This window comes from Gemmiger formicilis, from assembly GCF_024462815.1.
Lineage (GTDB): Bacteria > Bacillota > Clostridia > Oscillospirales > Ruminococcaceae > Gemmiger.
In genome coordinates this window covers 1-57,671 of record NZ_JANGCG010000015.1, presented here as the reverse complement: position 1 = coordinate 57,671, position 57,671 = coordinate 1, and the positions used below count along the sequence as shown (strand labels likewise).

Here is a 57,671-nt window from a genome sequence, read left to right as displayed (position 1 = left end):
TCCGCGGTGGGGTTTTCCTCCTTGATATGCCGGGCGGTGTAGGCAACACCGTGGTCATCCAGCCATTTTTTGGCCTTCTGACAGGTAGAGCACGGCGGGTATTGTAGGAACAGCATAGGTTCACGCTCCTTAGTATCAGTTAACTTATTATAACCCAGCGGAAGGCGGGTGTCAATCGGGCCCGACCATATGGCGCGGTGGCCGGTGGTGAGCAGCCGCTATCTGGCAGCATTCCCCTCATCCGGCCCTGCGGAACCACTTTTCCCCGAGTGGGAAAGGCATTACGGCTGCAAACAAAAATCCCGCCACCTGACGGTGGCGGGATTTTTAGTACAGGTTAGTGGTCGTAGGCAGCCTCGGCGGCGTCGCGGGCGATTTCAGCCTGAACGAGCTCCTCCTCGACCTCCGGCAGACCAGTGCCGGCGGGGATGAGCTTACCGATGATGACATTTTCCTTCAGACCTGCCAGCGGGTCAACCTTACCCTTGATGGCAGCCTCGGTCAGCACGCGGGTCGTCTCCTGGAAGGAAGCAGCGGACAGGAAGGAGTCGGTGGCCAAGCTGGACTTGGTGATACCCAGCAGGACTTGACTGGCCTGAACGAGCTTCAGATCAGCCTCGCCTGCATCAATGCGGGCCTGAATCTCCTCGTTCTTGATCATGACATCGCGACGGTTCACGATGCTGCCCATGATAAAGTCGCTGGAGCCGGAGTCCTCAATGCGGACCTTACGCATCATCTGGCGGACGATAACCTCGATATGCTTATCGTTGATATCAACGCCCTGCAGACGGTAAACCTTCTGAACCTCAGAAATCAGGTAGTTCTGGGTAGCGATGGGGCCCTGGATAGCCAGAATATCCTGCGGATAAGCATGGCCCTCGGTCAGCAGCGCGCCCTTGGCAACCTCGTCGCCCTCCATAACCTTGAGGCGCTGACCAAACGGAATCAGGTAGCTCTTGGTGATGGGTGCGCCGTTCTCGTCCACGCCGGTAATCTCGGCATGGCGGCTCTTCTTGGTATCGTCGATGTGAACCGTACCGGCAATCTCGGACATAATGGCCATTGCCTTCGGGCGGCGGCTCTCGAACAATTCCTCAACACGGGGAAGACCCTGTGTGATATCTTCGGCAGATGCGATACCGCCGGTATGGAAGGTACGCATGGTCAGCTGGGTACCGGGCTCGCCGATGGACTCGGCGGCGATGATACCGACAGACTCGCCGACTTTAACGCACTCGCCGTTGGACATATTGGAGCCGTAGCAGCGGGCGCAGACGCCGACATGGGCGCGGCAGGTCATAACGGAACGGATTTCCAGCTCGGTGATGCCGGCGTTGACAATCTTCTCAGCGTCGAACATATCCATCATCTTGTCCTTGCTGACAAGCAGCTCGCCGGTGGCGGGGTCATGCACGTCATGCAGGGAGTAACGGCCATTCAGACGCTCCTTGAAGCTCTCGACAACGGAGTTGCCCTCGCTGATTTCGCGAACCCAGATGCCCTCGGTAGCGTGGCAATCCTCCTCGCGGATGATGACCTCCTGAGAGACATCAACCAGACGGCGGGTCAGATAACCGGAGTCAGCGGTACGCAGAGCGGTATCAGCCAAGCCCTTACGGGCGCCTCGGGAGGAGATGAAGTATTCCAGAATATTCAGACCTTCACGGTAGTTGGCGCGGATAGGCATTTCCAGCGTCTTACCGGCCGTGTTGGCCAGCAGGCCGCGCATACCGGCCAGCTGCTTGATCTGGTCCATAGAACCACGGGCACCGGAATCGGACATCATATAGATGGGGTTGCGCTGGTGGTTCTTCTTCAAGTTGTCGCTCAGAGCCTCGGAGACTTCCTCCGTGGCGGCCTGCCAGATTTCAACCGTCTTGCGGTAGCGCTCCTCATCGGAGATAAGGCCGCGGTTGAAGTTCTTCATAACCTTCTCGATCTTCTTATCGGCGGCAGCCAGAATTTCCGGCTTCTCGTCAGGCATAATAGCATCGGGAACGGCAACGGTGATGGCAGACAGGGTGGAGTATTTGTAGCCCTGCGCCTTGATGGCGTCCAGCATCATGGCACAGGTCTTGGTGCCATGCTTGGTCAGGCAGCGGCTGATGATGTCGGGCAGACCCTTCTTCGTCAGCTTGTCGCTCTTGCCGCCGGAAGCAATCTTCAGGGTGCGGGGGTTCATCTCGTAGTCGAACTTAGTGGCCGGGTCGGTACGGTCGACATAGCCCAAATCCTGCGGGATGGGGGTGTTGAAGATGATCTGGCCCATCGTGGTATCGACCAGCGCGGTTTCCTCCACGCCGTCGAAGGTCATGGTGCGGCGCACCTTGATGGGAGCCTGCAGCGTAATCAGACCCTCGGAGTAGGCCATCATGGCCTCGGCCTCGTCGCGGAAAATCTTGCCGTGGCCCTTATCGTCGGGGTTGACCAGCGTCAGGTAGTAGCTGCCCAGAATCATATCCTGCGTGGGCACGGTGACGGGCTCGCCGTCAGAGGGCTTCAGCAGGTTGCCGGAGGCCAGCATCAGCATCTTGGCTTCGCGCTGGGCCTCGGTGGACAGCGGCAGATGGACGGCCATCTGGTCACCGTCGAAGTCGGCGTTGAAGGGGGTGCAGACCAGCGGGTGCAGCTTGATGGCGCGGCCCTCGACCAGAACAGGCTCAAAGGCCTGGATGCCCAGACGGTGCAGCGTAGGTGCACGGTTCAACAGAACCGGGTGGCCCTTGATGACGGTCTCGAGGGAGTCCCAGACCTCGGGGCGGGCACGCTCGACCATCTTGCGGGCGGACTTGATGTTGTTGGCCTTTTCCTTCTCGACCAGATCCTTCATAACGAAGGGCTTGAACAGCTCCAGTGCCATCTCCTTGGGCAGACCGCACTGGTACATCTTCAGCTCGGGGCCGACAACGATAACGGAACGGCCGGAGTAGTCAACACGCTTGCCCAGCAGGTTCTGGCGGAAGCGGCCCTGCTTGCCCTTCAGCATATCAGACAGGGACTTCAGCGCACGGTTGTTGGCACCGGTGACAGGGCGGCCGCGGCGGCCGTTGTCAATCAGGGCGTCCACAGCCTCCTGCAGCATACGCTTCTCGTTGCGGACGATGATGTCAGGCGCGCCGAGTTCCAGCAGACGCTTCAGGCGGTTGTTGCGGTTGATAACGCGGCGGTACAGATCGTTCAGGTCGGACGTGGCAAAGCGGCCGCCGTCCAGCTGCAGCAGGGGGCGCAAATCCGGCGGGATGACGGGGATAACCGTCATAATCATCCACTCGGGGCGCTGGTTGCTCTCGAGGAAGCTCTCGACGCACTCCAGACGCTTCAGCAGGCGGACGCGCTTCTGGCCGTTGGCGTGCTCGAGCTCCTCGCGGAGCTCCTTGCTCAGCTTATCGAGGTCGATTTCAGCCAGCAGCTTCTGGATAGCCTCAGCACCCATGCCAGCTTCAAACGTATCCTCGTACTTTTCGCGCATTTCCTTGTACTCGCGCTCGGTCAGCAGCTGCTTTTTCTCCAGCGGCGTGAAGCCCGGGTCAGTGACAATGTAGTTGGCGAAATACAGGACCTTGTCCAGCTGGCGGGGGCTGATGTCCAGCATCAGGCCGATACGGCTGGGAATGCCCTTGAAATACCAGATGTGCGAAACAGGAGCAGCCAGCTCAATGTGGCCCATACGCTCACGGCGAACCTTGGCGCGGGTGACCTCAACGCCGCACTTATCGCAAATCTTACCCTTGTAGCGGATGCGCTTGTACTTGCCGCAGTGGCATTCCCAGTCCTTGGTAGGTCCGAAAATGCGCTCGCAGTACAGGCCGTCGCGCTCCGGCTTCAGGGTACGGTAGTTGATGGTTTCGGGCTTGGTGACCTCACCATAGCTCCAGGCACGGATCTGGTCCGGGGAGGCAAGGCCGATCTTAATAGAATCGAATTCTTTATTTTCCATTCAGCGAACCCTCTCAAATTCAATATGACGCACGATTATCAATCATCAAAGGAATCAGACTCGATTGCGGCGAGATCCTCAGCGCTGGGGCCGGCATCCTCGTCCAGATCGTCGTCAAAGCCCTCATCGGCATCCTTGACGCTGTAATCGTCCTGCAGCTCACTCTCGACCATGACGTTATCGCCCAGATCGTAATCATTGTTCTCAAAGCTGCTGTCATCATCGTCAAACTCCTGACGCATATCGACGGCGTTGCCTTCCTTATCCTGCACAACAATATCCAGACCCAGGCTCTGCAGCTCCTTGAGCATAACGCGGAAGCTCTCGGGGATACCGGGGCGCGGGATAGGCTCACCCTTGACGATAGCCTCGTAGGTCTTGACACGGCCCACAACGTCATCGGACTTGATGGTCAGGATTTCCTGCAGGGTGTAGGCTGCACCGTAGGCCTCCAGGGCCCAGACTTCCATCTCGCCGAAGCGCTGGCCGCCGAACTGGGCCTTGCCGCCCAGAGGCTGCTGGGTAACCATGGAGTAGGGGCCGGTGGAGCGTGCATGAATCTTATCGTCGACCAGATGATGCAGCTTCAGGTAGTACATATAACCTACCGTGACCTTGTTGGGGAACTGCTCGCCGGTACGGCCATCATACAGGGTGGTCTTGCCGTCATCGGTCAAATCAATCTTGGAGAAGTCAATGACATGGCCCTTCTCGCCCATCAGGCGGTCCAGATGGGTCGGGTACTCGGGCGCGTTCTCGCCGTGCCACTTCTCGCGGGCCTCGGCGAAGCAGTCGCGCAAATCAGCCTCGTGCGCACCGTCAAAGACAGGGGTCTGCACCTTCCAGCCCAGAGCCTTGGCCACATAGCCGAGGTTGACCTCCAGCACCTGACCGATGTTCATACGGGAAGGAACGCCCAGCGGGTTCAGCACGATATCCAGCGGGGTGCCGTCGGGCAGGAAAGGCATATCCTCCTGCGGCAGAATACGGGAAACAACACCCTTGTTGCCGTGACGGCCTGCCATCTTATCGCCGACGCTGATCTTACGCTTCTGGGCGATGTAACAGCGCACGCACATACGCACGCCGGGCTGCAGCTCGTCGCTGTTCTCCGGGGTGAACACCTTGACGTCAACCACGATGCCGTATGCGCCGTGGGGCACGCGCAGGGAGGTGTCGCGGACCTCGCGGGCCTTCTCACCGAAGATGGCGCGCAGCAGGCGCTCCTCAGCGGTCAGCTCGGTCTCACCCTTCGGGGTGACCTTACCGACCAGGATATCACCGGTCTTGACCTCGGCGCCGACGCGGATAATGCCGCGATCGTCCAGATCCTTCAGTGCGTCATCACCGACGTTGGGGATGTCGCGGGTGATTTCCTCGGGTCCCAGCTTGGTGTCGCGGGCCTCGGTCTCATATTCCTCAATGTGGATGGAGGTGTAGACGTCCTCACGAACGAGCTTCTCGTTCAGCAGGACGGCGTCCTCGTAGTTGTAGCCCTCCCAGGTCATAAAGCCAATCAGGGCGTTCTTGCCCAGACTGATTTCACCGTTGCGGGTTGCGGGGCCGTCGGCCAGCACATCGCCGGTCTTGACGGTCTCGCCCACGTTGACGATGGGGCGCTGGTTGTTGCAGTTGCCCTGGTTGGAGCGCATGAACTTGATGAGCTCATAGGTATCGGCAGAGCCGTCGGTGCAGCGGACAATAATCTTGTCAGCGTCCACGTACTCAACCGTACCGTCATGGGCAGCCAGCACGCAGACACCGGAGTCGGTGGCGGCCTTGTACTCCATGCCGGTGGCAACCAGCGGCTGCTGGGTGACCATCAGAGGCACGGCCTGACGCTGCATGTTGGAGCCCATCAGAGCACGGTTACAGTCATCGTTCTCGAGGAACGGGATGCAGGCGGTAGCGACAGAAACCATCATGCGGGGAGAGACGTCCATGTAGTCGACCTGAGAAGCGTCGAACTCCTGGATATCATTGCGGTGACGGCCGGAAACGCGGGGACGGACAAAGTGATTGTTCTCGTCCAGAGGCTCGTTGGCCTGCGCGACGATGTACTCGTCCTCCTCGTCAGCGGTCATATAGACAACCTCATCGGTGACGGTGCCGGTGGCCTTATCAATCTTGCGGTACGGAGCTTCCACGAAGCCGTACTTGTTAATCTTGGCATAGGTAGCCAGGTAGGAAATCAGACCGATGTTCGGGCCTTCAGGCGTCTCGATGGGGCACAGACGGCCATAGTGGGTGTAATGAACGTCGCGGACTTCGAAACCTGCGCGGTCACGGGACAGACCGCCGGGGCCCAGAGCAGACAGACGGCGCTTGTGGGTCAGCTCAGCCAGCGGGTTGTTCTGGTCCATGAACTGAGACAGCGGGCTGGAACCGATGAACTCCTTGATAGCGGCCACAACCGGGCGGATGTTGACCAGGCTCTGCGGAGTGATTTCGCCGTTCTCCTGGTTTTGCAGGGTCATACGCTCGCGGATGACACGCTCCATGCGGGAGAAGCCGATGCGGAACTGGTTCTGCAGCAGCTCACCCACGCTGCGGACACGGCGGTTGCCCAGATGGTCAATCTCGTCCGTGGTGCCGATGCCGTGGTCAAGACCCAGCAGGTAGTTGACAGATGCAAAGATATCGTCAACGGTGACGGTGCGGCTGATCAGAACATCGTGGTTCTGGCGCAGCAGCTCCTTCTGCTCCTCGACATCGGAGGTGGTGTCGAGAATCTTGCGGATTTCCGCAAAGTTGGCGCGCTCGTTGATGCCAGCCTCAGCCTCAACATCGAAGCTGAAGAACTTCTGTGCGTCCACGCAGCCGTTGGAGACAACGATGAAGGCGCGGGGCTCCTCGCCCTTCTTCTCGACCAGGATGACAACGCGGGTAACACCGGCGGCGTCAATCTCCTCGGCCTTGGCCATCGTAATCTTCTCACCCTTGGCGGCCAGCAGCTCGCCGGTCAGGGGGGCAATGATATCCTCGCCGGCCTTGTAGCCCGCAATGCGGCGGGTCAGGCTCAGCTTGTTGTTCATCTTGTAGCGGCCGAAGCGAGCCAGGTCGTAACGGCGCGGGTCGAAGAACAGGTTGTTCAGATGGGCGCGGGAGTTTTCAACTGTCGGGGGCTCGCCGGGGCGCAGCTTGCGGTAGACCTCCAGCAGGCCTTCCTCGGTATTGTGGGTGATGTCCTTCTCGAGAGAGGCATTGATTTTCGGCTCGGAGTCGCCGAAGAACTGCTTGATCTGCTCGTCGGTGGACAGGCCCAGCGCACGCAGCAGCGTGGTGACCGGCAGCTTGCGGTTCTTATCAATGCGGACATAGAAAACGTCAGAGGAGTCCGTCTCATACTCCAGCCATGCGCCGCGGTTAGGGTTCATAGTGGCGGTAAACAGGTCCTTGCCGGTACGGTCCTTGCTGGAGCCATAGAAAACACCGGGGGAACGGACCAGCTGAGAGACGATGGCACGCTCGGCACCGTTGGAGATGAAGGTACCGGCGTCCGTCATAAGCGGAAAATCGCCCATGAAGATTTCCTGTTCCTTCACCTCGCCGGTCTGCTTGTTGAACAGACGAGCCGTGACATACAGAGGCGCCGCATACGTGGCATCTCTCTCTTTACATTCTTTAATAGAATATTTGGGGTTCTTGTCCAGCCGGTAATCGACGAACTCCAGCACGAGGTTGCCGGTGTAGTCCTCGATTGCGGCAATGTCGTGGAAAACCTCATGCAGGCCTTCCTCCAGGAACCAGTTGTAAGAGTTTTTCTGGATCTCGATCAGATTGGGCATACCAATCACTTCGTTGATGCGGGAAAAGCTCATGCGGGTCGTTCTGCCGTTTTGTACGGGCTTGACCTTTACCATAAAACGCGACCACTCCTATTCCATAGATTGACAAAGTTGGCGAAAGCAGCCCGAAAGTGTGCTGTAAAAGACCGTCATATTCGGCGTTTTTCACAAACTTTTTGATTTTGCGGATTTTGCAAAATCCCTTTAGGGCGCTCTATTCCATTTTTGTGATACTGTATCAGTATACAGGCTAAAAGGCTTGTTGTCAAGGGTTTTTCGGCTTTTTTATGAAGTTTTTTGTTTTCATCGAACGCCTGGGTCGGCGTAACAAAATTTCAGCATTTTGCTGATTTTGCCCCATTTTGCCGCACTTGACAAATTCAGAACAGCGGTTATGGCGGGCGGTTTTCGGCAGTTTTCACAAGGATGGCTGTGATATTTTAAACAGGTTTACTCTTGACAGCACAGCAGTTTATACGCGATAGTTATAGTAAAATCTCTATATTATAAAAAGATTGGACGTTTTACACATGAACATTCTCGGGCAGAAAATCTCCCTGCGGCGCATCCTCGGCATGATTGCAGGCGTTGTGATTATCGGCATCGGCATTGCCGTGTTCAAGTTTTCCCACCTTGGCAATGACTCCATCAGTGCGCTGAACCTGCGCATCTCCGAGCTGGTCGGGCTCTCGTTCAGCATCGAAAACGTGCTGATGAATCTTTTCCTGTTCATTCCACAGCTTATCTGGGGGCGGCGGTACATCGGGCTGGGGACGATTATCAACAGCCTTTGCATCGGTTTTGTGGTGACGTTCACAAGTGATATACTGGTCGGCGTTTTCGGCTCGGCCAACATACTCCCGCTGCAGCTGCTCTGGGTGGTCATCGGCGTGCTGGTTGTCGCGCTGGGGGCTTCGCTGTATCAGACCGCCGATTTGGGCGTAGCGCCCTATGACGCGCTCTCCTTGATGCTGGCCGACCGCCTGCCTGTACCCTACTTCGGCTGCCGCATCTTCACCGATGCGCTGTGCGCCGTGATTGCCTGGCTACTGGGCGGCCTGATTGGTCTGGGCACGCTGCTCTGTGCCTTCGCTCTCGGCCCCTTTGTGCAGTTTTTCACCAAGCATTTTTCGGAGAAGATTTTGCAATATCAGCCGGGAAAAGGCGTGCAGTAATGCCGCCCTTCCGGAAAAAGGAAAGAATGATATATCTGTAGGGAGGGGTCTTGACCCCTCCGCGCTTATCCGCAAATATCGTTCCCCCTCCTTCGCTCTGTAGGGCCGCATATATGCGGCCCGCAGGCTACCGGCAAGCAGCATTTGCCGGGTAACTGCCCGGGGCATCGGGGACGCCGCCCCCTACAAATAGATTGGAAACGGCATTGCGCCCCACAGGACAACGCAGACAGCAAACAAACACCCCCGCCGGGTACGGCGGGGGTGCTTGCGGTTTACACTTCTATCAATCGAGGAAATCGCGCAGCTTCTTGCTGCGGCTGGGGTGGCGGAGCTTGCGCAGGGCCTTGGCCTCAATCTGGCGGATACGTTCACGCGTGACGTTGAACTCCTTGCCGACTTCTTCCAGCGTGCGGGGGCGGCCGTCCTCCAAACCAAAGCGCAGACGCAACACCTTTTCCTCACGCGGGGTCAGCGTCTTGAGCACATCGGCCAGCTGCTCCTTCAGCAGGGTCTGGCTGGCTGCCTCGGCCGGGACGGGGGCATCATCATCGGGGATGAAGTCGCCCAGATGGCTGTCCTCCTCCTCGCCGATGGGCGTTTCCAGACTGACCGGCTCCTGCGCCACGCGCATAATCTCGCGGACCTTGTCCACCGGCATATCCAGACGCTCGGCAATTTCCTCGGCGCTGGGGTCATGGCCGTACTCGTGCAGCAGCTGGCTGGAAACCTTCTTGACCTTGTTGATGGTCTCGACCATATGCACCGGGATGCGGATGGTGCGGGCCTGATCCGCAATGGCACGGGTGATAGCCTGACGAATCCACCACGTTGCATAGGTAGAGAACTTGAAGCCCTTGGTATGGTCGAACTTTTCAACCGCCTTAATCAGACCCAGATTGCCCTCCTGAATCAGGTCCAGGAACTGCATACCGCGGCCCACATAGCGCTTGGCGATGGAGACCACCAGACGCAGGTTGGCCTCGCTCAGGCGCTGCTTGGCCTTCTCGCCCTCGGGGCCGCCTGCCTGAATCTTGAGGGCCAGCTCGGTCTCCTCCTCCGGGCTGAGCAGCGGCACACGGCCGATTTCCTTCAGGTAGACCTTGACCGGGTCATCAATCGTAATGCCGTCCGCGGTCAGGCCGTCATCGTAATCATCCGCGCCGTCATCCGGGCCGGGGGCCGTCTCGTCCACCTCCACGGGGGTATCATCAATGACCTCGACGCCGTTGCTTTCCAGCTCCTCATAGAGCTTTTCCATCGCTTCGACTTCCAGAACGTTGCCGGCTTCCTCCATTGCATCGCTGATTTCGCTGCTGGTCAGCTTGCCAACGCGGCGTCCGGTGTCAACCAGACTGCGGATAGGGTCTTTCTTCTCTGCCATAAGTAGGTTCTCCTTTTGGTTTTATATTGTTACAACGTATGTCGTGAATATCATTCGTCAGCTTCCGGTTGGTGTGCGCCCTTCTTTTTGCCAAGGTCGGCAAAGAAGTCCGTGAACTGCGTATCGTCCATGCTCTTGACCTTTTCATCCAGCGGCTTTGCGGTCTGCAGGCGTTCCAGATACATATCAATGTCCTGTCTTTGCAGCCGCGTTGCGTGGTTGAACGCCTGTGCCTTGCCCACCTCCTGCAGCTCGTTATCGTTCAGATACTGCTGCAGGGCTGTAAGGTTTATCGGCTGGCCGCTGTCCGCGCAGCGGAAGATAGCCTGCATCACGTTGCGCATTTCCGGCACAAGGATGGTTTCCATATCCAGATGCTCACGGATGTAGGGCACCTGCCCGGCGTCCTGCAGCATGGCCGCCACAAGTTGCCGCGCCGCGGAGGCCGCCGCCAGCGCAGACTCGCCGCTGCTGGTGTAGGGCACGCGGATATCCGCCGCAATGCCCTCCTTCGACAAATCGCGCTGCTCCTGACGGCGGCTGCGGCGCTCGGCCGTGTGCATGGCACCGCCAATCTGTGAGACGATGGCCTGCTTGGAAACACCGGTTTCCTCGGCAATGCGCCCGGCGTAGACGTCCCGCGCCGTGGGGCTAACGCCGCGCTCGGTCAGGATGCCGATTGCTTCGCGGATGTAGCTCAGCCGCCCATCATCGCTGCGCAAATCGTACTTGGCCTTGGCCTTTTTCAGCTGGAACTCCGTGGGGTTGGCCGTGCCGTTCAACAGCATTTCAAAGCGCTCTCGGCCGTATTTTTTGATGAACTCATCGGGGTCCTTGGCGCCCTGATAGCTCAGCACGCTGACCTTCAACGGCGTGCTGGCCAGAATTCCGAGGCTGCGCTCGGTGGCCTTCTGGCCGGCCTCGTCCGAGTCATAGCTCAGAGTGACCTCCTCGGCGTACTCGCTCAGCAGCTTGGCCTGCTCCGCAGTCAGCGCCGTGCCGCAGGCGCAGACCGCCGTGTCAAAACCCGCCTCGTGCATCGAGATGACGTCCATATAGCCCTCACAGAGGATGTACCGCTTGGCCTTTGACTTTTTGGCGATGTTCAGCGCAAAAAGCGTGCGGGACTTGTGGTAGACCATCGTCTCGGGACTGTTGATGTACTTCGGCTTGGAATCGTCCAGCACGCGGCCGCCAAAGGCGATGATGGCACCGCGCACGTCAATGATGGGCACCATAACGCGGTGGCGGAAAATCGTGTAGAGATTGCCGCGCTCACTGCGCCGTATCAGCCCGGAATGTTCAAGCTCATCATCCCGGAAACCCCGGCGCTTGAGGTAGTTGACAAGGCCGAAGCCCTCATCGGGCGCATAACCCAGCCCGAAGCGGCGGATGGCGGCATCGGACAGGCCGCGCTTTTCCTTCCAGTAGCGGCGCGCAAGGGTGGCCTCCTCGGTCTGCGCGTTCAGATTTTCATAAAAATAGCGTGCCGCACAGCGGTTGATTTCCAGCAGACGCTGGCGGGCGGTGGCCTCGTGGTCGCTCTCCTCGGGCAGGGGCATACCGGCGCGGGAGGCCAGCTGCTTGACGCTCTCGACATAGCCGAGGTTGTTGTACTTGCGCACAAAGCCGATTACATCCCCCGCCGCGCCGCAGCCAAAGCAGTAAAAGCTCTGGGTGTCCGGATATACCACAAAGGACGGCGTTTTTTCATTGTGGAAGGGGCACAGGCCGGTCATGGTGCGGCCCGTGCGGCGCAGCTTTACATACTGCCCGACGACTTCCTCAATGTCATTGCGGCGCACTACCTCCTGTATGTATTCCTGGGGTATCAAGAAAACTGCACCTCCTTAACGGCGCGGCTGCACCTACAGCACGTGCCACTTCTGCGGGACAAACAGCTCCTCAAACAGGCGGGTGGCAAACTCGTCGCTCATACCGCTGATGTAATCGGTCACAGCGCGGTCGACCCCCTCGTTGTAGGCAATCTGCATATAGAAATTCGGCATCAGGGCCGGTTCATCGCACAGGCGGGCGTACAGCTCCCCGATGAGCTTGTCCACCTTCTTTTCCTCCCGCTTGGCCTCCTTGTCCACATAGACCGTTGCGTACATAAAGTCCTTCAGCACGCTGTAGGCGGCCTCAACCTCGGGGGAAAAGGCAATCTGCCCCGCGCCGCTGTGGGCAACCAAATCGGTAATCATCGTGGTGATGCGCTCCGATTTGGTCGCGCCCAGCACGGCGGTGGCCTCCGGCGGCAGCTGGCGCGGGTCCAGCACACCGGCGGTAATGGCATCCTCAATGTCGTGGTTCAGAAACGCGATATGGTCGGCGCGGCGCACAACGCAGCCCTCCGGCGTGCGTGCCCATGCCCCGGTGGTGTGGGTCACAATGCCATTGCGCACCTCCCACGTCAGGTCAAGGCCCTGACCGTCGCGCTCGAGGTAATCCACCACGCGCAGGCTCTGGCGGTAGTGGGTGAAGCCCCCGGGGCACAGGCGGTTGAGCGCACGCTCCCCCGCGTGGCCGAAGGGCGTATGCCCCAAATCATGCCCCAGCGCAACAGCCTCGGTCAGATCCTCGTTCAGGCGCAGGGCGCGGGCGATGGTGCGGGCAATCTGGGATACCTCCAGCGTATGGGTCAGCCGGGTGCGGTAGTGGTCACCCTCCGGGGACAGAAAGACCTGCGTTTTCTGCTTCAGACGGCGGAACGCCTTGCAGTGCAGGATGCGGTCACGGTCGCGCTGGAAGCAGGGACGGATGGGGTCCGGCTCCAGCGGCACGCGGCGGCCCCGGCTGTTTTCACTCAGGGTCGCATAGCGGCTCAGCGTCTGGCGCTCAATGGCCTCGGTCTGTTCACGAATCGTCATAGTGTGCCCCCTTTCTCGGTTCTCTATATATAAATACGACAAAAGGGCGGGAAACACTCTTTTTTGCGGAAAATTTTCTGGAATTTTTCCGCCGTTCAGAACGGCGCGTACTGTGCGGCAGAAATTTCCACCGCGGCGGCACCGCGGGTCAGCTCGTTCAGTGCGGTGCAAAGCGCGCCTTCCTGCCCTGCCGGCATACGCCAGCAGAGGGTGACGGCATCGTCAAAGACCGGCTCGTCCAGCCGGGTTTCTGCCGCCGCAATCAGCCTTTGCGCCTGCTCGAACTGCGCGTAGGGCACACGGATTTTGCAGTCCACAACCAGACGCATACTGACGAGTTCCGCATTTTGCAGCGCGCCGGAGGCCGCCGCGGTGTAGGCCCGCACCAGCCCGCCGGTGCCCAGCAGGATGCCGCCGAAATACCGCGTGACCACAACAATCACATCGGCCACACCGGCGTGGTTGATGGTTTCCAGCACCGGGGTGCCTGCGGTCTTGGCGGGTTCGCCGTCATCGGAATAGCGGGTGCGGCCATTCTGCAGCACATAGGCATAGACGTTGTGGCGCGCCGTGCGGTTGGCAGCGCGCACACTGTTCAGCACCGCCAGCGCTCGTTCCTCGGTATCGGCAAAGGAAGCCGTGGCGATGAAGCGGCTGCGCTTTTCCTCATATTCAAAGGTGGATGTACCGCGCAGGGTCTTGTAGTCAGCCATAGCAAAACCTCACTGCATAGCAAAAAATACCCCGGATGAAAAAACATCCGGGGTACAAAAGACAAAATTACTTGCCAGACTTGGCAAAACGGCGCTTGAAGCGCTCGACGCGGCCACCGGTATCGACCAGCTTCTGCTTGCCGGTGTAGAACGGATGGCACTTGCTGCAAACTTCGACGTGGATCTCCGGCTTGGTGTCACGGGTGTGAATCACGTTGCCGCAGGCACAAGTGATGGTGCAGTCCACATAGTTCGGATGGATGCCCTGCTTCATTGGTTAAATTCACCTCTTTCTCGATTATGATAAAAGGAGCCATACTTGATATATGTGCTCATCACAATCTCCGAATTGCGGCCACCAGCATTCACCATCCTGTGCGAATGGAGCAGCCATCTGAACGATTGCTGAAATATTTTAGCACAAATGTCGCGGGCTGTCAAGCATTTTTTTGTATTGACAAAAGCCATTGACAGGCTTACAGCGTCAGCTGCTCGGCTTTTTCTTCCTCACGCAGGATGGCACCGGCGGCGGGCAGAGTGCGCACGCGGTAGCGCGGCGCATCGGTCAGCTCCAGCCCCTCGGCCAGCGTTACACGGGCAATCTTTGCGTTCTTTTTCAGGGCCACCACGTTGACGCCCGCAGTGTCGCGGGTTGCCTTCTCGGGAATCAGGGCGCTGCCCACCAGCAGCAGGCGGTTGTTGGTGGTAAAGATGGCCAGCTCGGTTTCCTCAGGCAGATGACGCATAAAGGCCAGCTCGGCCTTGTCGCTGTAGGCCTTCAGCAGCTTGCGGCGGTTCTGCTTTGTCTCATAGCTGGAAAGCGGCACCTTGGCGCACTTGCCGTTGTCATAGAAGAAGAGCATCCAGCCCTTGTAGTCCGGCGTGACCACCATATACAGGGGCACCTCGCCCTCCTCCATGCCCAGCGCGGAGGCCACGTAATCGCCCAGCATACTGGCCTTGCTGTCGGCAAAGTCATAGGCGTGGGACTTGTACACCTGGCGGTGGTTCGTGAAGAACAGCAGCTCCACGCTGTTCGTGCTTTCACAGGTGAACAGCACCTCATCGCCGTCCTTCAGCTTCTGCTCACCACTCATGCGCAGGCTCTGGGGGGTGATTTTCTTGAAGTAGCCGTCCCGCGTGAAGAACAGGTGCACCGGGTAGTCGGGAATCTGCTGCTCCTCCTCCACATTTTCAGCGGCGGGAATCTCATACATAATCTCGCAGCGGCGGGGCTTGCCGTACTTCTTGGCGACGTCACCCAGTTCCTTCATGATAATCTTGTTGATGCGGGCGGGGCGCTTGAGGATATCCTCCAAATCGGCGATGGCGTTTTCCAGCTCCTCAATCTCCTCGGTGCGCTTGAGGATGTACTCGCGGTTGAGGTGGCGCAGCTTGATTTCCGCCACGTACTCGGCCTGTACCTCGTCAATGCCGAAGCCAATCATCAGGTTGGGCACAACCTCGGTTTCCTCCGCCGTGTTGCGCACAATCTCAATCGCCTTGTCAATGTCCAGCAAAATGGCCTTGAGGCCCTTGAGCAGATGCAGGCGTTTCTGCTTGCCCTGCAGATCGTAGTAGGTGCGGCGGCGCACGCACTCGGCGCGGAAGGCAATCCACTCCAGCAGGATGCTGCGCACGCCAAGCACCTTGGGCTGGCCGGCAATCAGCACGTTGAAGTTGCAGGCAAAGCTGTCCTCCAGCGGGGTGGCCTTGTACAGGCGGGCCATCAGCTTGTCAGGATCCTGCCCGCGCTTGAGGTCAATCGTCAGCTTCAGACCGTTCAAGTCGGTCTCGTCGCGCATATCGCTGATTTCACGGATTTTGCCCAGCTTGACCAGCTCGGTGATTTTGTCCATAATGGCCTCAACGGTCGTTGTGGGCGGTATCCGGGTCACATCAATGCAGTTGTTTTCTTTGTCATAGCTCCATTTGGCGCGGACGCGGACGCTGCCGCGGCCGTTTTCCAGCACATTCTGCATCTCGGCAGCATCGTAAAGAATCGTACCGCCGCCGACAAAGTCCGGCGCGGGAATGATTTCCCGCAAGTCGGCCTGCGGGTCCTTCATCAGCGCAATGGTGGCGTTGCAGAGCTCCTCGAGATTGAAGGAGCAGATGTTGGACGCCATACCGACAGCAATGCCCAGCGTGTTGTTGGCCAGAATCGTCGGGAAGGTGACGGGCAGCAGGGTCGGCTCGGTGGTGGTGCCGTCATAGTTCGGCACAAAGTCCACGGTGTCCTTGTCAATATCGCGGAACAGCTCGTCACAGACCGGCTCCAGCTTGGCCTCGGTGTAACGGGCGGCGGCGTAGGCCATATCGCGGCTGTACGCCTTGCCGAAGTTACCCTTGGAGTCGACAAAGGGCACCAGAAGGCTCTCGTTGGAGCGGCCCATACGGACCATCGTATCATAAATCGCGGCGTCGCCGTGGGGGTTCAGGTGCATCGTGCTGCCCACGATGTTGGCGCTCTTGGTACGGTTGCCTTTAAGCAGGCCCATCTCATACATTGTGTAGAGCAGCTTGCGGTGGGCGGGCTTGAAGCCGTCAATCTCCGGCAGTGCGCGGGAGACGATTACGCTCATCGCATAGGGCATATAATTGGTTTCCAGCGTGTCGGTGATGGCAGATTCCAGCACCTCGCCCGCGGAGAGGATTTCCACGTTGTCGCCCAGCTGCGGCCGGGCGGGGGTCAGCTTTTTCTCTTTCTTTCTTGCCATAATCTATCCTTCTCAGCTTACGTCCAAATCGTCCAGATACTCGGCGCCGTGCTCTGCAATGTGCTCCTTACGGCCCTGCAGGTTATCGCCCAGCAGCAGGTCAAACACCGCCGCGGTGCGCTCGGCATCGGTGGGCAGAACCTTGATCAGGCGGCGGCTTTCAGGGCTCATCGTGGTCAGCCACATCATCTCGGGGTCATTCTCGCCCAGACCTTTGGAGCGCTGTATCGTGTACTTTTCACCCTCAATGCGGCGCAGGATGTCCGCCTTTTCCGGCTCTGTATAGGCGAAGAAGGTCTTGTTCTTCGTGTTGATTTCGTACAGCGGCGATTCCGCAATATAGACATAGCCCTTGTTGATGAGGGTCGGCGTCAGGCGGTAGAGCATCGTCAGCACCAGCGTGCGAATCTGGTAGCCGTCCACGTCGGCATCGGTGCAGATAACCACCTTATTGAAGCGCAGATTGTCAAGGTTGAAGCTGGCCAAATCCTTGTTGTGGCTGCCGCCCAGCTCCACACCGCAGCCCATAACGCGAATCAGGTCGGTGATGATCTCCGACTTGAAGATGCGGGCATAGTCGGCCTTCAGGCAGTTCAGAATCTTGCCGCGGATGGGCATAATTGCCTGGAACTCCGAGTCGCGGCTCTGCTTGACCGCGCCCATAGCGGAATCGCCCTCCACGATGTACAGCTCGCGGCGGGAGGCATCCTTGGTGCGGCAGTCCACAAACTTCTGCACGCGGTTGGCCAGATCCATCTGCTGGGTCATTGTCTTTTTGATGGTGATACGCGCTTTTTCTGCGTGCTCACGGCTCTGCTTATTGATAAGCACCTGCTTGCAGGCCTTTTCGGCCTCGTCCGGGTGCTCGATGAAATAGACCTCAAGCTGGTGCTTTAGGAACTCGGTCATGGCCTGCGCCACAAATTTGTTCGTGATGGCCTTCTTGGTCTGGTTCTCATAGCTGGTGCGGGTCGAGAAGCTGGACGAGACGAGCACCAGACAGTCCTGCACGTCCGCAAAGGTGATGGCGCTCTCGTTTTTCTTGTACAGGCCCTTGTTCTTCAGCCATGCGTTAATCTGGCTGACAAAGGCCGTGCGGACCGCACGGTCGGGGCTGCCGCCATGCTCCAGCCAGCTGGAGTTGTGGTAGTATTCCAGGCACTGCACCGTGTTGGAGAAGGCAAACGCCACGTTCATCTTGACCTGATAGTCCGGCTGGTCCGCACGGTCGCGGCCGGTGGCCGCACCGCTGCAGAAATGCACCGGCGTCAGGGCTTTGTCCCCCACCAGCTCATTGGCGTAGTCGGTGATGCCGTGCTCATAGAGGTATTCAAACTTTTCGGCCTCGCTGCCGGACTTATCGGTAAAGACCAGCGTGACGCCATCGTTGACAACCGCCTGACGGCGCAGCATATCCTTGAAGGACTCCACCGGGACGGCAATGTCGGTGAACACCTCGGTATCGGGCTTCCAGCGGATGACCGAGCCGGTGCGGCGGCCTTTGAAAGGCTCCTTCTGCAGGCCGCCCACGTTCTCGCCTTTTTTGAAGTCGAGATGATAGTGGAAGCCGTCACGGTAGATATCCGCGGTCATCCACTCGCTGGCGTACTGGGTGGCGCACAGGCCCAGACCGTTCAGGCCCAGACTGAAATCATAGTTGCCGCCGCCCTCGGCGTATTTGCCGCCCGCGTAGAGCTCACAGAAAACCAGGTCCCAGTTCCAGCGCTCCTCCGCCTTATTGTAGTCCACCGGGATGCCGCGGCCGAAGTCCTCGACCTCGACCACGTGGTCCGGGAACAGCGTGACATTGATGCGGTTGCCGTGGCCGTCGCGTGCCTCGTCAATCGAGTTGGAGATAATCTCAAAGATGGAGTGCGCGCAGCCCTCGACACCGTCCGAGCCAAAGATAACCGCCGGGCGCTTACGCACACGGTCGGCGCCCTTCAGCTGACGGATACTGTCATTGCCGTATTCCTGTTGTTTTTTTGCCATGCGGCGGTTCCCTCCGATTCATCGTAAAGCAATGGTAGTTTTTGCACATTTGCACATGTAGATTTATTAAACCACACGTCACGGTGGTTTGTCAAATTTGATTTGTGTTATAGCTCCAGTTTAGTACAACAGTCGGTTGTTGTCAAGTTGTTTTTTGTGGAATTGCATCAGCTGCAATCGCAGTTACAGGGCTCCACCCGGTTGCGGTCGCCAATAACAGCCGTCCAGTATTCCGTACCCTGATAGCGGAAGATGACCCAATCATAACCGTTGTATTTCTGGGTGCTCTGCTTGACAACGCAGTAATTGCCCAAAGGCAGATACCCCACCACATCGTTGAAATTGGCCGTATAGAAATACTCGCACCGGGCGTTGAACACCACCAGCCGCTGCCCGGCCACCGTCTGCATGGAAGGGCCGGAGGCCCCATAGTTGTTGTAGCCTCCGGCCCGGATTTCCGGCAGAAAGTCTTTGTAGCTGCGGTTCAGATCGCAGGCACCGGCTATGCCGTTCACGCTGCCGCTGCCGGTGTACTGCCACATGGCATAGCTGCCGGTGTAGCCCAGTGTCTGGCGGTAGTCCGCCACCCACAGCGGGTATTGGCTCAGCGCGGCGGCGTTGAGATAGCTGTTGATGTAGTTTGTGTAGCTGTACCAGCCCGCGTACCATTTGCGCTGGTAGAGAATATCCATCGCGTACTGCACAAGGCTGGTCAGCTCGGCGCGGCCCAGACTGGTCAGGCTGGAATCTTCCACGTCCACAAAGACCGGGTATTCCAGCTGTAAGCCCTGCATCACGTTCAGAAAAGTAGTCAGCTCATTGGCCACGGCGGCGCGGGTGCGGGCGTAGGTGTAGTAGTAGGCCCCCACCCGCAGCCCTGCGGCTTTGGCCCCATTGATGTTCTGCAAAAAGTATGGGTCAACATAGAGGCCGCCGCTGTTGCTGGAACCCACGCGGACGATGGCAAACTGCTTGCCCGCCGCGACCTGCGCCCAGTTTACATTGCCCTGATAGTGCGACACGTCAATGCCGTTCTGGTAAACCGCCATAAAAAGCCCCCCTTTGCGGTATAGTATGCAAAGGGAGGAACTATTGTGTATGCTGTTTTTATTTCTGCATCAGGCGGCGTTCTGCCAGCAGAATGACGCCCCGCGCCTGCGGAACCTCCTTCAGAACGGTGAAGCCGTTTTTGCGCCAGAAATGGTTGGACTGCGGGTTTTCCTTGTCAATGCCCAGCCGCACCGCGGCAAAGCCCAGCGCCGTCAGGTAGGCCAGCACCTCCGAGACAAGAGCCGTGCCCACGCCCCGCCCCTGCAGGGACTTGTTCATCATAAAAAAGCCGATGAACGCGGTATCCGCGTCCGGGTAGCCGTCCACCAAATCCATAACTGCCACAAGCGTACCGGCCGCAAAGAAGCCAATGTAATATTTCTGTGCCAAAGGGATTCCCGGCGGGCAGAGCGTCAAATCCTGCCGTATACGCCTGGGGCTGGTTTCGCCGCCGCAGTACCGGTAATACTGGTCATTACGCTGCATCCATGCGTACAGCATCGGTACATCCGCTTCCGTTATAGTCCGGACTGTATATTTATCGGATATTTTTTCAATTTGTATATTCTTCATACCTACACCAATTTTATATGCAGATCACTCAACAGGTTGACCGCTTCCGGCAGGGAAAATTTTGCATCCTGCAGTTTACTGCCCAGAATATCCACCTTGTAGCCGATGGCATCGGTAAAATCCGCCTTGCGCATATCGCACTGGAAAAACTCGGTGTCCTGCAAATCACAGCGCGCAAAGTCCGCCCCCGCAAGGTCACATTTGGCAAACATCGAGCGCTGTATTACATTGCCCGCAAAGCGGAACTTTTTCAGATTCATCTCGGTGAAGGTGTTGTATTTCAAGCGGCAATTTTTAACGTGGTCAATTGGGTCGGCAAACGCGCCGTCCCCCTGCAGTGACATCCATTCGATGTTATGCAGCGTGCAGTCCTCGAAATCGGTGAATTTTGCGCGTGACATAGTTGTTTTTAGCCCGGTGATGGTACAGCGGACAAACTGGCACTCGGTAAAAACGCTATGGTCGAGCTTGCAGCTTTCAAACGTACAGTCGATAAAAGTACAGTCAGAGAAATCGCAGTCATAGAACGTTTCCTCTGTGAAGGTCAGCCGTTCAAAGCGCTCTCCCTCCCGGTATTCGCTGCGCATCAGATAACCAGCCCTCCGTTTACGCCCAGCACCTGCCCGGTGATGTAGCCGCTGGCTTCATCGGCCAGAAACACCATTGTGCGGGCAATCTCCTCCGCCGTACCAAGGCGCTCCACCGGCGTTTCCTCGGCCAGTGCGGCACGGTCCTCCGCGGTAAAGGAGGCCATCATATCGGTGTCAATCACGCCGGGCGCAATGATATTGACCGTGATTCCGCTGGGGCCTTCCTCTTTTGCCAGCGCCTTGCCAAGGCCAATCAGCCCGGCCTTGGCCGCGCTGTAGGCAACCTCGCAGCTGCCGCCGGTCTGGCCCCACATACTGCTGACCAGCAGGATGCGGCCATACTTGCGGTGAATCATGCCGGGCAGCACGGCGCGGCAGGCATAGAACGCACCGTCCAAATCGACGGCCATCATCCGGCGCCAGTCCTCGTCGGTGGTGTCGGTAAACAGCTTGACCTGCGCAATGCCCGCGTTGCAGACAAGTGCCTGCAAGCTGCCGAGCTCACGCTCTGCCTGTTCCACGGCGGACTGCACCTGTGCGGAATCCCCCGCGTCGGCCTGTATCGCCAGAAAGCGGCCGCCCCGTGCAGACCGCGCAGCCTGCTGCAGCACGGCCTCGGCGGCCTCCGGGTGGGCATTGTAGGTAAAGGCCGCGTTATACCCGGCGCGGGCAAACGCCAGCACCGCCGCTGCACCAATACCGCGGCTGCCGCCGGTAATAAAGACATTCCGTTCCATTGTTACTTCTTCTTTCGTTTTTCTCTCAGCATCGCAAAAAAATCCTGCAAAAGTGCCTGTGCTTCGGCCTCCATCAGGCCCGCCTCAATGACCGGGTGATGGTTGAACGGCAGGGCGAACAAATCCGTCAGGCTGCCACAGCAGCCGGCTTTGGGGTCGCGTGCGCCGTAGACCACCCGCTTGAGCCGGCTGTTGATGATAGCCCCGCTGCACATCGGGCAGGGCTCCAGCGTCACAAACAGCTCACACTGCCACAGCCGCCAGCCGCCCAGCGCCTTGCAGGCTGCGTCAATCGCCATCAGCTCCGCATGGTAGGTGGCGTTTTTGCCGCTTTCCCGCAGATTGTGGGCGCGGGCGATGATTTCGCCATCCTTGGCTATAACCGCCCCGACCGGGACCTCGCCCAGTGCGGCGGCGAGCTTTGCCTCGTCCAGCGCGGCACGCATCAGTTCTTCGTCAGACATAGTACCCCCTCAGTGTACAAGCAGCACGGCATACACCACCAGAAACACCACGGTCACGCTGTAGGCCGGGCTGGCAAAGACGGCCAGCACGTCCACGCCGGGGCGCAGCCCCGCCGAGAAGCGGAACCTCTGCTGCCGTGCGTGGCCAATCATCCAGATGCCAAAAATCGGGAAGAACAGCAAAATGAATAGCTCCACACCGAAGGAGAGCTCCGCCGGGGCGTAGTACCGCAGATAAATCGTAAGAAATGCCAGAATGTTGTTGGCCAGATGCAACAGCATCCCCGGCAGAATGCTGCCGGAACGCTCGGCCAGCCAGCCCAGAAAAACGCCACAGGCAAAGGCCGTCAGCCCCTGCGCCAGATCCAGATGCAGCAGACCGAACAGCAGTGCCGGAGCAAAGATAGCCGCCGCACTGCCGCAGGGGCGCATCAGCCCCTGAAACGCGCCGCGGAACAGCACCTCCTCCGCCACAGCGGGCATCACGCAGAGGGCCAGAAAGTAGACCGCAAGCTCGGGCCCGCCGCTGGGCAGCACCTCGCTGGTGGCCTCCCGCCCGCTGATGTGGTTGATGAGCGCCCCCGCCAGATTGGCAAGATTGGCCACCCCCAGAAAAACCGGCAGGCAGAAACCTGGGCTCCATGGCGCAGGCAGCGTGATGCGCAAATCATCCGTTTGCAGCCGCGTACATTTCAGCAGAAAGACAAGCGTGAGGGCGATAGCCCCGAGGCCAACCAGCAGCTGTAGCAGCTCCGCGCTGACGCTGCTGAAGCCCAGCGGCTTTGCCAGACTGGCACCGGGGTGCGCCAGCCCCATAAGGGCGCTGATGCCCAGCGTGAGCAGGCTGCGGGCCAAAAGATACAGTAAGGATGCCACCGCGCAGCCGCTTGCCGCGCCCCGCACCCCGCGAGATTTTGTCATGATTGTATTCCCACCTTTGCCGGTAATCCTGTACTCTATCATAGCATATTCCGGCAAATAAAAAAAGCCCCGCCGGTGTGCGGGCCGGCGGGATAAGGTTAGAGGGAGAGGAGTTTACACAAGCCTGCGTTGTGCGCCGCAGGCATTGACTTTCTGTAATTATGATAGTACATTATAGGCATGAAGTAAAGCTACACTTTTTCATATGCAACATGAATTTTTTTCACGATAGGAGAGGTTCGCTATGACCCTTACTGATTGCCAGCTGCTCAGCATTGTGGCGCAGCTGGGCACCTTTGCCGCCGCAGCAGAACGTCTGCACATCACGCCGTCCGCCGTCAGCCATGCCGTGTCCGGCGTGGAGGCCGAATGTGGGTTCCCGCTGTTCACACGCGCCAAAAGCGGCGTGCGGCTGACCGCCAACGCCGAAAAGCTGATGCCCGCCATCCAGCAGATGCTGGCCAGCAGTGAGTCGCTGGACCAGTCCATCGCCCAGATTAACGGGATGCACAAGGGCGCGCTGCGGCTGGGTGTGTTCAACTCCGCCTGCGTGACCTGGCTGCCCAAGATTGTGCCGGGCTTTCGGGCCGAGTTCCCGGGGATTGATGTACAGATTTATCAGGGCTCCTACGATGATATCATCGGCTGGCTGAAAACCGGCGCGGTCGAGCTGGGGTTTTTATCCAATTCCAGTGCGCATGAGCTGGATTTTGAGCCGCTGTACGATGACCGGCTCATCTGCATTGCACCGCCGGATTACAAGCCGAAGCGCCCCGGCGTTGTGCGGGCCGAGGAGCTGCGCAGCCAGCCCTTCGTCAGCCAGCAGTCCGATGTGGACGCCGACATCCAGAGCTATTTCAAGAAGAACGATCTGCACGTGTCGAGCCGGTGCTACATTGTGGATGACCAGAGCATGATTGCCATGGTGGCCTGCGGGCAGGGGCTGGCTCTGATGCCCGAGCTGATGTTCAAGGAGGGTGCCGCCAGCGCAGGCTGTCAGGTGCTGCAGCTGGAACCCGCCGCCAAGCGCAGCATCGGGCTGGCGTGCCTGTCGCGCACGGCGCTCTCCCCCGCCGCTCGCGAGTTTGTCAACCACGCCAGAAAATTTGCGCGGGAACGGTAAGTCCCAAGCCTTCCCCAGAGGGGACAGACTCCCCCGATACGGGGGAGGTGCCGCGTAGCGGCAGAAGGGGGGCGGTGGCCCCGCAGGGCCGGATGAGGGGCAAACTCGCCAACAAATACCACATTCCCCGCCCATGTATATAAAAACGGCTCCTCGCCCGGGAAGCCGTTTTGCTTTTTTTAATTTCCCTCATCATACTCTGCCACGGGCACATTAGCGTACTCGTCAGGCAGATCAGGGGGCAGGGTCTGCATATACTCGTGCATAGCCTCGGCCACGGTCTTGCTGTAGGCCACAGCCTCGACAACCGTTCGCGCGCCCTTGACGGCGTCGCCGCTGGCAAAGATGCCGGGGATACTGGTGCGGCCGACCTCGTCGGTCTCAAACAGGCCGCGGGCGTTGGTTTTCAGGTTCTTCTCGCTCTCCGTGATGGTGGTGCAGGGGCCCTGACTGATGGAGACTACCACGCTGTCCGCCGGGTAGAGCTTTTCGGTGCCGGGCAGCTCGGTCAGGGTGCCGTCCTCGGCCTCCTCCAAATCACGGAAGATAACGCCCTTGTCGGTGATTTCCACCGGCTTTTTATTGAAGATGAAGTTGACGCCCTCCAGCTTGGCATAGCTGGCCTCATACTCGCTGGCCGTGATATGCTTCGACAGCGAGAAGCACTCCAGATGCCGCGTGCCGTGGCGGATGGCCGTGCGGGCCACATCCATCGCCGCGTTGCCCGCGCCGATAACGATTACACGGTTGCCCAGATGGTAGACATCGGGGTTCTGCAGATAGTTGATGGCGTAGTGCACGTTGCCAAGGCTTTCGCCCTTGATGTGCAGCGTGTTGGGCCGCCATACGCCGGTGCCGATGAAGATTGCCTTGTAGCCGTCGCGGAACAGATCCTCGATCTTGAGCGCCTTGCCCACATCGGTGTTGGGGCGCACCTTGATGCCCTTCAGGCGAAGATGGCGGTACTCAAAATCGTCCAGCACCGTCTTTGGCAGGCGGAATTCCGGGATGCCGTAGCGCAGCACGCCGCCGATTTTATCATGGCTTTCAAAAATCGTGACATCGTAGCCATAGCGGGCCAGAATGACGGCAATCGTCAGACCCGCCGGGCCGGAGCCGATAATCGCGGCCTTTTTGCCGTTGGGCGTAGCCGGGCCCTGCACCATCTGGCTGGCGTAGGTGGAGGAAATGTAGTTCTCAATAACCGAGAAATGCACCGGCGAGCCCTTGATGCCGCGGACGCAGTGACCCTCGCACTGGTTCTCGTGGTTGCAGACCAGCGAGCAGACCGTGGTCAGGGGGTTGTTTTCAAACAGCATACGGCCCGCCTCATCCAGCTTGTTGTCCTTCAGCAGACGGATAACCTCGGGGATGTTGGTGTGAATCGGGCAGCCCTGCTGGCAGCGGGGCACCTTGCAGCCAAGGCAGTGGTTCGCTTCGTCCATTACGTGCAGCGCCATGTTTTACTCCTCATTTCGTACCGATTTTGCGCGTTAAGGATGCAACAAAGTTGTATCATTCGCATTTTTTCTCCATATCTAATTTATATTACCACTGCCTTAACTGTGAACGCAAGCCCCATCGGCTGAATTTTTTCTCTGCATAATGACGAAAAATCAACCGCTTTGCTATGCAGTCTGCCGATTTTTTCCGCATCCGGGCCTGTGCGCATCAAATCCGCCAGTGCTGTGCCCGCGGGCAGGGCTGCCTTTTTCAGACGCGGCAGCGCGGTTTTTCTGGCACCCAACACCTGGATATAGGGCGGCATTGGCAATTCTGCCGGGGTCTGCAGCGCGGCATCCAGCACCAGACGGCGCAGCCGCGCATGGGGGTAGCGCTTTGTTTTCAGCCGGGTGTACAAATCCTCCAGGCTGTCGGCCTCGCGCACCGCCGCGGCAAGACGATTTTCCAGTCCCTCGCTCACGCCGCGCAGCTGCGCAAAATTTTCCGGATTCTGCATCCGCAGCAGTGCCAGCACCGCCGTTTCAAATTTTGCGTTATCCAGCAGCAGCCCTTCCGCGTCAGCTTTGCCGTAGAGCGCGGCAGCTTCTGCCGGGACAAACGGCTCCCAGTCGGGGCGCGGCAAGCTGCGCAGATAGCTGGCACTGGCCATCAGCGTGCCGCCATGCTCCCCTGCCCCGCCGCCGTGGGCCGCCCCCAGCCGCGGCAGCGCCAGCGGCGTGAGGGCCGCGCCCTGTGCCAGAATTGCCTTGCAGTATTCAATGCCCAGAATGTTGTTCGGCGTGCGCAGCAGTTCCCCCATGCCGGGGTGCAGGGCATCGGCAGCCGTGGCCCGGGCGGCGGCATAGGTCATGCCGGTGGCAAGATTTTTGCGCAGAATCGTATTTATTTCCTTCCCCTGCAGCAGCCGGGCCGCGTCCAGCAGGGCCTGTGCATCGGGCGTTTCGGCCCCAAAAGCCAGCGTATCACAGCCTAGCGCGGCCAGCAGATGCACGCCCGCCGCGGCAAACTGCTCCGCCGAGGAGGCCGCATAGGGCGCGGGCAGCGCGATAACGATATCCGCCCCGGCGGCCAGCGCCGCACGCACCCGCACCTTTTCCGGCAGGATGGGCACCCCGCCGCGCTGCACCGCGCCGCTGCTCATACACACGGCAATGCACTGTGCCCCCGCTGCGCGCACCGCCGCCAGCTGGGCCGCGTGGCCGTTGTGGAACGGGTCATATTCGGCTATAATGCCTGCAAATTGCATACTTAAAATCTCCTGATAGATTGTTAAAAAAGTACTTTGCCGCCACTGTGCAAAAATTGTGCTATCTTGCAGAACTTGCGCTTGAAAATTCCTGTCTACCATTATATAATAAAATCAGCAATTAGGGAAGGGCTTCCGGCCCTGCCAAATATAAGGAGGATATTCCATGAAAGTTCTGGTTATCAACTGTGGTTCTTCCAGCCTGAAGTACCAGCTGATCGACATGGAGGGTGAAAAGGTTCTTTGCAAGGGTCTGTGCGAGCGCATCGGTATGGAGAGCAGCATGATTACCCATGAGGCCAACGGCCACAAGGCCACCACGCCCGCCATCTTCCCCACCCACACCGAGGCTTTCGCCGAGGTCGTGAAGAAGATGACCACCGGCGAGGGCAAGGTCATTGACAATGTCTCTGAGATTGACGCCATCGGCCACCGCGTTGTGCACGGCGGCGAGAAGTTCAAGGAGAGCTGCCTCATCACCCCCGAGGTTGTCAAGGCCATCCGCGACCTGAGCCCGCTGGCTCCTCTGCACAACCCCGCCGCCATTCTGGGCATCGAAGCCTCCTACAAGGTCTTTGGCGAGGACAAGCCGAACGTGGCTGTTTTCGACACTGCGTTCCACTCCACCATGCCCCCGAAGGCGTATATGTACGCTATTCCCTACGAGTATTATGAGAAGTACGGCGTCCGCCGTTATGGCTTCCACGGCACCAGCCACAAGTACGTCAGCCACCGTGCCGCTGAGTTCCTTGAGGAGCCCATCGAGCGCCTGAAGCTCATCACCTGCCATCTGGGCAACGGCTCCTCCATCGCCGCTGTCGATCAGGGCCGCGTCATTGATACCTCCATGGGTATGACCCCGCTGGCCGGTCTGATGATGGGCACCCGCTGCGGCGACCTTGACCCCTCTGTGGTCAACTACTTGAAGTACAATCTGGAAATCACCGGCCACGAGCTGGACGAGATTCTGAACAAGAAGTCCGGCCTGCTGGGTGTTTCCGGCGTGTCCAGCGACAAGCGCGATGTTGAGGATGCCGCCATGAACGGCAACAAGCGCGCACAGCTGGCCAGCGATATGCTGAACTACCAAATCAAAAAGACCATCGGCAGCTACATTGCCGCCATGGGCGGCGTGGATGCCATCGTCTTTACCGGCGGCATCGGCGAGCATGACGCGGATTCCCGCGCCAAGATCTGCCACCACATGGATTGGCTGGGCATCCGCATTGACACCGACAAGAACCGCGATGCACACAAGCAGAAGGAAGATGTCGTCGAGGTCACTGCCTGGGGCGCTCGTGTCCGCACCCTGATCATCGAGACCAACGAGGAGCTGATGATTGCCCGCGACACGAAGGAAGTCGTCGAGAAGTAAGTTACTTTTCTTATAAGAAAAGTAACCAAAAGAATTTCAATATTTGTTCCCGGGAACGGGTTACAGCGAGAGGCTGCGGCATGGGGTTTTACCTTGTGCGGCAGCCTCTTTTGTGGTATAATCAACGGTAAGAGGTCTTATATTTGAATTTCAGGAGGTTATCCGCATGAACAGCAAGGTTTCAAAAGGCATTGCACTGCTTCTCTTTGGCATCCTACTCTGCGCAGGCAATGAGGAAATCAACACCATGATTCTGTCCGCCTTCAGCGATTTTCCGTTTTCTGCGATAGGCGTCATTGTAGGGGCTGTAGGGCTGTATATGGTGTTCTCTGATAAGGCGGAGTAAGCGACGCGGGCAATTTAAAAAGGGAGACTGCCCGCTTGGACAGCCTCCCTTTTACGGTTTATTTGTTTGGAGTTCTTTTGCTTACTTTTCTTGCAAGAAAAGTAAGTTACTGCTGGGCGGCCTCGGCACGCTTCTTGGCGATGGCGGCGATGGCGTCCTTGCGGGACAGGTTGATGCGGCCCTGCTGGTCAATATCCGTGACCATAACAAAGATGGGGTCACCGACGGCCACAACATCCTCGACATGCTCCACACGGTGGTCATCCAGCTTGGAAATATGGACCAGTCCCTCCTTGCCGGGGGCAATCTCAACAAAGGCGCCGAAATTCATCAGGCGGGTCACGCGGCCCTTGTAGATGGCACCGATTTCGGGGTCCTCGACAATGGTCTTGATGGTGGCAATGGCGCGCTTGGCATCGTCCTGGTCGACCGCGGAGATAAAGACGTGGCCGTCCTCCTCGATGTCAATCTTGCAGTTGAAGTTTGCGCACATTTCCTGAATGACCTTGCCGCCCTTGCCGATGACGTCCTTAATCTTGTCGACAGGAATCATCATGCTGAACATCTTGGGGGCGTACTTGGACAGCTCGGCACGCGGCTCGGCAATGACCGGCTTGATAATCTGGTCCAGAATATACAGACGGCCCTTGCGGCACTTCTCCAGCGCTTCCTCAACGATTTCATAGGTCAGGCCGTCCACCTTGATGTCCATCTGGATGGCCGTGATGCCGCGGCGGGTGCCGCCAACCTTGAAGTCCATATCGCCGTGGAAGTCCTCGACGCCCTGAATGTCCAGCATGGTCATCCAGCGGCCGCCGTGCAGCGGGTCACCATCGGTAATCAGGCCGCAGGAAATGCCCGCGACAGGTGCCTTGATGGGCACGCCTGCATCCATCAGGGCCAGCGTGGAGCCGCAGATGGACGCCTGCGAGGTGGAGCCGTTGGAGGACAGAACCTCCGAGACACAGCGGATGGTGTAGGGGAACTCGGCCTGATCCGGCAGCACCGGAATCAGGGCGCGCTCGGCCAGATTGCCGTGGCCGATTTCGCGGCGGCCGGGGCTGCGCGGTGCGCGGGCCTCGCCGACAGAATACGGCGGGAAATTGTAGTGGTGGATGTAACGCTTGTACGGCGTGTCGGACAAATCATCCATCAGCTGGGCATCCTTGGTGGAGCCGAGGGTGCAGACGGTCAGCACCTGCGTCTGGCCGCGGGTGAACATACCGGAGCCATGCACGCGGGGCAGCAGGCCGACCTCGGCGGCCAGCGGGCGGATCTCATTGATGCCGCGGCCGTCCACGCGCTTGCCGTCCTCCAGCAGCCAGGTGCGCACGACCTTCTTCTGCAGCTTGTAGCTGATCAGGTCAAGGTCGGCGGCGGTCAGCTCGGGGTGCTCGGCGGCGATGGCGTCCATGATGGGCAGCATAGCGGCATCACGGACATTCTTGTCATCGGTGTTCATGGCGCTCTTGACATCGTCAAGGTGCTTGGCATAGACATCGGCCAGCAGGGCATGATCCAGCTCCACAGGGGTGAAGGCCTTCTTCGGCTTGCCGATTTCGGCAACGATGCTGTTGATGAAGGCCAGCATCTTCTTGATTTCCTCATGGCCGGCACGGATGGCCTTCATCATGGTTTCCTCGTCAACCTCGTTGGCGCCGGCCTCAATCATAACGATTTTTTCCTCGCTGGCGGCCAGCGTCAGGGAGAGGTCACTGTGTTCGCGCTGTTCCTTGGTGGGGTTCAGTACGATTTCGCCGTCCACCAGACCGACAAAAACGCCTGCAATGGGGCCGTTCCACGGAATGTCGGACATAGCGATGGCCAGAGACGCGCCGTTCATGCCGGAGATTTCGGCAGAGCAGTCGGGGTCAAGGCTCATAACGGTCATGGTGACGCAGACATCGTTGCGCATATCCTTGGGGAACAGCGGGCGGATGGGGCGGTCAACCACGCGGGAGGACAGGATGGCGTGCTCGCCGGGGCGACCCTCACGGCGCATAAAGCTGCCGGGAATGCGGCCTGCGGCGTAGAGCTTCTCCTCAAACTCGACGCTCAGGGGGAAGAAGTCAACGCCGTCGCGGGGCTTGTCGCTCATCGTGACGTTGCACAGCACGCAGGTCTCGCCGTAGCGGATCATAGCGCTGCCGTTGGACAGACCGCACATTTTGCCGGTCTCGACCACAAAGGGACGGCCCGCAAAGGTCGTCTCGAATTTGCGGTACTTGGGGAAGGTTTCCAGTCTGGATGCGAATTCGTAAGCCATAGGGATTCTCCTTCTTGTTTGATTTACTTTCAGCACGCCCCTGCCCCGAGTTTGTACAATAAAGCCAGCAGCCGGGCCATAGTGTCCGGGTGCTCGATTTACTGCACAAAACGCGGCGGGATTGGCTGTAAATACAGTGGAAGCAGGCTGCCGCGCAGCCTATAAAAAAGCGGGCAGAGTGCAAATGCACCCTGCCCGTTTTTGCGAAAATTACTTACGCAGACCCAGCTCAGCGATCAGGGCACGGTAACGGTTGATGTCCTTCTTCTGCAGATAGGCCAGCAGATTGCGGCGGCGGCCGACCATCTTGAACAGGCCGCGGCGGCTGTGGTTGTCATGCTTGTTGGTCTTGAGGTGCTCGGTCAGGTGGTTGATACGAGCAGTCAGCAGAGCAACCTGAACCTCCGGAGAACCGGTGTCACCCTCGTGGATGGCTGCCTTAGCGATGATGGGCTGCTTGTCGATAGCGGATTTCTGGCTCATTGGTAAATACCTCTTTCTGAAAAATAGATTGGCCGTCGGCGCAGTAAAGGGTAGTTGGAACCGTTGAGGCATACGCCCCATACCGGGCCGCGGTAACATCAAATAGTATAACACAACATTTTGCGGAATACAAGAGCGCGATTGCGATTTTCGCAATTATTTTGCGCCTTTTTTGGTGGGGTGCAGTCTGCGCTCTGCACGTGCCCGGGGCTTACCGCTTGCACTTGTCAAAATATGCTTTGCTCTCATCGGCGGCGTGGTGGATGAGAGCGGTCAGCTCGTCCAGAGAGTTGAATTTGCGCACCGGGCAGAAATACTTATGAAATTCCAGCGTGGGCTGCTGGCCGTAGACATTGCCGGAAAAATCCGGGACGTAGGTCTCGCAGGTTACGGCAGCGTCGGCGCTGCTGTCCACCGTGGGGCGCTTGCCGATGCCGGTGGCGGCGGGCCGCCATGCGCCGTCCAGATAAATGCGGGTCAGGTAGACGCCCGCGCAGGGCTGCAGCGCGGCGGCGGGATAGTTTTGGTTCAGCGTGGGCGTGCCCAGCTTGCCGCTGCCGATGCCCTTGCCGTGCACCACCGGCCAGTCAATGGCATAGGGTGCGCCCAGCATGGCATTGGCATCGTCAAGGCGGCCTTCCTCCAGCGCCGCACGGATGCGGGTGGAGGAAACCGTCTGCCCCTTGTACTGCGCCATCGGCACAATGTGCACGCCGATCCCCAACGGTGCGCACAGCTCCCGCAGGCGCTCCACATTGCCGGCGGCGCGGGCGCCAAAGGTAAAGTTATCGCCGCAGAAAAGCTCGCGGGCGTTGAAGCAGCCCACAAGCACCTTCTGGACAAAATCCTCCGGCGTCAGGGCGCGGAACGCCTCAAAGGGGGCCTCCTGATATTCCTCAATGTCCAGCGCTTCCACACGGGCGTGCTTCTGCTCCGGCGAGAGGATGCGCCCGCCCTTCAGTGTACTGCCCGCGGGCAGTGCAAAGGTAAAGGCGGCGGCGGTCAGGCCGCGGGCGCGGGCACACGCCACAGCCGCGCCCAGCACAGCGCGGTGGCCGCAGTGGACGCCGTCAAAATAGCCAAGCGCCACAGCGCTGCCCTGCGGGGCGCAGATGGGCGTCAGGCTTTGGTAAATCTGCATTGGGCGTTCAGCCCCTTTCGCAAAATAATTTTTCGACCTTCAGCACGCCGCCCTCGACCGTGGCCAACCCCAGAAAGGCACCGGCCGAATCGTAGGCGCGGTAGCGGCCGTCAGCGGCAGCGTAATGGCTGGTGGGGCAGCCATTGAGAAGGTGCACCTTCACGCCGTCATTGACGCGGAGGGCGGGCAGCGGGGTGAAAACCGTTTCAATCGGCAGCACCCAGCCGTTCGCTTCCAGCTCGCCGCGCTCGGCGGCGGCCAGAATTTCCGGCAGCGTATGGCACTGTGCCAGACTGAACACACCCGCCTGCGTGCGGCGCAAAGCCGAAAGCGTTGCGGGCACGCCGAGCAGCTCGCCGATTTCCTCCGCCAATACGCGGATGTAGGTGCCCTTGGAGCAGGCCACACGGATGGTGTATTCATCGGGCGCGGGGCTGCCCAGATAGTCGATGCCGTAAATTGTGATGGGGCGCGGGGTGCGCTCCACCGTCTGGCCTTTGCGGGCCGCCTTATACAGCGGCTGGCCGTTGATTTTTACCGCGCTGTACATGGGCGGCAGCTGCATCCGGTCACCGCAGAGCTGCGGCAGCACCGCCTGCAGCTCCTGCTCCCCCACCGTGACGGGCGCGGTTTCCAGCGTTGTGCCGGTCACATCGCCGGTGTCGGTGCGCAGGCCCAGCCGGATGGTGGCCTCATAGGTTTTATCGTGGTCAAGCTGGCGGTCAGCAGCGGCGGTTGCCTTGCCGATAAACACCGCGAGCACACCGGTGGCCATAGGGTCCAGTGTGCCCGAATGTCCCAGCTTGCGTGTGCCCAGTGCGCCGCGCAGCTTGGCCAGCACATCAAAGCTGGTCCAGCCTGCGGGCTTATCCACGGGCAGAATACCGTTTGGCATTTGCATAGCAGGGTTCCTTTTCTGTTATCGTGTGCTTTTGCAGCGGGATGCCGGGCATCAGCCTCTGCAGCCGCACAGGGTGCAGTTCATCCCGGTTACAGGCTCACGCATCTTCGCCGTTCTTTTCAGCGTCAGCGCGGTCCAGTTCCTTTTTGACTTCCTCAAGAATTGCGTGCTTGGCGTTGTCCGGGTTACCGCTGATTTCACAGCCTGCGGCGCGGGGATGCCCGCCACCGCCCAGACGCCGCGCAATGTTGCAGGCGTTGGTGTCATGGCCGGTGCGCACGCTGATTTTGAAGCTGCCGTCCTTCTGCTGGCGCAGGGTCAGGCCGACCTCCACACCCTCGATGGAGCGCGGCAGGCTGGTCAGGTCCTCCAGCTCCGCCCCGGCCACACCCGCTGCCTGAATCTGATCCCAGGTCAGGCAAATCAGGGCACAGCGGTCATCATAGTAGAACTCCAGGCTTTCCAAAGCCATACGCTCCGCAATGACGCGTGCATGGGAGCGGCTCTCAAACAGGCGCTCGTTGAGCGCTTCCACGTCAGCCCCGGCCTCAATGAGGGCGGCGGCGGCGCGGTGGGTCTCTGCCGTGGTGTTGCTGAACCGGAAGCAGCCGGTATCGGTTGCCACGCCGGTGTACAGGCAGGAGGCAATCTCCGGCGTAATCTTCGCGCCCATCTCGGGGATGAGTGTTGTCAGCAGCTCTGCGGCAGCCGCTGCATGGTCATCCACCAGCGTTTCATACGCATAGCCGCTGTTGGAGCCGTGATGGTCAATGCACAGATTGACGTGCTCGGCATATTCCTGAATGTTGTTGCGCTCCCCGAACAGCTGGATGCCGGCCACATCCACCGCCACCACAAAGGCGGGGGTGAAGCTGCCGTCAAACACGCGGCTGGGCATATAGTCATACATGGCAGGAATCGGGTCACTGCACAGCACGGCGGCATTCTTGCCCAGCTGCTGCAGGGCAAGGCAGAGCGCCGTGCCGGAGCCGATGGTATCGCCGTCCGGGTTCTTATGGCACAATATCAGGATGTCATCTGCAGCCAGCAGACGCGAAACAACTGTCTCGCGGTCCACATTCTGAGTCATAGGTTCCTCTTTTCTAACCGGGTATAGAGTTACTCTGCATCAGAGTCGGATTCAATGTCCAGCTCACCCAGCAGCTTGTTGATGTGCGCGGCATAGGCTGCGCCTTCATCTTTAACGAATACAAAGCGCGGTGCCTTGCGGATGTGCATCCGGCGGCTGACCTCGGTGCGGACATGGCCGGAGGCCTTGTTCAGCGCCTTGACAACCGGCTCCGGGCCGCCCTCACGGCCCATAACGCTGATGTAAACCTTGGCCTGGTCAAGGTCAGGGGTCACATCCAGCCGGGTCACCGTCAGCAGACCGCCCGTCACGCGGGGGTCCTTCATCTCGCCGATAATGGCAATCAGCTCACGCTTCATATCCTGGGCCATACGGCCGTGGTTTTTGGTTGGCATAGCTTTTCCCTCTTATCAGTCGCGGTACTCTTCCAGCTTGAAGCACTCAAAGACGTCGCCTTCCTTGATGTCCTGGAACTTCGCCAGCGTAATGCCGCACTCGAAGCCCTCGGCAACCTCCTTGGCGTCATCCTTGAAGCGCTTCAGGCTGGCAATGGCGTCCTCACAGATGACAATGCCGTCACGCACCAGACGCAGCTGGGCATCGCGGGTAATCTTGCCATCGGTCACGCGGCAGCCTGCAACGGTGCCGACGCTGGAAATCTTGTAGACCTGACGGACCTGTGCCTCGCCCAGTGCAACCTCGCGGATTTTCGGGGCCAGCATACCCTTCATAGCGTCGGAAACATCGTTGATGGCATCGTAAATGACGCGGTACATACGCATTTCCACGCCGGTCTGCTCGGCCTCGGCCTTGGCAACGGCATCGGGGCGGACGTTGAAGCCAATGATAATGGCGTTGGAAGCATCGGCCAGAGAGACGTCCGACTTGGAGATAGCGCCGACACCCGCATGGATGACGCGGACGCGCACCTCATCGTTGGAAATCTTCTCAAGACTCTGCTTGACAGCCTCGGCGGAGCCCTGGACGTCAGCCTTGACGATGATGGGCAGCTCCTTCATATCGTTGGCAGCCATCTGGTCAAACAGGTTATCCAGCGTGACCTTGGTGTAGGCGGCAAACTGCTTCTCCTTGGCCTCGGCGGTACGCTTGTCGGCCAGCTCGCGGGCGAGACGCTCGTCCTCGACAGCCTCGAACAGCTCGCCCGCCTCGGGGACCTCGGTCAGACCGGTAATCTCGACAGGCGTGGACGGGCCGGCCTCGGTGATTTCCTGACCCTTGTCGTTGCGCATCGTGCGGACACGGCCCACAGCGGTACCGGCGATCAGGCAGTCGCCCTTGTGCAGGGTGCCGTTCTGAACCAGCAGAGTTGCGATGGGGCCCTGGCCCTTGTCCAGACGGGCCTCGACGACAGCGCCCTTGCCGCGGCGGCTCGGGTTGGCCTTCAGCTCCATGACCTCGGCCTCGAGAGCGATACGCTCGAGCAGGTCGCTGATGCCCATGCCGGTGACGGCGGACACAGGGATGCAGGCGACGTCGCCGCCCCAGTCCTCGGGCACGATTTCGTACTTGGTCAGCTGCTCCTTGACGCGCTCCGGATTGGCGGTGGGCTTATCCATCTTGTTGATGGCAACAATCAGCTTGACGTTGGCAGCCTTGGCGTGGTTGATAGATTCGATGGTCTGGGGCATAATGCCGTCATCGGCGGCAACCACCAGAACCGCAATATCAGTCATATTGGCACCGCGGGCACGCATCGAGGTGAAGGCCTCGTGGCCGGGGGTGTCCAGGAAGGTGATGACGCTGTCGCCACTCTTGACCTGATAGGCACCGATGGCCTGCGTGATGCCGCCAGCCTCACCCTTGGTTACGTTGGTCTTACGGATGGCATCCAGAATGGAGGTCTTGCCGTGGTCAACGTGGCCCATAACAACAACAACCGGCGGGCGCTCGACGAGGTCGGCGGCGTTGTCCTCCTCCTGCACGAAGAGGCGCTCCTCGATGGAGACGTGAACCTCATGCTCAACCTTGGCGTGGAATTCCTCGGCAATCAGGGCGGCGGTGTCAAAATCGACCACGTCAGAGATGGCGTGCATCTCGCCCATCTGCATAAACTTGGCAACAACCTTGGCAGCGCTCTGCTTCAGGCGGGTAGCCAGCTCACCGACGGTAATCTCATCAGGGATGGAGATTTTCAGCTGCGCATTGCGGGCCTTCTCCAGCTGGATGCGCTGCAGGCGCTCGGCCTCGGTCTCGCGGCGGCGGCCGAACTGCTGGCCGCGGCGGTTATTGCGGTTGTTGAACTTTTCCTTCTTGCCGGTGGGCTGGTTCTTGCGCTTGTTGGGCATATTACGGCTGTCGGCCAGATCGTCATAGCGGGCGTTGAACTTATCCACGTTCACATCGACGGTGCGAGTGTCCACAGACACCTGCGCACGGTTGACCTGCACCTGCTCGGTCTTGACAGGCTCCTTGATGCCGGTATCGGCAGCCAGCTCCTGCAGGGTGACGCGCTTTTCATTGCGCTTCTCTGCCTGCTTCTCGGGCTTGCGGTTTTCCTTCTTCTGCTCGGGCTTTTTCTCCTCGGCCTTGGGCTGCGGGGCAGGCTTCTTCTCCTCCGCGGCCTTGGGGGTGGGCTGGGCCTTCTTGGGCTCGGGCTTCTTTTCCTGCGGCTGCGGGGCAGGCTTTGCCTCCTCCTTGCCGCTGGCCAGATAGGCATCCAGGCTCGGCTCGGCGCTCTCGCGGGTCAGGGTCTCAAGCAGGACGTTCAGTTCCTTTTCCTCAAAGGTGCCGCCGGTCTTGTAGGTCTCGCCGGTCACACCGGACACGGTCTCGATGACCTTCTTGGCGGGCACGCCGAACTCCTTGGCAACATCAGCAATCTTGTATTTAAAATCCATATATCGTGGTCCTCCTCATCAAAGGTATTTTGCGCACAGCTGTGCAAGGTGTTCGTCGGTAACGCCAAACACGGCGGCTGGCTTGGGGGTAAGCATGGCCAGATCAGCGCTGGTCAGGGGCATCTGCTCACAGGCAACAATGCCGTCGCAGGCGTCCTTCATATGGCTGACCGTGCGGTCGCTGGCATCTGCGGTGAGCAGCACCAGAGCTACCTTGCCGCGCAGCGCGTTTTCCTGTACGCGGTCATACCCATGCAGCAGCTTGCCGGCCTTGCGGCACAGTCCCAGTGCACCCAGCAGCGGGTGCTGATCGTTATTCATCGTGCGCCGCCTCCTTTGCCGTTTGCTCCGCACAGGCGATTTCCTCGGTCAGGCGGTCATAGATGCCGTCCGGGATGGGAACCTCAAAGGTGCGTTCCAGCCGTTTGGCCTTGCGCGCCTTGGCAAGGCAGGCAGCCGAGGGGCACAGGTACGCACCGCGTCCCGGTGCCTTACCGCGCAAATCAATGCTGATTTCACCCTCCGGGCTGCGCACCACGCGCACCAGCTCACGCTTGGGGCGCTGGGCATTGCAGCCCACACAACGGCGCACAGGAATTTTCTTTTGCTTTTGCTGCTGCAACTGGCAGACCTCATTTCACAAAATAATAAAGAATAAATAAGAAATAATAAATTTGGTGGATCGTGTCGCTGCGCTCCACTCAAAAATTTTGTTTTCGACCGGAGGGAGAAAACTCCACATTCTTTATTATTTATTATTTTTTATTTCTTATTTGAACAGATTTATTCTTCCTCGCCGTAGTAGCCGGACTCGGGGCGGATGTCAATATTGTAGCCGGTCAGGTGGGCGCACAGACGCACATTCTGGCCCTTGTTGCCGATGGCAAGGCTCAGCTGGTGGTCGGGCACGGTCACGCGGCAGCTCTTGGTCTCGCCGGGGAGCAGTTCGACCTTGACAACCTTGGCCGGGGACAGCGCAGCGGAGATGAACTCGGTGATGTCCTCGCTCCAGCGGATGACGTCAATCTTCTCGCCGTTCAGCTCCTGCACAATCTTCTCCACGCGGGCGCCGCGGGCACCGATGCAGGCGCCGACGGGGTCAACATCGGGGTTCTTGCTCCAGACAGCCAGCTTGGTGCGGGCACCGGCCTCACGGGCAATGGCCTTGACCTCAACGGTGCCGTCATAAATCTCGGGAACCTCGAGCTCAAACATACGCTTGACAAGGCCGGGATGGGTGCGGCTGATGGTAACGCGGGGGCCGCGGTCGGTAGCCAGAACGTCCACCACGTAGACCTGCACGGTCTGACCCTCGGTGAAGGTCTCGCCGGGAACCTGCTCGTTGCGGGGCAGCACGGCGGTACCGCCCTTGCCCAAATCCAGCACAACATTGCCGCGCTCCGGGTCAATGGAAACCACAGTGGCCACAATCAGCTCATGGGCGCGGGACTGCATCTCGCTGCACTGCAGGTTGCGCTCGCCCTCACGCAGACCCTGACGAATCACGTGCTTGGCCGTCTGGGCGGCAATGCGGCCGAATTCCTTCGTTTTCAGCGGGGTGACCAGACGCTGGCCGACCTTGTAGCTCTTGCGGACCTTCTGGGCATCCTCCAGGCTGACCTGCGTGTGGGGGTTCTCGACCTCCTCCACGATGTCGCGCAGCAGGCTGGCACGGAAAGCGCCGAGCTCGGGGTCGATATCGACAACCACGTTGTCATCCTCAACCTCGTAGTCCTTCTTGACCGCAATGACGATGGCCGTCTTGATTTTCTCAATCAAGTAGTCCTCCGGCAGGCCGCGCTCCTTTTCCAGCGCAGAGAGAGCCTCAAAAAATTCGTTGTTAGCAGTAGCCATTTTTCCGGTTTCCTCCTAAGTATATTTCAAGTACACGCAATACAGTATTCACAACATATCAGCCGAACAGATTCTCGTCATCGCAAAGCTTGACATAGCCTGCGCTCTTGACCGGGAAGGTGTAGGCGGTCTCACCGTCCAGCAGCGTCACGTTGCCGTCGGCGTCCAGACCCTGCAGCAGACCCGCGTAGTCGCGGCGGCCCTGCTCATCGGGGCGGATGAGATGCGCCGCACATTTCTGGCCCTTAAGCTGTTCATAGTGCTCCGGGCGGGTCAGGCGGCGGCCCAGACCCGGGCTGCCGACCTCCAGATAGTAGCTCTGTTCAATGGGGTCTGCCTCGTCCAGCAGCGGGTCAATGGCGCGGGAGACAGCCTCGCAGGTGTCGGTGTCCAGCGCCTCGTCGCGGTCAATCAACACGCGCAGGAACCAGTCCGGGCCCTCCTTCTCAAAGCGGACGTCCCACAGGCGCAGGTTCATCCCCTCCACTACGGGGCGGACAAGCACCTCTACGACCTTGACCGCACTGCCTTGCTGCGGTTTACCGGGTTTTGCCATAAAAAATGCTCCAATCATAAAAAGAAAGCGGACCTTGCGGCCCACTTTCAGTAAAATCATCATCGAACAATAAGAATATACCACATTCCCGCGCAAAATGCAAGCCCCCACGGCACGGAATTGCCTCTCAGCGGGCTTTTCCAGCGTGCATTTTTTGCGCAGTTTTCTTGAAATGCCGTGCAGCGGGCTTTTCAATGAGATAGTAGGCCGCTATGCTCACCGCCAGCGCCGCCAGCCAGTACAAGGCCTCCGCCCGCCGCATCCACGCGGTGTCGCCCAGCTGGTTCGGCGGGGTGTCACCGCTCCACGCGGGCAGGTGCAGGTCGTATTTCAGGAAAACCGCCAGCATCTGATGCCAGAGGTAGAAGCTGTAGCTCAGCGCCGCGAGCCAGCTCAGCACCCGGCGCACCGGGCGGGGCAGCGTCAGCCCCAGCCCGAAGCAGACGAGCATCGCTGCTGCGGCCAGCGCCAGCGGCATCCGGTTGATGAGCTGGAACTGCTGGTACTCCGCCGCCCACGCCTGCAGCCGCATACAACGGTCAAGCCAGACGAAGGCCGCAACGCCCAGCGCCGTGCAGGCTGTGCGCGGGGCGAACCGCACTGTCCAGCTGCCATGCGCCAGCTCGGCAAAGACGAGCGCCGCCGCCATGCCGACGGCCAGCACCCCGCAGAACGCCGGGAACTGATTAAAAAGCAACGCGTACTCCCCCGTGCCGTACTGGTGCAGCGCCCACTGGCTGTAGCCCGCCTGCACAAGGCAGAGCGCCCCCAGTGTCGGCAGCGGGTGCTTGGCGCAGAGCGGTGCCAGCAGCGGAAACACGAGGTAGAATAGCGCAAAGACCGTCAGCGTCCAAGTGACGCCGTTGAGCAGCGTGCCTATGTAGCTGCGGGGAAAGAGCTGCTGGGTCAGCGTCAGGTGCGCGGCCAAATCGAGTCCCAGCGCACGGCTCCAACCGTGGCGCTTGAGGGCAATCAAAAAGCTAGCCAGCAGGTTCGCGTAGTAGGCAGGCAGCAGCCGCGCGGCGCGGCGGCGGTAAAATTCCGCCGGGCGGGCGGCAGGCAGCGGCTCGCCCCGCTGGCGGGCGTTCGCCCACGGCAGAAACAGGCAGAACGCCGACAGCATCACAAGCAGGTCGACCCCGATGCTGCCCGCCCGCTGCCAGTGGTCTGACCCCAGCGAGAACCAGCTCTGCTGCCAGATGTGGAAGGTCGCCACCGCCCACGCGGCCACGACGCGCAGCAGGTCAGCCGCCGCCGGGTGGTCGCAGTCGATGGGTGCTGGTGTGCGGCTCAAAACGCCCATTCGCCATTTTCAAAAATCGTGACCTCTTCCCCGCCCTTGGTGATGCCGACGACGTGGGTATCGGGCGCGCCAATCATAACATCCTCATGGATGGCGGAGTTGTTCAGGCCCTTGGCCAGCAGGGCCTCACGGGTCATGGCGGAGCCGCCCTTGATGTTCGTGGGGTAGCCCGCACCAAAGGCAATGTGGCAGGCGGCGTTTTCGTCAAACAGGGTGTTGAAGAAGAGCACGCCGCTGCGGTTGATGGGGCTGGACGCGGGCACAAGGGCAATTTCGCCGATGCGGTTCGCGTTTTCGTCGGTGGAAAGCAGCTCCGCCAGCAGGGCGGCGTTCTTCTCCGCGCCGTGCTCGACAACCACGCCGTCCTTGAAGGTGACGTGCCAGCCCTCAATCAGCTGGCCGTTGTAGGCGTAGGGCTTTGTGCCGTAGACAATGCCGTTGACGCGCTCGCGGTGGGGTGCGCAGAAAACTTCCTCAGTGGGGACATTGGCGATAAACTCAATGCCGTTCTCGGTCTTGCTGGACGCGCCCTCCCAGGTGGCATCCTCGGCCAGGCCCACTGTCAGGTCAGTGCCGTTGCCGCTGGTCATATGGATGCGGTCGAGGTTCAGCTCGTTCATACGGTCGCGGCGGGCCTTCGTCACGGCCACGTGCTTCTGCCATGCGGAAACCGGGTCGCCGGTGGAGACGCGGCAGACATCAAAAATCAGCGTCCACAGCTTTTCCACAGCCTCGTCCAGCGGCAGCTCCGGGAACACCTTGGCCGCCCAGCCCGGCGCGGGCACAGCGGCCACGCACCACTGCACGCGGTCATTCATCGTGTACTCCTGCCACGGCTTCATAAAGGTGCGGCGGGCCAGATTGACGCGGTTCAGCTTGCCGGCATCCAGACCGGCCAGCGCCTCGGGGTCCTCGGCATGGATGGCCAGCGTGCAGCAGCCGTCCGGATCCTCGGCGTAGTCAAGGTAGCTGCGCAGCTCATAGGGCTTCATGGCGGCGAGGTCCTCCTCCGCGGCCAGCTCCATGTTCAGGCGGGTCAGCTTGTCATCTTCCCAGCGGACAATGACCTGCTTGGCCCCGGCCTCGTACCCGGCGCGGACGCAGGCATGGGCAAAGTCCGGCATCGTGACCGGGCAGCGGACGATAAAGTTCTGGCGCGGGCGCACATTGACGCCCACCTTGACGATAAAATCAGCGTAGAGCTGCAGATACTGCTGGTTCATGAGGAAATCTCCTTTATATATAATCTTGCTTGTATTGTAGCACAAGACAGCAGGCGTGGCAAGGCGGGGCAAATACAAAAGCAGGCTGCCCGGTTGGGCAGCCTGCCGCAGTGCAATTATTGTTCCACCATCATATCGGCGGCCTTGTACAGGTCACCGCAGCTCATGCAGACAACCAAATCGCCCTTTTTGGCGTTCTGCCTGACCCATGCGGCGGCACCTTCGAGGCCGTCCACCACAACGCTGCCGGGCAGCTTTGCAGCCAGATCCTCGCTCTTGACCGTGCCGTCATCCTTCTCGCGGCCGCCCATAATGGGCAGCAGCACAACCTGATCCGCAGCGCTGAGCACCTTGGCAAACTCATCCATCAGCATCTTGGTGCGGCTGTAGGTGAACGGCTGGTGCACAGCGATAACGCGGTCATAGCCCATCTCCTTGGCGGTGGCCAGCGTAGCGGCCAGCTCGGTGGGATGGTGGGCGTAATCGTCCACAATCACTGCGCCGTTGCACTCGCCCTTGATTTCAAAGCGGCGGCCGGTGCCGTGGAAGGCCTCGGCGGCGCGGACGGCATCCTCTGGCTTGAGGCCCAGCGGACGCACGCAGCAGCACATGGCCAACGCATTATAAATATTGTGGTAGCCGGGCACTCCCAGCTTGATGTGGGCAAAATGCTCGCCCAGCTCCAGCACGTCAAATTCAAAGAAGCCGGGCTTGTACTCGCCGATGTTGACAGCGCGGAAGCGGGCCTCCTCCTCGATGCCGAAGCTCAGCACCGGGCGGTCGATGGAGTTCATAACGTCCATCGTGTTACGGTCATCCATATTGAACACAACCGTGCGGGACAGCAGCGCAAACTTCTGGAAGGCCAGCTTCAACTTGCCCATCGTGCCGTAATATTCAAGGTGGTCATTGTCAATGTTCAGGATAACGCCGACCGTGCTGGTCAGCTGCAGGAAGGTCTCATGGTACTCGCAGGCCTCAATGACAACGCTCTGGCCGTTACCGGCCTTGCCGTAGCCGCCAATCAGGGGCAGCTTGCCGCCGATTACGGCGGCGGGGTCGCGGCCCGCCAGCTCCAGCATGGTGGTAATCATACCGGTAGTTGTGGTCTTGCCGTGGGTGCCCGCCACGCCGATGCTCTGGGAATGGGTGCGGCTGATGTAGCCCAGCATAATGCTGCGCTCCACCGCCTTGATGCCGCGGGCGCGGGCGGCCTGCAGCTCGGGGTTATCGTCATGAATGGCGGCACTGTACACAACAAGGTCTGCGTTGCCGACATTGGCGGCATCGTGGCCAATCGAAACGCGCACGCCGAGAGCACGCTCCGCCTCGGTGTTCTTGGTTTCCTCCACGTCAGAGCCGGTGATGGCAAAGCCGCGGCTGTGCAGAATCTGAATCAGCGGATAGGTGCCGGAGCCGCCGCAGCCAATAAAATGAATGGTGCGGACACCGTCCAGCAGCTTGGGGTCATACATACTAAAAACCATAACAGTGGTCACCTCAAAAAAATCATCCGCTGCCAAAGGCCTGACACGCGGTGTATACTACTGGAAACATTATACTATTTTTCTGCAACAAAATAAACACTTTTTTTGAAATCCCAACCGCACCGGGCAATTTTTGGGTAAATGGCACAAATTTAGCACCGCAATTTATTGCAATACGTCGCAGATGCAGCAGAAAACCGACTTTTCTCTGGCGAATGGGCCGGTTTGCTGGTATAATGATATAAAGAGGAGATGAGCAGTTGTATGGCCTGCATTGTATGGAGCGTTGACCCTCTGGCCGTGTCGCGGCTGGGGCAGGCGGAAGCCGCGCCGCCGCTTACCAAAAAGCAGCTGGCACGCATCGGAATCCCGGCGCACAAAATTCCCCGCGTGCAGCAGGAGCTGGCCCGCCTGAGCGCGGATAAAACCCTCACCCACAGGGAGTTGGTCATGCTGGCCGACGAAATTATGGGGTTGCTGTTGTAACAGGCCGCGCTCTTTACCGGTTTTGTTTTCGGCCCCGTGCCGAAAACTCCACCATATTTATTATTTATTATTTTTTTATTCTTATTTGCTTTGCATTATCCCCAACCTATGCTATAATATCCTTACTGCGTCACAATCGGGCGCGGTGGGAATAATCGCTTTGTGTGGCAGCCAGCCACGCGGAAGGAGTAACGTAATGAAGAACAGTGAAAAGACCCTTGACATGATCGTGAACCTGTGCAAAAACCGCGGGTTTATCTACCCGGGCAGCGAGATCTACGGCGGCCTGGCCAACAGCTGGGACTACGGCCCCCTCGGCGTTGAGTTCAAGAACAACGTCAAAAAGGCATGGATGAAGAAATTCGTGCAGGAAAGCCCCTACAACGTCGGGCTGGATGCCGCCATCCTGATGAACCCCCAGACGTGGGTGACCACCGGCCACGTGTCCAGCTTCTCGGACCCGCTGCTGGACTGCCGCGCCTGCAAGAGCCGCCACCGCGCCGACAAGCTGATTGCCGAGTGCGAGCAGGGCAAGAACGTGGATGTGGACGCCATGACGTTTGACGAGATGGACGCCTTCATCGCCAGCCATGACGAGGTTGTCTGCCCGGTCTGCGGCAAGCATGACTTCACCCCCATCCGCAAGTTCAACCTGATGTTCAAGACCGCCATCGGCGTGACCGAGGATTCCTCCTCCACCTGCTATCTGCGCCCCGAGACCGCGCAGGGCATCTTTGTCAACTTTGCCAACATCCAGCGCACCACCCGCCGCAAGCTGCCGTTCGGCGTCTGCCAGGTGGGCAAGGCGTTCCGCAACGAGATCACCCCGGGCAACTTCACCTTCCGTACCCGTGAGTTTGAGCAGATGGAGTGCGAGTTCTTCTGCAAACCCAACACCGACCTGGAGTGGTTTGCCTACTGGAAGGACTACTGCAAGAACTGGCTGTTGAGCCTTGGCATCAAGGAGGAGAATCTGCGTCTGCGCGACCACGAGCCCGCCGAGCTGGCCTTCTACAGCCGCGCCACCACCGACATTGAGTATGCCTTCCCGTTCACCGACTGGGGCGAGCTGTGGGGCATTGCCGACCGCACCAACTATGACTTGACCCGCCATCAGGAGGCATCCGGCAAGAGCCTTGAGTACTTTGACCCTGAGACGAACGAGCACTACATCCCCTACGTCATCGAGCCTTCTCTGGGCTGCGACCGTGTGGCGCTGGCCTTCCTGTGCGAAGCCTATGACGAGCAGCATATGGTCGATGCCAAGGGCAAGGAGGATGTGCGCACCGTGCTGCATCTGCATCCGTTCCTGGCTCCGTTCAAGTGCGCCGTGCTGCCGCTGTCCAAGAAACTGGGCGACAAAGCCATGGAAATCCGCAACGAGCTGGCCAAGGACTTTATGGTCGATTATGACGATGCCGGTTCCATCGGCAAGCGTTACCGCCGCCAGGATGAAATCGGCACCCCGCTGTGCATCACCGTGGACTTCCAGACCGTGGGCGATGACAAGGTCGAGGCCGATGGCTGCGTGACCGTCCGTGACCGCGACACAATGGAACAGGTCCGTATGCCCATCTCCGAGCTGCGCGACTATATTGCCAAAAAGGTTGCGTTCTGATTTTAAGTAAATAAAAATCCTGCCTGCGCCGATGCAACCGCATCCAAAGCGCAGGCAGGATTTTTTATTCGATTTTTTCCACTGTCACGCCGGTGTTTAGCGCACAAAGGTGGTAGACAGGGTGGTGGACCAGCTTTCACCGCGCTTCAGAGACGCGGCGCAGGGGCGCTGTTCCCATTCCATCGGGCCGTTCTCCTCGCCGGGCAGGCTGTGCCACGGCTCGATGCAGACAAAGTGCAGCGGCTTCTTGGCGGCAGACCAGATAAGGGTGTACGGGAAGTCCGACACATCGCAAATCACGCTGCGGCCGGTGTCCTTCTCCACGATGGAGACATGGCTCGTGCGCAGGTTGACCATAGCATGGCTGTCATTGTCAAACAAATCATCGGTCAGGGGGACGGCCTCCACGTTGCGGGCCAGATAGTAGCTCTGGCCGTTCAGCAGGCCGTTGGGCTGAGCACTGACGCAGAGGGGGGACTCGATGCCATCAAAGCGGATTTCGTAGTCCTCGGTCACATGGCGGTCATCAAAGGGGAACGCGAAGGCCGGATGGTAGCCGATGCCGAAGCGCAGCTCCTCCTCCACCGGGTTCTCGACGGTCAGGGTGTGGTGAACCGTCTCCCCCTCCAGCGTAAAGGTCGAGCGCAGCACAAAGGCATAGGGCCACTTGGGCAGGGTCTCGTTGTTGGCGTGCAGCTCAAACTCCAGCAGATTTTCCGCATGGTGGGTCATCGTGTGCTCCACATCGCGGGCAAAGCCGTGCTGCCTGCCGGTGTACTCCACACCCTTTGCCAGCATCTTGCCGCCGGTCAGCTTGCCTGTGTAGGGAAACAGAATGGGCGCGTGACGTGCCCAGACAGCGGGGTCTGCCTGCCAGAGAAGCTCTGCCCCGGTGGGCTTATGCACAACGCTGACAGGCTCTGCGCCGTGGGAATCCACCGTCAGGCGCAGAATTTCATTTTCAATGCTGTATTGCATGGGAAAATCCTCCTTTTAAAAGATACGCTTGATACGTTTTTAAAGGGGCAGCAGCTGCAGAAGCATACCGGCACCGGCACCCACAGCCCAGAGAAGGCCCGTCATAAAAAGGTTCTGCTTCCAGCTGGGGTTGACGCGCCAGAGCACCGCCAGACCCACGCCCGCACCCGCGGTCAGACCCGCGAACAGGCTGCCGAAGCTGATGGCCCCCTGCACATAGAGCTGTGCCAGCAGCACGCTGACCGCGCAGTTGGGCACAAGGCCGACCAGCGCCGTGAGCATCGGCTGGAACACGCCCATGCTGGACAGTGCCGCCGTGATGGGCTCTTCGCCGAAGCCCTCAAACAGCAGACCGATGATAAAGCTGAACAGCAGGATGAACACAAAGATTTCCAGCGTGTGGCGCAGGGCTGCCAGGAAGATACCGCTCGTCTCCTCGTGCTCCTCGTGGCAGTCCACATCGTCCGCGTGGCCCTCATAGCCGCCGTACAGCGAGTGGGGCAGCACGTGGCGCAGCGGAATGTCCAACAGCCAGCCGCCCACGATGGCAAACGCCACCTTGCAGGCCAGCAGCAGTACCAGCATAACCCACTGGGACGGCTCGGCCGCCAGCAGTGGGATGGCCTCGTCACTGGTGGCGATAAAGACCGCCAGCACCGTGCCGGGGGTGATGACCCGGCTGGCGTACAGGTTGGAGGCCACCGCGCTGAAGCCGCACTGCGGCACACAGCCCAGCAGCGCGCCGGGGATAAAGCCCCAGCGGCCACCGCCGGCCAGCGCATTTTCGATGCTCTCGCCGTGGTGACGTTCCAGCCATTCAATCAGCAGATAAGCCAGATACAGGAAGGGCAGCATTTTAACGCCGTCAATCAAGGCGTCCAGAAGGGCGTCTACAAACAGTTCCATGAATACCTCTCTATTGTAAAAAATTTATGCAAAGCTGCGCAGCAGTCGGACTGCCGGGCGCACAGCCTTATCGGGGATGCGGGCGCGGAACCGCGCCACGGTGCGGGGTGAGAAGGGCACCTTTTCCACAAAGCTCTCAAACCCCAGAAAATATTGCAGGTAGGGGCTTTCCTGCACCAGTGCCACAACCTCGCGGTCGGTCACATTGTAGTGCAGCTGAATGATACGGCACCCCAGCGCCACGCGGGCCGACAGGGCCACCGCCCCGCCGGGGGCAAACAGCTCACTGTAGGCCTTCTCAAAGCCGTCCCAGTCGATGGCTGCAGCCAGCTGCACCCAGCGGTTGGCGTTGCACAGCTCGCCATGATAGGGCGGCAGATAGTCATAAATCGACATCTGTTTTTCGCGTGCACGGTACATTTGGGGGCTCCCCTTTCCTTAACTAAAAATCAATAACGCTGCAGCAGCGGGAAAATCAGCGCCAGCACGCACCATGCTGCCTGATACAGCACAATACCGACCAGCGGCAGCGTGACAAGCCCGCCTGTCAGGGTCAGCAGCACGCCCACCGCACAGCTCAGCAGCACGGACACCGTCAGCACAATGGCAGACTTGCGCTCGCCCTCGGCAGCACCGGCGGCGGCCTCCAGACCGCCCACGAAGCTGGCAAAGCTGCCCAGATGCAGCATATTGCCCTCGCTCTCCGGCAGCCATGCCACCGCAGGCGCCATTGCCTGATGCTCGGCGTTGTTCAGCACCTTGACCGAGCCCGCAGGCAGGCTGTAGGCGGTTTCCAGCAGCGCAACATCACAGTTGAAGTCATCGCAGTCCACCACCAGGGACAGCCCGGCGCGGTTCAGCGTTTCCAGCACAGCGGCGGTGTCGGGGTCGCGCTGGTAGGCCACCTGGAACATAGCAAACAGCTTGCCGGATACGGCCAGATAAATCACGCGGCGCTGGTTCACCGTGTGGTGCTGCTCATACTCAAGACTCGGAATCTTGATGCCGAAATCCTGCATCAGGGCGCGGTTGCCCACCAGCACACGGCGCTTGTTGATCCAGCCCATATAGCCCTTGCCGTAAATCGTCTCGCGGTCATCGACCTTGGCCAGCAGGCTGCGGTTTTCGCCCAGCATATTCATAAAGACGTTTTTCAAGGTCGGCCCGGCCTCAGACAGGATGGACGCCGCGTAGACAATGGCGGTGTCAATGTGCTCCGGCTTGACAGGCTTGATGCCCGCCAGCGTGACACAGCCCGCCGGGAACAAATCCCGGGAGGTCACCTGAATGACGTTGATGCGGCCGAGCTGGCGGATATCGCTCCAGCCGGGCACAACCGCGCCCACCTGCGCAGCGCTGCGCTGCATCATCCGCGCAGGCAGCGCCGAGAGCAGCGTACCGGCCAGCGGTGCGGCCAGACAGAACACACCGGCCATTGCCGTGGCGGCGGTGGCGGGGTCCTTTGTGCGGATGACCGTGAACAGGAAGGCGGCAAGGCCGCAGCCGCCCAGTATCCAGGCAAACTGCTGCTGATTCTTATCGCTGGTGCCGCGGGCGGCGCTCTTGGTCAGGAAGCTGCGGAAAATCTGGGTCGGGCGGCTGACAAGCACACTGGGGTGCGTTTCGGCCAGCCCCTGCGACACGGCGCGCAGTGCGCCCGCGTCCTTCAGCCGGTAGGCCACCGCGTGGTCAACCTTGGCGCTGACAAGGGTAAAGTTGTCACTGGCCGCAGCCGCATTGAGACGGCGACCCACGGCGTTCAGGCAGAGCACCAGCGCCGCCGGGCCTGCCAGCATGGGCAGCTCACCGGGGTAGCCGCCGGTAGCCAGCATGGCGATGCACTGCACCGCCGCGCCGAGGGCGGGCAGAACCGAAAGGCTGTCCGGCGTGGGGCCCTTGACCAATCCCTTGAAGCCGCTTACAAAGGCCTGCCAGTTGGCCGCGCAGGCCGCCAGCAGCAGCACCAGTACAACCGCCGGGTAGACGGTCGGATCTGCCAGTGCCGCCGGGCGGATGGGCAGTGCACCAATGATGATGAGCACCGCCGCCACCGCGCCCGATACGATGGCCGCCACCGTGGCCACCGTCAGCTGCTTGGCCAGTGCGGAACGGACTGCGGGTGCGTCCTCGGCGCGCTCATACTCATGGGCGCGGGGCACCGGGATTTCGGCGGTATCAAAGGGCGAGGCGGAATTGTCCTCGCTCTCGTCCGCGGCGCGGCCGGTAAAGCGGGCTGCGGCCTTTCTCATATCGGCCGCGGTCGGGATACGGGCGTGCGTGCGGGTGGCGGAGGCATCCTCCGCCAGTGAGGCCGTCAGCCTTGCAGCGGCGTTATCGTAGTCGGAGGTGTCCTCCTTCGGCTGTGGGGTGTTGATGGTGTTGGCAATGTTGTTGACAAAGGCCGAGGTGTTCGGCTCTGCCGGGGCGGCGCTGCCCAGCTGCTGGGTGTAGCCGCTGTGTGCGTCCTCCGCGGGCGGCACCGCGCCGAGGTTCTGGGTAAAGCCGGTGTGCGCAGGCTGCGCCGGGACGGCATCCAGCGACTGGGTAAAGCCGGTATGTGCCGGGGCTGTCGGCGTCAGCTGGATGCGGCCGGTCAGGGTATCCACCAGCGTGTCCACATCGTCGCGCTCCCGCCGGGGCATCAGGCGCGCACGGGTCTGCTCGGCCTCCTCCTTGGAGCTGGCGCCCAGCACAATCGTATCTGCGTAGGGGTCTTCCTGCGGCTCCTGCGCGGCGGGCCCTGCGGGCTGCGCCGTCTGTACAGGCTGCACCGGGGCCGGCTGCACGGCCGGGCGCGGCGTCTCCTTGCGGGGGCGGCGCACGGCGTTATAGGCGTTCATAAACTCCTGTGTGCTGTCCACCGGCGCTGTGCTCACTGCGTCCATCTGCATCGTAAAGCCGGTGGAAGCAGGCGGCGGGGCCGTCTGGGTGCGGGGCGTCTCGATGGGCTCCCCCACCGGTTCGCCGCTGTGCTGCGGCATTGGCTGGGGCGGCGGCGTGGTCTGGATTTTCTGCCCGGGGGTAAATTCCACCGTGTTCTTCTTTTTGCGGAAAATCGTGCCGGTCATACCGGAGGCAGCCGGTGCAGCGGGATTCTGCTGGGCATAGTCCACCGTGCCGCGGATGAGTTGCTGCGTCTTATCGCCGATTTCCTCATAGCGGCTGCTGCGGGCCGGGCGGGTGTACTTGCTGCGCCAGACCTCCTGCGTCTGGGTGTCCTCCGCCGGGGCGGCGGGGGCAGACGGCGCAGGCTGCGGGGCCGGGGCGGCGCGCAGGGGTGCGGGCTCCTCCGCACGGGCCTCAGGAATCATCAGCTCCTCGGTTTCCTCATCCCTGCCCAGCAGCTTATCCAGAAAGCCGCGCTTCTTGGCGGGCTGGCGGGGAGCCGGGGCTTCCAGCTCCTCATCGGGGTAGTATTCCTCCGGCTCTGGCTTATCCTGCCTTGCGCTCAGCGAGACATTGATGGGCACAAACTCGCCGGTATCCTCGGCGTATTTCATGCCGAAGGGACCGCGCTTTGTCTTTTCCGGCTTGGGCATACGGCCCTTCTCGTCCGGCACAACAGCGGCGGATTCCCGGAAAAAACGCTGGAACTGGTTTTTGTTCCGGTTCAGCGATTCGGTATCGACGTTTCTGCCGTCCGCGCTCATATTGACGAGAAAGCCCTTGATGATGCCGGTGCCGGTTGTATCGCCGCTGAAGGTCGGCGTGGTGTCCCCTGCCGGGCCTTCCTTGGGCGGCTGTGTGGGGGCCGGGCGGCTCTGGGCGGGCTGTGGGGCCGGGGCTGTGCGGCGCGGCTGCGGCGCAGGCTGCGCCGGGGCCGCCGCCTTATTGGCCGGGGCGTTCAGCAGCTCATCCAAACCGTCCGCACCCCCGAAGGCAAAGCCGTTCTGGGGCATGGGCGGTGCGTCCGTAGTGGAGATGCCGACACTGCGCAGTATCTCATCAACCTGACGGTCGGTGACACTGTCGCGCAGCCCGGCCTCCGCCTGCTGCATATTCAGGTCCTGCAGAATCCTGTCGACCGAATCATTGGTACGTTTGCTTGGCATTTTGATTCCTCTTTGTAAAAGGATAAACTTCTTATCGCAGGCACATCAAAGCTTCCGGCCTGTCTGGATTATTGCTTTTTGGCAAGGCGTCTGCGCATCACATCATAGCACAGGATGCCCGCGGCAACACTGACATTGTAGCTGTCCACACCAGTTGCCTGGCCGGGGGCCATCTCCAGCGTAACGGCGGCATCGCACAGCTTGCGGGTCAGCGCACCGGGGCCGCCGCCTTCACTGCCCAGCACCAGTGCCACCGGGCCGGACAAATCGGTCTTGGCCAGCGGCGCACCGCCCAAATCTGCACAGTAGACGAAAATATTATGCTCCTTAATCGTGCGGATAGCCTGCGCCAGATTGGACACGCGGGCAATCGGCAGACGTGCCGCCGCACCGGCGCTGGCCTTCATGACCGTGCCGGTCACACCGACGCCGCCGCGCTTGGGGATAACCACGCCGTGCGCGCCGCACAGATAGGCCGAGCGCACAATCGCGCCCAGATTGTGGGGATCCTCCACGCCGTCACACAGCACAAGGAAGGGCGGCTCGCCCTTTTCCTGCGCGGCGCTGAACAGCTCGTCAAGGCTCTTGTACTCCACCTCTGCAGCGCGGGCCGCCACACCCTGATGATCCGGCGTGCCGCACATCTTCTGCAGCTTATTGGCGGGCACACGCTTGACCACCGCGCCGCTTTCCTTGGACAGGGCGGTATAGTAGCCCGCCACGGCCTGCGGCATTGTGTCGGTCAGATAGACCGTGTCCACGGCGCCGCCGCTTTTCAGCAGCTCCGTCACAGCGTTTTTGCCCCATACCAGCGTATCCGTGCGCTCGGTATTCTGTTCGCGTTCGCGGGCGAATTTTTCCATAGTGTCCTCCCCTGTATCGTAAAAAGCCGACAATAACCGACTATGCTTTATAATCAGATATCAGTATAACACATTACAAGGCCATTTGTCATCTTTTTTTGCGACTTTTCGCACACGGCGGGCGCAAATTTACAACTGCCGCTGCCAAAATGCGTCAAAAGTGCAACCCGTTCCTGCGCTTTGTCGAACCAGCGCGGTTTATACAAAGCGTAGATGCCTGCAAGGTTTTCCACCTGTTGAAAACTCTGTGGAAACTGTGCAAAACTGGCTTTATGACGGTCTTTTCCACCGTTTCCACCAAGTTTTCAACAACAGAAGTGGAGAAATTTTCCACATAACAGCCCGGATAAACCCTTTTGTCAACCCGGAATAACGCTGATTTTTCCGCAGAATCAGCCGGTTGTCTCTGGCAATTTTTACAAATTTGTAACACCTTCAGCACTTGCGGCGCTCTTGTGACAAAAGTCCATTCTGTGCATTGAAAAAAGCTGTTGATTTTTTGTCAAAGTCGGGTTATAATAGATTTGATGGCGGGCCGGACATCGCCCCGCCACTACTGATAACGTTTTACGTGGAGGTATGAACTATGCTGGTAAATGCTACCAATATGCTTCTGAAGGCACGCGATGGCCACTATGCAGTCGGCCAGTTCAACATTAACAATTTGGAGTGGACCAAGAGCATCCTGCTCACCGCGCAGGAGATGAACTCCCCTGTTATCCTCGGTGTTTCTGAGGGCGCTGGCAAATATATGACCGGCTTCAAGACCGTGGCCGCCATGGTCAAGGCCATGGATGAGAGCCTCGGCATCACCGTTCCCGTGGCCCTGCATCTGGATCACGGCACCTATGAGGGTGCAAAGGCCTGCGTTGCCGCCGGCTTCACCTCCATTATGTTCGACGGCAGCCACTACGGCATCGACGAGAACGTTGCCAAGACCACCGAGCTGGTCGCTCTGGCTCATGACCATGGCCTGTCCATCGAGGCTGAGGTTGGCTCCATCGGCGGTGAAGAGGACGGCGTCATCGGCATGGGCGAGGTTGCTGACCCCGCCGAGTGCGCAAAGATTGCCTCTCTGGGCATCGACTTCCTGGCTGCCGGCATCGGCAACATCCACGGCAAGTACCCCGCCAACTGGAAGGGCCTGGACTTTGACGCTCTGGACAAGATTCACAACGCTACCGACAACATTCCTCTGGTTCTGCACGGCGGCACGGGTATCCCCGATGAGATGATCAAGAAGGCTATCTCTCTGGGCGTCTCCAAGATCAACGTCAACACCGAGTGCCAGCTGAGCTTTGCCGATGCTACCCGCAAGTACATCGAGGCCGGCAAGGATCTGGAGGGCAAGGGCTTTGACCCCCGCAAGCTGTTGGCTCCCGGCGCCGAGGCCATCAAGGCTACCGTCCGCGAGAAGATTGAGCTGTTCGGCTCCGCCAACAAGGCTTGATTGCCTGAGGCAATACCGCACAATTCACGCCTGACGGCTTAAGCACCGCTACTGCGGCTACGAAGCACAATCTGCGTTGCAAAAATGCTCGATAATACATACCAGTATTATCTGCGCTTTTTGCTTAGCAGCTTGTACTTCTCGCTCGCCGTATCGGCACTTAGAATTATGCGGTGTTGCCCTAACAGCCGCTTAAATCATCCCGAATAAGCAATTTGCGCCCGCAGGTAAAAGCCTGCGGGCGCTTTTGCTTTGCCTGACGCACATTTCACTGTACCTGTAGGGCGAGGTGACCTCACCCCGCCGCCGGGCTTGCGATTGTATGCCGTTCCCGACTTGCCGCCGTAGGGGAGGCGGCGTCCCCGACGCCCCACCCTCACCCGCTGGCTACCGCGTTTTTACTACACCGTCCCTTGTAACCACCTCCCGCCCCGCCGCATAGCGTGGGGCAGGAGGTGTTTTGCTATGGCACAAGGCAGTATTCTGATTTACACATCCGTGGCGGGGCAGGCCGCCCCGCTGGTAGGCGCAGCCATAACCGTGCGGGACGAAAACGGCGCTGTGCTGACCCGCCTGACAACCGACACAGACGGCTATGCCGAAGCCGCCGACCTGCCCGCCCCTGACAAAAGCTACAGTCTGGACGAAGCCAACACCACAGTGCGCCCCTACGCCGTCTACGGCATTGAGGCCGCACTCACCGGCTGGCAAACCGCCATACTGAACGATGTGCAGGTCTTTGACGGCCAGCCCACCGTAGCACGGGTCGAGCTTCTGCCTGCCGAGGTCGTGCCCGCCGCGGCCCGCATGGCAAGCGGTAACTCGGATGCCGAAATCATCACAATACCACCCCACTCACTCTTTTCCGGTGCAGGCGGCAGCGGCCCCACGCCGGAGGTGCTGCTGCCCGGCAGTGTGCTGACACGGGTTGTGGTGCCGAAGAAAATCACCGTGCATCTCGGCAAGCCGTCGGCCAACGTCCGCAATGTCACCGTAGGCTTTCAGTCCTACATCGCCAATGTAGCTTCCAGCGAGGTCTACCCTACCTGGGATAGCGACCCGGCACTACCCTTAAAAATTCCAGTGGATTTCCATGCGGCGTCTGCCCGCTTCCGGCGGATATACGATGATTTCGTCCACCATCGCACGTAGCTGCCGCTGCGATAGTTGCCGTTTTGTATAGTTATACGCTTTGTCTTTTATAATTTGTTCTGCATCCGTCATCGGCAGGTATGGCTGCCCGGGGCAGGCTATGCGGCTTTTCTGCGTCGTGCGGCAGCGGAAATAGCGCCGCACGCCGCTGCCGGTCAGCTCCATCCTTCCGCCGCATACGCCGCACCAGACCTTCCCCGCCAGCAGATGCACCGTGCCCCCGCCCCCGGCAGTGCTTTGCCGGGCCAGTCTCGCCTGCACAGCCGCAAAATCTGCACGGCTCACAAGGGGCGTGTGGGTACCCGGCACCACAATCCACTCCTCCCGCGGCAGCCGCAGCGTCCGTTTGGATTTGTAGCTCAGCTTGCGCACCCGGCCCTGCTCCATATCCCCCGCGTAGGTGCTGGTTGATAGAATGCGCCGCACCGTTGCCTTGCCCCACAGCTGCGTTTTGGGCGGATGTCCATTTTGTATGGCGCGGTAGGCGGACGGAGGCGGGATTCCCGCATCGTTGAGCAGCCGCACAATTTTTGCGGTGCCGCAGCCCTCCAGATACCACGCAAATATCTGCCGCACCACCACGGCAGCGGGTTCATCCACCAGCAGCCGACTGTGGTTGTCCGGGTCCTTGCGGTAGCCGTACAGCGCAAAGCTGGCAATGTAGCACCCACTGTGCCGCTTGTGGTCAAGCACGGCCCGCACATTCTCAGACAAGTCCTCCAGATACCACTCGTTGATTAAGCCGTTGATTTGCCGCGCCTTCTTCCCGGCCGGGTCATAAGTGTCCACATGGTCCAGCACCGCGATAAACCGCACGCCCCACTCGGGGAAAAGCCCATGCAGATAGCGCTCGACCAGCTCCATATCGCGGGTAAAGCGGGACTGCGTTTTGGCCAGAATCACCTCAAACCGTCCCTGCTCCGCGTCCATCAGCATGGCATTGAACCCCGGCCGCGCCCGGTCGATGCCGGAATAGTCCTCGTCGGTGTAAACGCGATAGACACGGTAGCCGTGCTCCTCGGCCCAGCGCAGCAGCAGTTCCCGCTGGTTGCGGATGCTCTCGGACTCCGGCGCGGTCTTTTCCTCGTCCTCCTTGCTCAGGCGGCAGTATACCGCCGCCCACCCCTTACGCGGGAGCATTAGCATCCCCGCCCAGCAGGCGATTCAGATTTTGTCTGCGCTCCGCTTCACTGGCCGAAAGGTAGCTTTCCGTGACGCAATACTCCATATCCACCCCTCCCCTGCTGTATCATACGCCACACCGCCTGCCGATAACACAAAAGGCGGCGCAGCCAGAAGGCCGCACCACCCTTGCACTCACTCCATATAAGGGGCAACAAAATCAAATACTGCGTCCCAATAGGCATCGCCCAGCGCGTAGAGAGCCTCGCCGTGGCCCGCACCGTCGGCGGTCAGCTCGGCCTTGTTGTCACCGGGTTTTGCGTTGTACAAAATGTCCATCATTTCATACGGAATAAAATCATCCGCCGTGCCGTGGATGAAAAGCATCGGCTTTTCACAGGCAGCCACCTGCTGCAGCGCGCTGGCCTCTGTGAAATTATAGCCCGCCCGCAGCTTGGCAACGCCGCTGGCCGTGTACAGAATCGGAAATTCCGGCAGACCGAACCGCAGCTGCAGTTCACTGGAAAAAACATCCCAGACGCTGGTATAGCCGCAGTCCTCCACAAAGGCCTTCACATTGTCAGGGGTGTCCTCCCCGGCCGTCATCATGGTGGTGGCCGCCCCCATAGAGATGCCGTGTATGACGATTTCGGCGTCCGGGTCGCGCTGAATGATATAGTCAATCCAGCGCAACACGTCCTTCCTGTCCAGCCAGCCCATGCCCACAAAATTACCCTCGCTGTCTCCGCAGGCCCGCAGGTCGGGGGTCAGCACATTATAACCGGCCTCATAGTACGGCGCCGCCAGCTGCAGCGCTCCTGTGTGGTTCGCACGGTAACCGTGCAGAGCAATGGCCCAACGGTGACTGTCGACGGCTTCGTTATGCGTATAACAGACACCGCGCAGCGTCAGGCCGTCATCAGAGGTTGTTTCTACCGCCTCCCCGGGATTTGCGGCAAGAAAGTCCTCCGTCTGTTTCTCAAAAGTGGCCCGGTTGGCTGCAATAACCGCTTCCACGCCTTCCGGCGTCTGCTCGACCTCCAGTGATACCTCGCGGTCACCGCCGTCTCCGCTGCGCCCGATGGCATAGTCAACCAGATAATTGCTGACCGCCCCCAGCGCCACCACCAGAACAACAATCACCGCCGCAATCGCAATTTCGATTTTCGTTTTGACCTTCATTTTTGTTCTCAAGACACATTTCCTCTCTTTATCTTTTTTTGCAACATTTGCTAGTATACCTTCATTTTGTTGATTTGTCAATATTTATGAGGCGAATTGTATCATGTTCTGTCTCTCCCCTACCCGGGTATTTTTATATTAAAAAAAAGCCCTGCTCCTTTTGGAGCAGGGCTGAAAGAGAAGCCGGCATCTACCTATTTTCACAGGCCGTTTCCAGCCAACTATCTTC

At 59.7% G+C, this 57,671-nt stretch carries 47 protein-coding genes (1 of these 47 running past the window's edge); 8 read left to right on the top strand and 39 right to left on the bottom strand.

Translation table 11 applies throughout. The annotated features are described in order from the left end of the window. From NE623_RS11765 to rpoB, 3 genes are all read right to left on the bottom strand, one after another. Window positions 1–116, bottom strand: partial view of an arsenate reductase family protein gene (locus tag NE623_RS11765; RefSeq protein ID WP_256272679.1) — the 5' portion only. 235 nt of this gene lie to the left of the window's left edge; 116 of the gene's 351 nt are visible here — the first part of the coding sequence; it begins with the start codon at window positions 114–116; its stop codon lies beyond the left edge, outside the window. A gap of 221 nt (window positions 117–337) precedes the next feature. Continuing rightward, window positions 338–3,940, bottom strand: a complete 3,603-nt coding sequence (gene rpoC / locus NE623_RS11760; protein WP_256272680.1) for a DNA-directed RNA polymerase subunit beta' — start codon at window positions 3,938–3,940, stop codon at window positions 338–340. Between the two features lie 38 nt (window positions 3,941–3,978). Beyond that, window positions 3,979–7,803, bottom strand: coding sequence for a DNA-directed RNA polymerase subunit beta (gene rpoB / locus NE623_RS11755; RefSeq protein ID WP_256272681.1), 3,825 nt, complete (start codon window positions 7,801–7,803; stop codon window positions 3,979–3,981). Window positions 7,804–8,258: 455 nt separating this feature from the next. Between rpoB and NE623_RS11750 the strand changes: the two genes are divergently transcribed. Then, the gene (locus tag NE623_RS11750; RefSeq protein WP_256272682.1) at window positions 8,259–8,903 is read left to right on the top strand and encodes a YczE/YyaS/YitT family protein; all 645 of its coding nucleotides are present in this window, start codon (window positions 8,259–8,261) and stop codon (window positions 8,901–8,903) included. 286 nt (window positions 8,904–9,189) lie between these two features. On the opposite strand, the gene rpoD is transcribed toward NE623_RS11750, so the two are convergent. From rpoD to NE623_RS11685, 13 genes are all read right to left on the bottom strand, one after another. After that, the gene (rpoD, locus tag NE623_RS11745; RefSeq protein ID WP_256272683.1) at window positions 9,190–10,287 is read right to left on the bottom strand and encodes an RNA polymerase sigma factor RpoD; all 1,098 of its coding nucleotides are present in this window, start codon (window positions 10,285–10,287) and stop codon (window positions 9,190–9,192) included. Between the two features lie 50 nt (window positions 10,288–10,337). Continuing rightward, a complete protein-coding gene (dnaG, locus tag NE623_RS11740; RefSeq protein ID WP_256272684.1) occupies window positions 10,338–12,122 on the bottom strand; it encodes a DNA primase in 1,785 nt (594 codons plus the stop codon). Between the two features lie 33 nt (window positions 12,123–12,155). Further along, on the bottom strand, window positions 12,156–13,157 hold the full coding sequence (locus NE623_RS11735) for a deoxyguanosinetriphosphate triphosphohydrolase (RefSeq protein ID WP_256272685.1): 1,002 nt from the start codon (window positions 13,155–13,157) through the stop codon (window positions 12,156–12,158). 95 nt (window positions 13,158–13,252) lie between these two features. Beyond that, window positions 13,253–13,870, bottom strand: a complete 618-nt coding sequence (locus NE623_RS11730; RefSeq protein ID WP_256272686.1) for an IMPACT family protein — start codon at window positions 13,868–13,870, stop codon at window positions 13,253–13,255. 67 nt (window positions 13,871–13,937) lie between these two features. Beyond that, complete coding sequence (gene rpmE / locus NE623_RS11725) at window positions 13,938–14,144, bottom strand: 50S ribosomal protein L31 (RefSeq protein ID WP_078784264.1); 207 nt, start codon at window positions 14,142–14,144, stop codon at window positions 13,938–13,940. A 202-nt stretch (window positions 14,145–14,346) separates the two neighbouring features. Then, window positions 14,347–16,590 carry a DNA gyrase subunit A gene (locus tag NE623_RS11720; protein ID WP_256272687.1) on the bottom strand — a complete coding sequence of 748 codons (2,244 nt, stop codon included), beginning with the start codon at window positions 16,588–16,590 and terminating at the stop codon, window positions 14,347–14,349. A gap of 12 nt (window positions 16,591–16,602) precedes the next feature. Then, the gene (locus tag NE623_RS11715; RefSeq protein WP_256272688.1) at window positions 16,603–18,582 is read right to left on the bottom strand and encodes a DNA gyrase/topoisomerase IV subunit B; all 1,980 of its coding nucleotides are present in this window, start codon (window positions 18,580–18,582) and stop codon (window positions 16,603–16,605) included. Window positions 18,583–18,749: 167 nt separating this feature from the next. After that, a complete protein-coding gene (locus NE623_RS11710) occupies window positions 18,750–19,631 on the bottom strand; it encodes a GH25 family lysozyme (protein WP_256272689.1) in 882 nt (293 codons plus the stop codon). A gap of 58 nt (window positions 19,632–19,689) precedes the next feature. Continuing rightward, window positions 19,690–20,205 carry a GNAT family N-acetyltransferase gene (locus NE623_RS11705; protein ID WP_256272690.1) on the bottom strand — a complete coding sequence of 172 codons (516 nt, stop codon included), beginning with the start codon at window positions 20,203–20,205 and terminating at the stop codon, window positions 19,690–19,692. A gap of 2 nt (window positions 20,206–20,207) precedes the next feature. Further along, on the bottom strand, window positions 20,208–20,792 hold the full coding sequence (locus NE623_RS11700; RefSeq protein ID WP_256272691.1) for a pentapeptide repeat-containing protein: 585 nt from the start codon (window positions 20,790–20,792) through the stop codon (window positions 20,208–20,210). Continuing rightward, window positions 20,792–21,532, bottom strand: a complete 741-nt coding sequence (gene ymfI / locus NE623_RS11695) for an elongation factor P 5-aminopentanone reductase (RefSeq protein WP_256272692.1) — start codon at window positions 21,530–21,532, stop codon at window positions 20,792–20,794. Before ymfI ends, NE623_RS11700 begins: the two co-directional genes overlap by 1 nt. A gap of 2 nt (window positions 21,533–21,534) precedes the next feature. Further along, window positions 21,535–21,996, bottom strand: coding sequence for a nucleoside deaminase (locus NE623_RS11690; RefSeq protein WP_256272693.1), 462 nt, complete (start codon window positions 21,994–21,996; stop codon window positions 21,535–21,537). Between the two features lie 9 nt (window positions 21,997–22,005). Continuing rightward, a complete protein-coding gene (locus NE623_RS11685; RefSeq protein ID WP_256272694.1) occupies window positions 22,006–22,917 on the bottom strand; it encodes a CPBP family intramembrane glutamic endopeptidase in 912 nt (303 codons plus the stop codon). Between the two features lie 244 nt (window positions 22,918–23,161). On the opposite strand from NE623_RS11685, the gene NE623_RS11680 reads away from it, so the two are divergent. Next, a complete protein-coding gene (locus NE623_RS11680; protein ID WP_256272696.1) occupies window positions 23,162–24,040 on the top strand; it encodes a LysR family transcriptional regulator in 879 nt (292 codons plus the stop codon). A 179-nt stretch (window positions 24,041–24,219) separates the two neighbouring features. Here the strand turns inward: NE623_RS11680 and NE623_RS11675 are convergent, their stop codons facing one another. Both NE623_RS11675 and NE623_RS11670 read right to left on the bottom strand, forming a co-directional pair. Further along, on the bottom strand, window positions 24,220–25,500 hold the full coding sequence (locus NE623_RS11675; RefSeq protein WP_256272698.1) for an NAD(P)-dependent oxidoreductase: 1,281 nt from the start codon (window positions 25,498–25,500) through the stop codon (window positions 24,220–24,222). Between the two features lie 83 nt (window positions 25,501–25,583). After that, entirely contained in the window at window positions 25,584–26,750 is a 1,167-nt protein-coding gene (locus NE623_RS11670; RefSeq protein ID WP_256272699.1) for a nucleotidyltransferase family protein, read from the bottom strand. 166 nt (window positions 26,751–26,916) lie between these two features. On the opposite strand from NE623_RS11670, the gene NE623_RS11665 reads away from it, so the two are divergent. Continuing rightward, complete coding sequence (locus NE623_RS11665; protein WP_256272700.1) at window positions 26,917–28,125, top strand: acetate/propionate family kinase; 1,209 nt, start codon at window positions 26,917–26,919, stop codon at window positions 28,123–28,125. Between the two features lie 166 nt (window positions 28,126–28,291). After that, on the top strand, window positions 28,292–28,471 hold the full coding sequence (locus NE623_RS11660; RefSeq protein ID WP_256272701.1) for a hypothetical protein: 180 nt from the start codon (window positions 28,292–28,294) through the stop codon (window positions 28,469–28,471). Window positions 28,472–28,577: 106 nt separating this feature from the next. Here the strand turns inward: NE623_RS11660 and NE623_RS11655 are convergent, their stop codons facing one another. From NE623_RS11655 to murC, 14 genes are all read right to left on the bottom strand, one after another. Continuing rightward, window positions 28,578–30,737, bottom strand: coding sequence for a polyribonucleotide nucleotidyltransferase (locus NE623_RS11655; protein WP_256272702.1), 2,160 nt, complete (start codon window positions 30,735–30,737; stop codon window positions 28,578–28,580). A 210-nt stretch (window positions 30,738–30,947) separates the two neighbouring features. Then, entirely contained in the window at window positions 30,948–31,220 is a 273-nt protein-coding gene (rpsO, locus tag NE623_RS11650; protein ID WP_078784277.1) for a 30S ribosomal protein S15, read from the bottom strand. A 211-nt stretch (window positions 31,221–31,431) separates the two neighbouring features. Next, entirely contained in the window at window positions 31,432–32,361 is a 930-nt protein-coding gene (ribF, locus tag NE623_RS11645) for a bifunctional riboflavin kinase/FMN adenylyltransferase (RefSeq protein WP_256272703.1), read from the bottom strand. 7 nt (window positions 32,362–32,368) lie between these two features. Then, entirely contained in the window at window positions 32,369–33,256 is an 888-nt protein-coding gene (gene truB / locus NE623_RS11640; RefSeq protein ID WP_256272728.1) for a tRNA pseudouridine(55) synthase TruB, read from the bottom strand. A gap of 103 nt (window positions 33,257–33,359) precedes the next feature. Next, window positions 33,360–34,352 (bottom strand): DHH family phosphoesterase, encoded by a 993-nt coding sequence (locus NE623_RS11635; RefSeq protein ID WP_256272704.1) that lies wholly within the window; start codon window positions 34,350–34,352, stop codon window positions 33,360–33,362. A gap of 29 nt (window positions 34,353–34,381) precedes the next feature. Further along, window positions 34,382–34,747 (bottom strand): 30S ribosome-binding factor RbfA, encoded by a 366-nt coding sequence (rbfA, locus tag NE623_RS11630; protein WP_256272705.1) that lies wholly within the window; start codon window positions 34,745–34,747, stop codon window positions 34,382–34,384. Window positions 34,748–34,762: 15 nt separating this feature from the next. Next, entirely contained in the window at window positions 34,763–37,210 is a 2,448-nt protein-coding gene (gene infB / locus NE623_RS11625; RefSeq protein WP_256272706.1) for a translation initiation factor IF-2, read from the bottom strand. An 18-nt stretch (window positions 37,211–37,228) separates the two neighbouring features. Next, window positions 37,229–37,531, bottom strand: coding sequence for a L7Ae/L30e/S12e/Gadd45 family ribosomal protein (locus NE623_RS11620; protein WP_256272707.1), 303 nt, complete (start codon window positions 37,529–37,531; stop codon window positions 37,229–37,231). Further along, window positions 37,524–37,832, bottom strand: coding sequence for an RNase P modulator RnpM (gene rnpM, locus NE623_RS11615; protein WP_256272708.1), 309 nt, complete (start codon window positions 37,830–37,832; stop codon window positions 37,524–37,526). The genes NE623_RS11620 and rnpM overlap by 8 nt, the downstream gene beginning before the upstream one ends. A gap of 161 nt (window positions 37,833–37,993) precedes the next feature. Further along, a complete protein-coding gene (gene nusA / locus NE623_RS11610; protein WP_256272709.1) occupies window positions 37,994–39,064 on the bottom strand; it encodes a transcription termination factor NusA in 1,071 nt (356 codons plus the stop codon). Window positions 39,065–39,122: 58 nt separating this feature from the next. Next, a complete protein-coding gene (gene rimP, locus NE623_RS11605) occupies window positions 39,123–39,620 on the bottom strand; it encodes a ribosome maturation factor RimP (RefSeq protein WP_256272710.1) in 498 nt (165 codons plus the stop codon). A 127-nt stretch (window positions 39,621–39,747) separates the two neighbouring features. Beyond that, window positions 39,748–40,914 carry an acyltransferase family protein gene (locus tag NE623_RS11600; RefSeq protein ID WP_256272711.1) on the bottom strand — a complete coding sequence of 389 codons (1,167 nt, stop codon included), beginning with the start codon at window positions 40,912–40,914 and terminating at the stop codon, window positions 39,748–39,750. Then, window positions 40,911–42,146, bottom strand: coding sequence for an aminopeptidase (locus NE623_RS11595; protein WP_256272712.1), 1,236 nt, complete (start codon window positions 42,144–42,146; stop codon window positions 40,911–40,913). Before NE623_RS11595 ends, NE623_RS11600 begins: the two co-directional genes overlap by 4 nt. Window positions 42,147–42,262: 116 nt before the next feature. Further along, on the bottom strand, window positions 42,263–43,633 hold the full coding sequence (murC, locus tag NE623_RS11590) for a UDP-N-acetylmuramate--L-alanine ligase (RefSeq protein WP_256272713.1): 1,371 nt from the start codon (window positions 43,631–43,633) through the stop codon (window positions 42,263–42,265). A gap of 264 nt (window positions 43,634–43,897) precedes the next feature. Between murC and NE623_RS11585 the strand changes: the two genes are divergently transcribed. Next, the gene (locus tag NE623_RS11585; protein ID WP_256272714.1) at window positions 43,898–44,119 is read left to right on the top strand and encodes a hypothetical protein; all 222 of its coding nucleotides are present in this window, start codon (window positions 43,898–43,900) and stop codon (window positions 44,117–44,119) included. A 196-nt stretch (window positions 44,120–44,315) separates the two neighbouring features. Beyond that, window positions 44,316–45,737 (top strand): glycine--tRNA ligase, encoded by a 1,422-nt coding sequence (locus tag NE623_RS11580; RefSeq protein ID WP_256272716.1) that lies wholly within the window; start codon window positions 44,316–44,318, stop codon window positions 45,735–45,737. Window positions 45,738–45,833: 96 nt separating this feature from the next. Here NE623_RS11580 and NE623_RS11575 read toward each other — a convergent pair whose 3' ends face one another. The 5 genes from NE623_RS11575 to rlmB form a co-directional block, all read right to left on the bottom strand. Next, entirely contained in the window at window positions 45,834–46,715 is an 882-nt protein-coding gene (locus NE623_RS11575) for an aldose 1-epimerase family protein (RefSeq protein WP_256272717.1), read from the bottom strand. A 39-nt stretch (window positions 46,716–46,754) separates the two neighbouring features. Continuing rightward, a complete protein-coding gene (locus tag NE623_RS11570; protein WP_256272718.1) occupies window positions 46,755–47,621 on the bottom strand; it encodes a putative manganese transporter in 867 nt (288 codons plus the stop codon). A gap of 24 nt (window positions 47,622–47,645) precedes the next feature. Further along, the gene (locus tag NE623_RS11565; protein ID WP_256272719.1) at window positions 47,646–48,041 is read right to left on the bottom strand and encodes a transposase; all 396 of its coding nucleotides are present in this window, start codon (window positions 48,039–48,041) and stop codon (window positions 47,646–47,648) included. 29 nt (window positions 48,042–48,070) lie between these two features. Continuing rightward, a complete protein-coding gene (locus NE623_RS11560; RefSeq protein ID WP_256272720.1) occupies window positions 48,071–51,673 on the bottom strand; it encodes a hypothetical protein in 3,603 nt (1,200 codons plus the stop codon). 68 nt (window positions 51,674–51,741) lie between these two features. Next, window positions 51,742–52,536: a 23S rRNA (guanosine(2251)-2'-O)-methyltransferase RlmB gene (rlmB, locus tag NE623_RS11555; protein ID WP_256272722.1), complete on the bottom strand. Its 795-nt coding sequence runs from the start codon at window positions 52,534–52,536 to the stop codon at window positions 51,742–51,744. A 586-nt stretch (window positions 52,537–53,122) separates the two neighbouring features. On the opposite strand from rlmB, the gene fba reads away from it, so the two are divergent. Together fba and NE623_RS11545 are read left to right on the top strand one after the other, a co-directional pair. Further along, window positions 53,123–53,986: a class II fructose-1,6-bisphosphate aldolase gene (fba, locus tag NE623_RS11550; protein WP_256272723.1), complete on the top strand. Its 864-nt coding sequence runs from the start codon at window positions 53,123–53,125 to the stop codon at window positions 53,984–53,986. 465 nt (window positions 53,987–54,451) lie between these two features. Further along, complete coding sequence (locus NE623_RS11545; protein ID WP_256272724.1) at window positions 54,452–55,138, top strand: carboxypeptidase-like regulatory domain-containing protein; 687 nt, start codon at window positions 54,452–54,454, stop codon at window positions 55,136–55,138. Here the strand turns inward: NE623_RS11545 and NE623_RS11540 are convergent. Together NE623_RS11540 and NE623_RS11535 are read right to left on the bottom strand one after the other, a co-directional pair. Next, a complete protein-coding gene (locus NE623_RS11540) occupies window positions 55,058–56,278 on the bottom strand; it encodes a recombinase family protein (RefSeq protein WP_256272725.1) in 1,221 nt (406 codons plus the stop codon). The genes NE623_RS11545 and NE623_RS11540 overlap by 81 nt on opposite strands. Before the next feature lie 177 nt (window positions 56,279–56,455). After that, complete coding sequence (locus tag NE623_RS11535) at window positions 56,456–57,454, bottom strand: alpha/beta hydrolase (protein WP_256272726.1); 999 nt, start codon at window positions 57,452–57,454, stop codon at window positions 56,456–56,458. Between the last annotated feature and the right edge of the window lie 217 nt (window positions 57,455–57,671).

Bases quoted from the DNA above. Each gene is read 5' to 3' on its own strand.
- NE623_RS11545 (WP_256272724.1), top strand. From the start codon at position 54,452: ATGGCACAAGGCAGTATTCTGATTTACACATCCGTGGCGGGGCAGGCC.
- NE623_RS11670 (WP_256272699.1), bottom strand. From the start codon at position 26,750: ATGCAATTTGCAGGCATTATAGCCGAATATGACCCGTTCCACAACGGC.
- nusA (WP_256272709.1), bottom strand. From the start codon at position 39,064: ATGGCTACTGCTAACAACGAATTTTTTGAGGCTCTCTCTGCGCTGGAA.
- NE623_RS11675 (WP_256272698.1), bottom strand. From the start codon at position 25,500: ATGGCGCTGCACGTAATGGACGAAGCGAACCACTGCCTTGGCTGCAAG.
- rbfA (WP_256272705.1), bottom strand. From the start codon at position 34,747: ATGCCAACCAAAAACCACGGCCGTATGGCCCAGGATATGAAGCGTGAG.
- NE623_RS11690 (WP_256272693.1), bottom strand. From the start codon at position 21,996: ATGTCTGACGAAGAACTGATGCGTGCCGCGCTGGACGAGGCAAAGCTC.
- NE623_RS11705 (WP_256272690.1), bottom strand. From the start codon at position 20,205: ATGAAGAATATACAAATTGAAAAAATATCCGATAAATATACAGTCCGG.
- rpoB (WP_256272681.1), bottom strand. From the start codon at position 7,803: ATGGTAAAGGTCAAGCCCGTACAAAACGGCAGAACGACCCGCATGAGC.
- truB (WP_256272728.1), bottom strand. From the start codon at position 33,256: ATGCCAAACGGTATTCTGCCCGTGGATAAGCCCGCAGGCTGGACCAGC.
- NE623_RS11620 (WP_256272707.1), bottom strand. From the start codon at position 37,531: ATGAATAACGATCAGCACCCGCTGCTGGGTGCACTGGGACTGTGCCGC.
- NE623_RS11710 (WP_256272689.1), bottom strand. From the start codon at position 19,631: ATGGCGGTTTACCAGAACGGCATTGACGTGTCGCACTATCAGGGCAAT.
- rlmB (WP_256272722.1), bottom strand. From the start codon at position 52,536: ATGGAAAAATTCGCCCGCGAACGCGAACAGAATACCGAGCGCACGGAT.
- NE623_RS11565 (WP_256272719.1), bottom strand. From the start codon at position 48,041: ATGTACCGTGCACGCGAAAAACAGATGTCGATTTATGACTATCTGCCG.
- ymfI (WP_256272692.1), bottom strand. From the start codon at position 21,532: ATGGAACGGAATGTCTTTATTACCGGCGGCAGCCGCGGTATTGGTGCA.
- NE623_RS11575 (WP_256272717.1), bottom strand. From the start codon at position 46,715: ATGCAATACAGCATTGAAAATGAAATTCTGCGCCTGACGGTGGATTCC.
- NE623_RS11680 (WP_256272696.1), top strand. From the start codon at position 23,162: ATGACCCTTACTGATTGCCAGCTGCTCAGCATTGTGGCGCAGCTGGGC.
- murC (WP_256272713.1), bottom strand. From the start codon at position 43,633: ATGGTTTTTAGTATGTATGACCCCAAGCTGCTGGACGGTGTCCGCACC.
- NE623_RS11655 (WP_256272702.1), bottom strand. From the start codon at position 30,737: ATGGCTTACGAATTCGCATCCAGACTGGAAACCTTCCCCAAGTACCGC.
- NE623_RS11730 (WP_256272686.1), bottom strand. From the start codon at position 13,870: ATGGCTGACTACAAGACCCTGCGCGGTACATCCACCTTTGAATATGAG.
- rimP (WP_256272710.1), bottom strand. From the start codon at position 39,620: ATGGCAAAACCCGGTAAACCGCAGCAAGGCAGTGCGGTCAAGGTCGTA.
- NE623_RS11735 (WP_256272685.1), bottom strand. From the start codon at position 13,157: ATGACGATTCGTGAACAGACCGAGGCCATTGAGCGCCAGACGCTGAGC.
- NE623_RS11585 (WP_256272714.1), top strand. From the start codon at position 43,898: ATGGCCTGCATTGTATGGAGCGTTGACCCTCTGGCCGTGTCGCGGCTG.
- rpsO (WP_078784277.1), bottom strand. From the start codon at position 31,220: ATGAGCCAGAAATCCGCTATCGACAAGCAGCCCATCATCGCTAAGGCA.
- NE623_RS11685 (WP_256272694.1), bottom strand. From the start codon at position 22,917: ATGACAAAATCTCGCGGGGTGCGGGGCGCGGCAAGCGGCTGCGCGGTG.
- rpmE (WP_078784264.1), bottom strand. From the start codon at position 14,144: ATGAAGCAGGGCATCCATCCGAACTATGTGGACTGCACCATCACTTGT.
- NE623_RS11635 (WP_256272704.1), bottom strand. From the start codon at position 34,352: ATGACTCAGAATGTGGACCGCGAGACAGTTGTTTCGCGTCTGCTGGCT.
- fba (WP_256272723.1), top strand. From the start codon at position 53,123: ATGCTGGTAAATGCTACCAATATGCTTCTGAAGGCACGCGATGGCCAC.
- NE623_RS11660 (WP_256272701.1), top strand. From the start codon at position 28,292: ATGAACAGCAAGGTTTCAAAAGGCATTGCACTGCTTCTCTTTGGCATC.
- NE623_RS11715 (WP_256272688.1), bottom strand. From the start codon at position 18,582: ATGGCAAAAAAACAACAGGAATACGGCAATGACAGTATCCGTCAGCTG.
- rpoC (WP_256272680.1), bottom strand. From the start codon at position 3,940: ATGGAAAATAAAGAATTCGATTCTATTAAGATCGGCCTTGCCTCCCCG.
- NE623_RS11750 (WP_256272682.1), top strand. From the start codon at position 8,259: ATGAACATTCTCGGGCAGAAAATCTCCCTGCGGCGCATCCTCGGCATG.
- rpoD (WP_256272683.1), bottom strand. From the start codon at position 10,287: ATGGCAGAGAAGAAAGACCCTATCCGCAGTCTGGTTGACACCGGACGC.
- NE623_RS11595 (WP_256272712.1), bottom strand. From the start codon at position 42,146: ATGAACCAGCAGTATCTGCAGCTCTACGCTGATTTTATCGTCAAGGTG.
- NE623_RS11570 (WP_256272718.1), bottom strand. From the start codon at position 47,621: ATGGAACTGTTTGTAGACGCCCTTCTGGACGCCTTGATTGACGGCGTT.
- NE623_RS11665 (WP_256272700.1), top strand. From the start codon at position 26,917: ATGAAAGTTCTGGTTATCAACTGTGGTTCTTCCAGCCTGAAGTACCAG.
- NE623_RS11580 (WP_256272716.1), top strand. From the start codon at position 44,316: ATGAAGAACAGTGAAAAGACCCTTGACATGATCGTGAACCTGTGCAAA.
- ribF (WP_256272703.1), bottom strand. From the start codon at position 32,361: ATGCAGATTTACCAAAGCCTGACGCCCATCTGCGCCCCGCAGGGCAGC.
- NE623_RS11540 (WP_256272725.1), bottom strand. From the start codon at position 56,278: ATGCTCCCGCGTAAGGGGTGGGCGGCGGTATACTGCCGCCTGAGCAAG.
- NE623_RS11700 (WP_256272691.1), bottom strand. From the start codon at position 20,792: ATGCGCAGCGAATACCGGGAGGGAGAGCGCTTTGAACGGCTGACCTTC.
- NE623_RS11720 (WP_256272687.1), bottom strand. From the start codon at position 16,590: ATGGCAAGAAAGAAAGAGAAAAAGCTGACCCCCGCCCGGCCGCAGCTG.
- NE623_RS11560 (WP_256272720.1), bottom strand. From the start codon at position 51,673: ATGCCAAGCAAACGTACCAATGATTCGGTCGACAGGATTCTGCAGGAC.
- infB (WP_256272706.1), bottom strand. From the start codon at position 37,210: ATGGATTTTAAATACAAGATTGCTGATGTTGCCAAGGAGTTCGGCGTG.